The organism is Streptomyces sp. Ru71, from assembly GCF_002920535.1.
Taxonomy (GTDB): domain Bacteria; phylum Actinomycetota; class Actinomycetes; order Streptomycetales; family Streptomycetaceae; genus Streptomyces.
Window position 1 is genome coordinate 1 of record NZ_PQSS01000038.1, and the last position, 56313, is coordinate 56313.

The following is a 56313-nucleotide window of genomic DNA, read 5'->3' on the forward strand; positions in this document are numbered from 1 at the left end:
GACGCTTTCGTCCCCCCGGCGCCGACGCCTCCGTCCCCGATGCTCCCGCCCTGGACGCCCCGCCCCTGGCGCCGACGCCCTCGCCCCCAGTGCCTCGCCCCCGATGCCCTCGCCCCCGACGCTTTCGGCCCCCGGCGTCTCCGTCCGCGGTGCCCCGGCCGCACAATCTCCCCGCCCCCGTGCGCGTTCCCCCGTGCGTGTCGGGGCGGGGTTTGGCTGTGCTCGGCGTGCCTGGTGTTGGTCGGGTGTTCAGGTGGAAGGTGGGCCCCCTTTGTTCCGGGGGGGAACAATGGGTACCGTCTGTCTGTCCACGGGACGGTCGGTCGGCTGGCCGATGGCCCGGGGGCGGTTAGGCTCTAGTCGCAAGGCATAGCCGTAAGGCACAACGCCCCGCACTTTCAGCGTCACATCCACGAAGGAGATGCTCGTGCCGTCCATCGACGTCGTCGTAGCCCGGGAAATCCTGGACTCCCGAGGCAACCCCACGGTCGAGGTCGAGGTCGGCCTCGACGACGGCAGCACCGGCCGTGCCGCCGTCCCGTCCGGCGCCTCCACCGGCGCCTTCGAGGCCATCGAGCTGCGCGACGGCGACTCGAACCGCTACCTCGGCAAGGGCGTCGAGAAGGCCGTTCTCGCCGTCATCGAGCAGATCGGCCCGGAGCTGGTCGGCTACGACGCCACCGAGCAGCGCCTGATCGACCAGGCCATGTTCGACCTGGACGCCACCGACAACAAGGGCTCCCTCGGCGCCAACGCCATCCTCGGCGTCTCGCTCGCCGTCGCCCACGCCGCCTCCGAGGCCAGCGACCTCCCCCTCTTCCGCTACCTGGGCGGCCCGAACGCGCACCTGCTCCCGGTGCCGATGATGAACATCCTGAACGGCGGCTCGCACGCCGACTCCAACGTGGACATCCAGGAGTTCATGATCGCCCCGATCGGCGCGGAGTCCTTCTCCGAGGCCCTGCGCTGGGGTGCCGAGGTCTACCACACCCTGAAGAAGGTCCTGAAGTCCAAGGGCCTGTCCACCGGCCTGGGCGACGAGGGCGGCTTCGCCCCGAACCTCGGCTCCAACCGTGAGGCCCTCGACCTCATCCTGGAAGCCATCAAGGAGGCCGGCTACACCCCCGGCGAGCAGATCGCGCTCGCCCTGGACGTGGCCGCGTCCGAGTTCTACAAGGACGGCTCCTACCTCTTCGAGGGCAAGAACCGCTCCGCCGAGGAGATGACCGAGTACTACGCCGAGCTGGTCGAGGCGTACCCGCTGGTCTCCATCGAGGACCCGCTGTTCGAGGACGACTGGGAGGGCTGGAAGACCATCACCGCCAAGCTCGGTGACAAGGTCCAGCTCGTCGGCGACGACCTGTTCGTCACCAACCCCGAGCGCCTGCAGCGCGGTATCGAGGAGGGCGCCGCCAACGCCCTGCTGGTGAAGGTCAACCAGATCGGCTCGCTCACCGAGACCCTGGACGCCGTCGAGCTGGCCCAGCGCAACGGCTACAAGTGCATGATGTCCCACCGCTCCGGCGAGACCGAGGACGTCACCATCGCCGACCTGGCCGTCGCCACCAACTGCGGCCAGATCAAGACCGGCGCCCCGGCCCGCTCCGAGCGCGTCGCCAAGTACAACCAGCTGCTGCGCATCGAGGAGATCCTCGACGACGCCGCGGTGTACGCCGGCCGCAGCGCCTTCCCGCGCTTCCGCGGGCCGGTCGCCAAGGGCTGACCCATCCTGGCGTAAGGCTTAGCCAGTCGTACGTACGTCCCCGTACTCGGTCCCGTACCGTGTCCGGGGACGTACGCGCGTGTGAAAGGGGAGGCCGGCATGGCCGTGAAGGACCGGGACCGTTTCTCCACGGCGACCAGGATCCGGCTGCTCGGCGAGCAGACGGCGGCCCGCGTCTACCGTTCCCAGACCAAGCGCCAGGCCCGCCGCTCCCGGCTCACCGGCCGCGCCGCGCTGCTCGCCCTCGTGGTGTGCTCCCTGATCGTGGCGCTCGCCTACCCGATGCGGCAGTACGTCTCGCAGCGCGCCGACATCGCCGAACTCCAGCGGCAGAAGCAGCAGGCCCAGCAGCGCGTGGAACAGCTGCGCGACCTCAAGGCGCGCTGGCAGGACGACGCCTACGCCGAGCAGCAGATCCGGCAGCGGCTGCACTATGTGATGCCGGGGGAGACCGGTTACGTCGTGATCGACCCGGACGCCGCCAGGCAGGCGCACACCGAACCCGGCTCGGCGGACCGCCCCTGGTACTCCAACGTCTGGGACGGGGTCGACAAGGCCGACGCCGCCGACCAGTGATTCGACAAGAGAGAACTTCGTAGTGGAAACGCCCCCACCGACCACCCCGCGCACCGAGCCCACCGACGCGGACGTCGAGGCCTTCAGGCAGCAGCTCGGGCGGCCGCCGCGCGGGCTGCGCGCCATCGCCCACCGCTGCCCCTGCGGGCAGCCGGACGTCGTCGAGACGGCGCCCCGGCTGCCGGACGGCACGCCCTTCCCCACGCTGTACTACCTGACCTGCCCGCGTGCGAACTCCGCGATCGGCACGCTGGAGGCCGAGGGCGTGATGAAGGAGATGACCGAGCGGCTGGGCACCGACCCGGAGCTGGCCGCCGCCTACCGCGCCGCGCACGAGGACTACATCCGGCGCCGGGACGAGATCGAGGAGCTGACCGGCTTCCCGAGCGCCGGCGGCATGCCGGACCGGGTGAAGTGCCTGCACGTGCTGGTCGCCCACTCGCTGGCCGCCGGGCCGGGCGTCAACCCGCTCGGCGACGAGGCGATCGCGATGCTGCCCGAGTGGTGGCGCAAGGGGCCCTGCGTGACCCCGGCCCAGGACGGCACGAAGACCGAGGAGGACGCCCAGTGACCCGTGTCGCCGCCATCGACTGCGGTACGAACTCCATCCGTCTGCTGGTCGCCGACTGCGACCCGAAGACGGGCGAACTGGTCGACCTGGACCGCCGTATGACGATCGTGCGGCTCGGCCAGGGCGTCGACCGCACGGGCCGGCTGGCCCCGGAGGCGCTGGAGCGCACCTTCGCCGCCTGCCGGGAGTACGCGGAGATCATCAAGGCGCACGGCGCCGAGCGGCTGCGCTTCGTGGCCACCTCCGCCTCCCGGGACGCGGAGAACCGGGACGAGTTCGTGCGCGGCGTGCTGGACATCCTCGGCGTGGAGCCCGAGGTCATCACCGGTGACCAGGAGGCCGAGTTCTCCTTCACCGGGGCGACCCGGGAGCTGGCCGAGCACGAGCACCTGCCGCGGCCCTTCCTGGTCGTCGACATCGGCGGCGGCTCGACCGAGTTCGTGGTCGGCGAGGAGCATGTGCGCGCGGCCCGTTCGGTGGACGTCGGCTGTGTGCGGATGACCGAGCGGCACCTGGTGGCCGGCGGCGCGGTCACCGACCCGCCCACCGAGGAGCAGATCGCGGCGATGCGCGCCGACATCGAGGCCGCCCTCGACCTGGCCGAGCAGTCGGTGCCGCTGCGTCAGGCGCGCACGCTGGTCGGGCTCGCCGGGTCGGTGACGACCGTGTCGGCCATCGCCCAGGAGCTGCCGGAGTACGACTCGGCCCGCATCCACCACTCCCGGATCTCCCGCGAGCGGGTCCGCGAGATCACCGAGTGGCTGCTGCACTCCACGCACGCCGAGCGCGCGGCCGTGCCGTCCATGCATCCGGGACGGGTCGACGTGATCGCGGCGGGCTCCCTGGTGCTGCTGTCGATCATGGACCGGATCGGCGCGGAGGAGGTCGTGGTCAGCGAACACGACATCCTGGACGGCATCGCCTGGTCCGTGGCGTGACTCCGGTGCACTGAAGTGCCCTGAGGGGCGCTGACGAAGAGAACGTGGCCTTTGAGGTCATTGGTTCGTTCCGCCCCTGCCGGCACGGCGTCGGGAACCGGCCACCCGCGCCTCGAAGGGGGCGCGGGGAACCGGCCCGCGCAGCGCGATCCGACCTGGTCAGCGTCCTCCGCTGAGCGCCTCCGGCCACGGTTGAGCGGGCCTTTCGGACGGCCGGATGACACCCTGCCGGGAAAGTTCGTGAAGTTCTTCACAAGGAATTCCGTCCCGCAGGCCCCCTGAATGCCTTCGGATCACCCCTCGGGGGGCCGAACTGGCCTTTGAACATGTTCAGAAGGGGTGTCCGGCGCACCTTCGGATCACGCGCCCGGTCGTGCGTTTCGGACCGCTCACGGTGCCGTCCGGTGCCCAGAGAGGCAGCTCACGCGGCATTGACAACGGGCCGTACCGGACAACGGTTCCCGTCGCCCGCCATGATCTGCGTCACGCGGGCCGCGGAGTGTAGCACAGGCACCGTCGAACCTTGTGAAGGGGCGCACGAGCCACCCCCTCCAACCGGGTGGATACTCGATGGCATGAGCACCACGGAGCGTCCCAGGATCCTCGTAGTAGGCGGCGGGTACGTAGGCCTGTACGCAGCTCGGCGCATCCTGAAGAAGATGCGTTACGGCGAGGCGACCGTCACGGTCGTCGACCCCCGGTCGTACATGACCTACCAGCCCTTCCTGCCCGAAACCGCCGCCGGCAGCATCTCCCCGCGGCACGTCGTCGTCCCGCTGCGACGCGTGCTCCCCAAGGCGGAGGTCCTCACCGGCCGGGTCACCACCATCGACCAGGACCGCAAGGTCGCCACGATCGCCCCGCTGGTCGGCGAGGCGTACGAGCTGCCCTTCGACTACCTGGTCGTCGCGCTCGGCGCGGTCTCCCGCACCTTCCCGATCCCCGGCCTCGCCGAGCAGGGCATCGGTATGAAGGGCATCGAGGAGGCCATCGGCCTGCGCAACCACGTGCTGGAGCAGCTCGACAAGGCCGACTCCACGACGGACGAGGAGATCCGCCGCAAGGCGCTCACCTTCGTCTTCGTCGGCGGTGGCTTCGCCGGCGCCGAGACCGTCGGCGAGGTCGAGGACATGGCCCGGGACGCGGCCAAGTACTACAACAACGTGTCGCGCGAGGACATGCGGTTCATCCTCGTCGACGCCGCCGACAAGATCCTCCCCGAGGTGGGCCCGAAGCTCGGCCAGTACGGCAAGGAGCACCTGGAGTCCCGCGGCGTCGAGGTCTACCTGTCCACCTCCATGGACTCCTGCGTCGACGGCCACGTGGTGCTGAAGAACGGCCTTGAGGTCGACTCCAACACGATCGTGTGGACCGCCGGCGTCAAGCCCAACCCGGTGCTCTCCCGCTACGGCCTGCCGCTGGGCCCGCGCGGCCACGTCGACTGCGAGCCGACGCTCCAGGTCAAGGGCACCGACTACATCTGGGCCGCCGGCGACAACGCCCAGGTCCCGGACCTGGTCGGCCGCAAGGCGGGCAACGAGAACGCCTGGTGCCCGCCCAACGCCCAGCACGCGCTGCGCCAGGCCAAGGTGCTCGGCGACAACGTCCTGTCCGGCCTGCGGGGCTTCCCGCAGAAGGAGTACAGCCACGCCAACAAGGGCGCGGTGGCGGGCCTCGGCCTGCACAAGGGCGTCGCGATGATCGTCATGGGCAAGATGAAGATCAAGCTCAAGGGACGTCTCGCCTGGTACATGCACCGTGGCTACCACGGTCTGGCCATGCCGACCTGGAACCGCAAGATCCGGGTCTTCGCCGACTGGACGCTCGGCATGTTCCTCAAGCGTGAGGTCGTCTCCCTCGGCGCGCTGGAGTCCCCGCGCGAGGAGTTCTACGAGGCCGCCAAGCCGGCCCCGGCTCCCGCCCCGGCCGCCGTGAAGACCGAGGAGAAGGCCAAGGCCTCCTGACCCCCGAGGTCAGCTCCTGACAGCCCGAAGGGGCCGCCCGCCATCCGTGGTGCGGGCGGCCCCTTCGGCGTGTCACAGGAGAAGCCGACGCCTCGGCGCGGTCGTCGGCACGCTCGTCGAGGAGCGCCGACCGAGGGTTTGCACAGACATGACGCGCGTGGGGGACTGCGGCCGGGCCCGGCAGGTGTTTACGTGAAGACGGACATCCGGGATGACTGGTCACGGAGGTGTTGCACCATGGCCGACGCCGCCCTGCGGCTCACGCGCCTGTTCGAGCAGTTGCTGGGAGCCCCGCTCCCCGTCCGTATCCGCGCCTGGGACGGCTCACAGGCGGGCCCGCCCGGCGCCCCCGCGCTGGTCGTGCACAACCGTCGCGCCCTGCGCCGCCTGCTGTTCAAGCCGGGCGAGCTGGGACTGGCCCGCGCCTGGGTGGCCGGCGACCTGGACATCGAGGGCGACCTGTACACCGCGCTCGACCTGCTCGCCGGGCTCATCTGGGAGCGCGGCGAGGACGCCAGAACCCTCCGCGAGGCCCTGCGCGACCCGTCCGTACGCGCCGCCGTGCGCGGCCTGGTCAAGCTCGCCGGGCCGCCGCTGCCGCCCGCCCCGCCCGCCGAGGAGGTCCGCCGGCGCCGCGGCCATCTGCACACCCGCCGCACCGACAGACGAGCCATCAGCCACCACTACGACGTCGGCAACGACTTCTACGAACTCGTCCTCGGCCCGTCCATGGTGTACTCCTGCGCCTACTGGCCCGCCCCGGACGCGACGTTGGAGACCGCCCAGCGGGACAAGCTCGAACTGGTCTGCCGCAAGCTGGCCCTGAAGCCCGGTCAGCGGCTGCTGGACGTCGGCTGCGGCTGGGGCTCCATGGCGGTCCACGCCGCCCGCGAGCACGGCGTGCGCGTCGTCGGCATCACCCTCTCCCAGGAGCAGGCCGCCTACGCCCGCAAGCGCGCCGCCGACGAGGGCCTGACCGACAAGGTCGAGATCCGGGTGCAGGACTACCGGGACGTCGACGACGGCCCCTACGACGCCGTCTCCTCCATCGGCATGGCCGAGCACGTCGGCGCCGAACGCTACCTGGAGTACGCCCGGGACCTGTACGCCCTGCTCAAGCCCGGCGGCCGGCTGCTCAACCACCAGATCGCCCGCCGCCCGCAGCGCGACGAGTCCGCCTACGACGTCGACGCGTTCATCGACGCCTACGTCTTCCCCGACGGCGAGCTCCAGCCCGTCGGCACCACCGTCACGATGCTGGAACGGGCCGGCTTCGAGGTGCGCGACGTGGAGTCGATCCGCGAGCACTACGCCCACACCCTGCGCCGCTGGGTGGCCAACCTGGAGGCGGGCTGGGAGCGTGCCGTGAAGCTCACCAGCCCGGGCCGGGCGAGGGTGTGGCGGCTGTACATGGCCGCCTCGGCGCTGTCCTTCGAACGCAACCGGATCGGCGTCAACCAGGTTCTCGCCGTGCGCACCCCGCTCTCCGGCGCCTCCGGGATGCCGCTGCGCGCCCGCACCTGGAACTGACACGCATCGGGCCCCGCTCCTCCCGTGAGGGGAGCGGGGCCCGAGGCCGTCGCGGCCGCTACTCGGCCTTGATGGCCTGGAGCATGTTCAGGCGGGCCGCCCGCCGGGCCGGCCACAGGGCCGCCAGCACACCGACCGTGCCGGCCAGCAGCAGGAACAAGGCCATCCGGCCCCAGGGCAGGACCAGTTCGTACGTCGGCATCTTCGTGCCCAGCAGCTCACCGGCCGCCCAGCCGAAGAACACGCCCAGACCGATGCCGAGCACCCCGCCGAACAGGGAGATCACCAGGGACTCCAGGCGGACCATCCGCTTGATGTTCCGGCGGTCCAGGCCGATCGCGCGCAGCATGCCGATCTCCTGCGAACGCTCGAAGACGCTCATCGCCAGGGTGTTGATGACCCCGAGCACGGCGACGATCACCGCCATGCCGAGCAGGCCGTAGAGCATGTTCAGCATCAGCGTGAAGATCTGCGCGATCTCGTCGGACAGGTCCTTCTTGTCCTGCACCTTGATCGCCGGGTTGTCGCCCAGCGCCTTCACCAGGCGGTCCTTGGCCTGGTCCGAGGCGCCGTCGGAGGTCTTCACCATGACCTGCATGTCACCGGAGCCGGCCGGCTGGTGCGGGGTGAGGGCGGCCGTGTCCAGCATGATCCCGCGGATCATGTCGTTGCCCTCGTACACCCCGGCGACCGTCAGCCGCTGCGCCTTGCCGTCCTCGTAGTGCACGGTGAATCCGGAACCGGCGTGCCAGCCGTGGGACTTGGCGGTGTCCTCGTCGACGACCACGCGGTCGCCGCCGACGCTGAAGGAGCCCTCGTCGGTCTTCAGGTCGGTGAGCCTGCCGATCGCGGCGCCGTTGACGCCGGTCAGGTACTCCGTCTGCCCGTCGATGCGGGAGGGGGAGTTGCGCAGGGGGCTGATGTCGGTGACGCCCTCGGCCGTGCGCAGCGTCTTCTCCACGTCCGGGGACAGCTCGTTGCCGTTCGCCATGGAGACGACGTAGTCGGCGCGGATCGCCGCCGAGGCCATCTTGTCGATGGAGGTCTGCAGGCTGCCCGCCATCACCGTCAGGCCGGTGATCAGGGTCAGGCCGATCATCAGCGCGGAGGCCGTGGCGGCCGTACGGCGCGGGTTGCGCACCGAGTTCTGCCGGGCGAGCTTGCCCGACACCCCGAACGCGCGCAGCAGCGGGGCGGCCGCCGCGATCAGCGGGCGGGACAGCAGCGGGGTCAGCACGAACACGCCGACGATCAGCAGCACCGCGCCGAGCCCCATGGGCGCCTGGGCGGCGTCGGCGTCCATCGTGGTGGCGGCGAGCACCACGGCCACGCCGGCCCCGGCGAACAGGGCGCCGAGGGTGTTGCGCAGCACCAGCGACTTGGTGGTCGCCCTGGCGTGCACGCTGCTCATCGCCGCCACCGGCGGGATCTTCGCCGCGCGCCGGCCGGGCAGCCACGCGGCCAGCATGGTCACCAGGACGCCGACGGCGAGCGCGGTGGCGACGGTGCCGGGGGAGACCACCAGCGGGCCGTCCGGGACGGTCGCGTCCAGCAGGCCCATCAGGGACCGCAGTCCGGCGCCGATGCCGACGCCCGCGGCCAGGCCGGTGACGCCGGCCACCGTGCCGACGACGAGCGCCTCGATCAGCACCGAGCGGGTGACCTGCCGGCGGGAGGCGCCGACCGCGCGCAGCAGCGCGAGCTCCTTGGTGCGCTGGGCGACCAGCATGGTGAAGGTGTTGGCGATGATGAAGGTGCCGACGAACAGGGCGATGCCGGCGAACACCAGCAGCGCCTGCTTGAGCCCGCCCATCTGCGCGGAGATCATCCGGGCCTGGTCGTCGGCGAGCTGCTTGCCGGTGGTGGTCTCCACGGCGTCCTTGGGCAGCGCCGAATCCAGCGCCGCCCGGAGCGCGGCCTGCGAGGTGCCGGGTGCGGCCTCGACGTCGATCTCGTCGTAGGTGCCCGCCTTGCCGAACAGCCGCTGCGCGGTCGCCGTGTCGAACAGGGCGAGGCTGCCGCCGGCGGCGACGTTGCCGTCGTCGGTGGTGAAGACGCCGGTGATCGTCGGGGTCAGGACCGGGCCGTCCACCGAGATGCGCACGGTGTCGCCGACCTCGTACCCGGCGCGCTCGGCGGTCCGGGCGTCGATGAGGACCTGGTCCTTGCCGGTGGGCGCGCGGCCCTCCACGAGCGGGTAGCGCGGGTCCTTGGCGCCCCAGTAGTTGCCGCCCTCGGAGCGGAAGCCGCCGCCGATGAGCTTGCCGTCCTTGTCGGCGATGGCGGTGAAGCCGTTGACGACGCCGATCGCGGAGGCCGCGCCGGGCACCTTGGCGCTCTTGTCCAGCAGCGCCTGGGTCAGCTCCGGGTCCTTGCCGACGGTGTTTCCGGTGTCGGCCTTGGAGCGGGGCTGTACGGCGACGTCGACCTGGTCGAAGCCCTTGGCGGAGCTCTTCTGGTAGGCGTCGGAGATGGTGTTGGTGAAGACGAGAGTGCCAGAGACGAACGCCACGCCGAGCATCACGGCGAGGACGGTCATCAGCAGGCGGGCCTTGTGCGCGAGGACGTTGCGCAGCGCGGTGCGGAACATCAGCTGGTGCGGCCCTTCGCGTCGAACTGCTTCATGAAGTCCAGGACGGCGTCGGCCGTGGGCCGGATCATCTCGTCGACGATGCGGCCGTCGGCGAGGAAGACGACGCGGTCCGCGTAGGCGGCGGCGACCGGGTCGTGGGTGACCATCACCACCGTCTGGCCCAGTTCGCGCACGGAGTTGCGCAGGAAGCCGAGCACCTCGGCGCCGGAGCGGGAGTCGAGGTTTCCGGTCGGCTCGTCGCCGAAGATGATGTCCGGCTTGGAGGCGAGCGCGCGGGCCACGGCGACGCGCTGCTGCTGGCCGCCGGACAGCTGCGAGGGACGGTGGCCGAGCCGGCCCGACAGGCCGACCATCCCGATCACCGCGTCCAGCCACTGCTTGTCCGGCTTGCGGCCGGCGATGTCCATCGGGAGCGTGATGTTCTCCAGCGCGGTCAGCGTCGGCAGCAGGTTGAACGCCTGGAAGATGAAGCCGATCTTGTCCCGGCGCAGCTTGGTCAGCTGCTTGTCCTTCAGCGAGCCCAGCTCGGTGTCGCCGATGCGCACGGAACCCGAGGAGAAGGTGTCCAGGCCCGCGACGCAGTGCATCAGGGTGGACTTGCCGGAGCCCGAGGGACCCATGATCGCGGTGAACTGGGCCTGGTGGAAGTCCACCGAGACCCGGTCGAGGGCGACCACCTGGGTCTCGCCCTGGCCGTAGATCTTCGACAGGTCCGTGGCGCGGGCGGCGACGGCGGAACTGGTCCGGCCGGCGACAGGTGTGGTGGTCACGGGAAGGCACTCCTCACGGGAACGACGGTGCTGAAGGGGACGTGTTCCATCGTTCCGGCGGCTCGACGCCCTGGAGTCAGCCGCTGTTCCGGTTCCCGGGGCCGACTGCGGTCGGACCCTCAGCGACCGCGTCATACCTGGGGATGACGGCCGTCCCTGAGAGCGCGGCGCCGGGCGGCGATGTCAAGAACAGGTGGCGCACCCTCGTTCGGACGGTGAAAATCCGTCATTCCGCGTACACGCCCGAGTACCGCGCGCAAGGCTGTTGGCAAGTGCGGACGGCGCGTTCCGTTGGCTGATGCTCCCTCAGACCTCAATAAAATAAGACAACATCGGGTCGACCCGCCGCTGTCCGAGGGGCGTTCCCCGATAGGGTCGGAGTCTCGATGCGGAGCCCATGGCCTGCCCGGATGGTGGAATGCAGACACGGCGAGCTTAAACCTCGCTGCCCCTTCGCGGGCGTGCCGGTTCGAGTCCGGCTCCGGGCACATCCGCTCTGCGGCCGTCGGCCGCACCCCCTTCCGATACATCCCCGTCTCCTCGCCCTGGCGCGCGACCCGTTGACAGCGGGCAGGGGCGGGCGCAGACTCACGTCCGAAGGTAGTGAAGGAAATTTCACCAGGCGAACACGCTGCATGATGGGCAGTGTCGCCCACGCGAAGGGAACGCCCCGATGCGCACCACCGTCGGCATCATCGGCGCCGGTCCGGCCGGCCTCGTCCTGGCCCGGCTGCTCCACAACGCCGGCATCGACTCGGTCGTCCTGGAGAGCCGTGACCGCGCCTACGTCGAACAGCGCCAGCGCGCCGGGATCCTGGAGCAGGGCACCGTGGACGTGCTGCGCGCGGCCGGCGCCGCCGAACGCATGGACCGTGAGGGGCTGCGCCACGACGGCATCGAGCTGCGGTTCGCCAAGCGCCGCCACCGCGTCGACTTCCCGGCCCTGACCGGCGGGAAGTCGGTGATGGTCTACGCCCAGACCGAGGTGTGCAAGGACCTCATCGCGCTCCAGCTGAAGGAGGGCGGCCCGCTGCTGTTCGAGGCCGAGGCGCTCGCCGTGGAGGACGCCGACAGCGACCACCCACGCGTGCTCTTCCGCCACGAGGGGCGCGAGGAGGTCCTGGAGTGCGACTACGTCGTCGGCTGCGACGGCTTCTGGGGCGTGGCCCGCAAGGCGGTCCCCGCCGCGCTGTCCCGCACCTTCGAGCGGACGTACCCCTTCGGCTGGCTCGGCATCCTCGCCGACGTCGCCCCCTCGCACGACGAACTGGTCTACGCCCGCCACGACCGCGGCTTCGCCCTGCTGTCGATGCGCTCCCTGTCCGTTTCCCGGCTCTACCTACAAGTGCCCGCCGGCACCGACGCGGACAGCTGGGGCGACGACGAGATCTGGGACGAGCTGGAGCGCCGTCTGGAGACCGACGACGACTGGCGGCTTCGACGCGGCCCGATCACCCAGAAGTCCGTCACCCCGATGCGCTCCTACGTCCACGAGCCCATGCGCCACGGCCGCCTCTTCCTGGCCGGCGACGCGGCCCACATCGTGCCGCCCACCGGCGCCAAGGGCCTCAACCTCGCCGTCGGCGACGTCGTCACCTTCGCGCGGGCGCTGGTCCACCGGCGCGAGACCGGTTCGGAGCGGCTGCTGGACGCCTACTCCGCGACCTGCCTGCGCCGGGTCTGGCAGGCCGAGCGCTTCTCCTATGACATGACGACCCTTCTGCACCGTGCCCCCGACGCCACGCCCTTCGAGGACCGCCTCCAGCTGGCCCGATTGGAGCGCATCGCCGGCAACCGGGCCGCCGAGACGGACCTCGCGGAGGCCTACACCGGGTTCCCGCTCGACTGAACGGGTGGCCCGCTCGGCCGGCCGAGCGCGGAGTTGATCAACGGCCGGTTCCGGACGCGTACCGGCTTGGTCATGAATCGCCTCCGGCGGTGGCGGGAATCACCCCTGCGCGTAGCGTGTTGCGCAGCACGAGGCGGGAAAGATCCTCCCCAGGTATTAGGGTCGATCCTTTGCCTTTCCATTACTCTTGAGCCAAGGCCACGCACGGTGGCCATGGAGGAGTGAGATGAGGAGCAGCAACCCGGTCTTCTCGCGACGGGGGTTCAGCCGCGACAACGGCTACGCGGGCTTCAACACCGCACCGCAGGCCGGGTACGCACAGGGCAACCCCTACGCCCAGGGCGGCAACCCCTACGCGCAGAACCCGTACGCGACCAACCCCTACGCCCAGCCGGACGCGCAGTACGGCGCCCCGCAGGCCCCGGCCACCACCGGCCGGATGACGATGGACGACGTCGTCGTGCGCTCGGCCACCACGCTCGGTGTGGTCGTCCTCGGCGCGGTCCTCGCCTGGGCCGTCCTGCCGGTCTCGACCGGCTCCTACGGCCTCGCGGTCGGCTCGGCGCTGGTCGCCTTCGTCCTGGCGATGGTGCAGAGCTTCAAGCGCACCCCGTCGCCCGCGCTGATCCTGGGCTACGCCGCGTTCGAGGGCGTCTTCCTCGGCGTGATCAGCGAGATGTACAACACCCAGTGGAGCGGCGCCCCGTTCCAGGCGGTGCTGGGCACCATGGCGGTCTCCGCGGCCACCCTGCTGGTCTACAAGGCCGGCTGGATCCGCGTCACCGCCCGCTACGCCCGCGTGGGCATGGCCATCGCCCTGGCGTTCGTGCTGGTCATGGCCGTCAACATGCTGCTGGTCGTGTTCGGCGCCGCGGACGACGGCGGTCTGCGCAGCTTCGGCCCGCTGGGCGCGGTCGTGGGCATCATCGCCATCCTGATCGGCGCGTTCTTCCTGACCCTCGACTTCAAGCAGATCGAGGACGGGATCGCCTACGGCGCCCCGCGCAACGAGGCGTGGCTGGCCGCGTTCGGTCTCACCATGACGCTGGTGTGGATCTACCTGGAGATGCTGCGCCTGGTGGCGATCTTCAGCAACAACGACTGACGCGCGGCGGCCGACGCCGGCTGACGTGACAAGGGCCCCGGGAGCGCATCCCGGGGCCCTTGGCGTTGTCACGACCTGGCGCGGGCCTCACAGCCTCCGCGCGGCCCTCCTCAGTTCGTACTCATGGATGATCGCCTTGGCGTGCCCGTACGCGAGGTTGTGCTCGTGCCGGAGCCAGCTGACCTTCTCCTCGAAACGGAGGGCGGGTCCTTCTTCGACGGTGCGCAGCCAGTCGGCGATCTCACGACCGGTGCAGTGGGGGATGCGGGCGAGAATGTTGCGGTGGGTCTCCTCGGAGAGGACATGGGACATCGGCGCCTCCGGACGCATGGGATGTAAGCCGGTCCTTCAGGTCACCGTGCCTGAGTGTTCGCCCGTTGGCAACAGTCCCGAGCGGGCGCGTAGGCTCGCGCCGTGGTGGATACGACGTCTCTGACCCGAGCTGTTGATCACTTCGCCGACCGGTTGCGGGCCGCGCCGCAGTCCCGACTGCAACGGGGTGCCGCCGCGGAGGCGCTGGCGCTGGCCCGGGAGTTGGCCGCGCGGGCACAGCTTCGGGAGGAGCCGTCGCGCGAGCCACGGGAGATGCCGGACGCGGGGATGTTCGCCGCCGCGGACCAGGTGACCGTCGCCGGGCGGGATCTGGCGCTCGTGCTGCGCGATCAGGCCGAGGTGGAGGAGGCCGTGCGCTTGGTCGAGGAGGCGCAGAAGAGGGCGGGGATCTGACCCCGCCCCGGTTCACAGGCTCGCGATGACCCGGTCCGCCAGGATGTAGACGTTCTCCTCGCCGCACGCGAACGTCAGCGTGTACGCGCCCGAGATGCCCGAGCCGCCGAGCAGGTACGGGGCGTCGCCGGCACGCAGCGCGGCCGCCAGGCGGTCGGCGGTGTCGCGGTGGCCCGGGGTCATGCACAGGGTCGTGCCGTCGGCGAAGACGTAGACGTCGAGCGTGCCCAGCGGGCCGGGACGCACATCCGTCAGGGCGATGCGGGAGGCGGCCAGTTCGTCGAGGATGGCCACCGTGCGCTCATGGTCGTTGACGACCGGTGACTGCATCGGCACGAAGTCCGGGTGGGAGGGGTGACGGCGACGGGCCGCCGCCAGCTCGGGCGACTCCGTGGAGGTACCTGGCTGGACGAAGTCCTTGGGGGAGAACTCGTCGGCCTCCGGGCCGTGCTCGGCCACCGGCTCCAGGCCCGCGAAGTCGGCCTGGCGGGGCAGGAACAGCTCGCTGTCGGCCAGACCCAGCAGCGTGGGCGCGTCGGAGGCGTCACGGGCCTCCTGGGCCGCCCAGAACGCCCGCGCCTCGGCCAGCTCCCGCTCACGCTCCTCGGCGAGCGCGTCGGCCACGGCGGCGCGTATCTCGTCGGTGTCGGCCGTGACACGGGCGGCGGGCACCAGTCCGTGGGCCGCGGTGTTGCTCTCCGCCAGCTGGGTGTGCAGGGCCGCCACCTGCCTGCGCAGCAGCACGAGGGTGCGCAGGACGGCGACGCCCACGGCGCCCGTGGCGGCCGTGGTGACCAGCAACGCGATCGGCATGGCGCTCACTGACGTACTCCCAGTTCAAAGTCGACCCCCGACTTCCTACATCAGCTTGAAGGGTGGACCATCAAGTTGTCAGTGCGTAACGTCACGAAACGGACAGGCTGTTGGGTCTTGGGTGGCCGGTGGGGTGTCGTTGACCTGCGAGTTTCCCGGGGGAGAGGGATATAGGTCACATCATGGGGGAGATTGGATCACAAAACGGCCCGGAGTCCGGCGAGTTCGCGGACTCCGGGCCATGGGATCACACAAGGTGCCCCGTCGGTCACTCAGAGGTTCAGCTGAGGCGCTCGATGACCATCGCCATGCCCTGGCCGCCGCCGACGCACATCGTCTCCAGGCCGAACTGCTTGTCGTGGCACTGCAGGGAGTTGATGAGGGTGCCGGTGATGCGGGCGCCGGTCATGCCGAAGGGGTGGCCGACGGCGATGGCACCGCCGTTGACGTTCAGCTTCTCCAGCGGGATGCCGAGGTCGCGGTAGGAGGGGATCACTTGGGCGGCGAACGCCTCGTTGATCTCGACCAGGTCGATGTCGTCGATGGTCAGGCCGGCGCGGCGCAGGGCCTGCTGGGAGGCCTCCACCGGGCCGAGGCCCATGATCTCCGGGGACAGGCCGGAGACACCGGTGGAGACGATGCGGGCGAGCGGGGTCAGGCCCAGCTCGCGGGCCTTGGTGTCCGACATGATGACGAGCGCGGCGGCGCCGTCGTTGAGCGGGCAGCAGTTGCCGGCGGTGACGAGTCCGTCCGGGCGGAAGACCGGCTTCAGGCCCTGGACGGCGTCCAGGGTGACGCCGGCGCGCGGGCCGTCGTCCTTGGAGACGACCGTGCCGTCGGGCAGCGTCACCGGGGTGATCTCGCGCTCCCAGAAGCCGTTCTTGATGGCTTCCTCGGCGAGGTTCTGCGAGCGGACGGCGAACTCGTCCATGTCCTGGCGGGTGACGCCCTTCCAGCGGGCGAGGTTCTCGGCGGTCTGGCCCATCGCGATGTAGGCGTCGGGCAGCAGGCCGTCCTCGCGCGGGTCGTGCCAGGTCGTGCCCTCCTGCTCGGCGACGGCGGCGGTGCGGGCCTCGGCCTCGGCGAAGAGCGGGTTGTGCGTGTCCGGGAGGCTGTCGGAGTTGCCCTTGGTGAAGCGGGAGACCGTCTCGACGCCGGCCGAGATGAAGACGTCGCCCTCACCGGCCTTGATGGCGTGCAGGGCCATGCGGGAGGTCTGCAGCGAGGAGGAGCAGTAACGGGTGATCGTGCAGCCGGGCAGGTGGTCCATGCCCATCTGCACGGCCACGACGCGGCCGAGGTTGTTGCCCTGCTCGCCGCCGGGGAGGCCACAGCCGAGCATCAGGTCGTCGATGTCCTTGGGGTCGAGCTCGGGGACCTTGGCCAGGGCCGCCTGGATGATCGTGGCGGTGAGGTCGTCCGGGCGCAGGTCCTTCAGGGAGCCCTTGAAGGCGCGGCCGATGGGGGAGCGGGCGGTCGAGACGATGACGGCTTCGGGCATCACGGCTCCAGGGGCTTGCGGTGATCGGGCGGACTTCAAGGGAAGTTACCCCTACGTATGGTTCCGGTCACGAGAGGCGAGGTGTGACCTTGGCCGCAACTTTCTAAGCGCTTGCTTTTGTCTGTCGACGGCTTGTGGGGGAGGGGGTGCGGGGGTGCCGGGCGCGTTCTTTCGTCTGCGGGTGGTGGTGGGCTGATCGCGCAGTTCCCCGCGCCCCTTGGTTGGCATAGCTGCGGGCAGTCGTGCCGCTGGGGCGGCACGGGTGGGCGCAGCGGCACCCCGTCGCGCCGGGATGCGTCACCCACCCCCGGCCGCCGCAGGTACCGGGTACCCCTCAGGGCGACGGTGCCGCGGCCTCCGGCTCGGTTTCCGGGACCCGGCGCCGGCGGCGGCGCTTGAGCAGGGCCCACGGACCCCGCGCCGCCGCGACCTCCGTGCCGGCCTCCGACGCCGCCTCCGCCGCCGCCTTGGCCACCGGCAGGAACCCCTCGCGGCGGCTGACGTCCGGCCGCTCCTCCTCCGCCGGCCACAGCCCCAGCGTCGCGCAGACCGTGGGCAGCACCGCCATCGCCGCCGTCGCGTACCCCTCGGCCGAGGGGTGGTAGCTGTCCGGCCCGAACAGCTCCCGCGGGTTCGCCGCGAACTCCGGCCCCAGCAGGTCGCCCAGCGACACCGTGCGGCCCCCCTGCTCCACCACCCCGATCGTCTGCGCCGCCGCCAGCTGCCGCGAGGCCCGCCGGGCCAGCCACCGCAGCGGCTGCTGCACCGGCTCGATGGTGCCGAGATCGGGACACGTGCCGACGACCACCTCCGCCCCGGCGGTCCGCAGCCGCCGTACCGCAGCCGACAGGTACCGCACCGAGCGGGTCGGCGGCATCCGGTGGGTGACATCGTTCGCACCGACCATGATCACGCAAATGTCGGGCACCCGGCCCGGGTCCGCCAGCGCGAGGCCCACCTGGCGTTCCAGGTCGTCGGAGCGGGCGCCGGGCAGGGCGACGTTGCGCAGCTCCACGGGGCGTTCCGCGACCGCCGCGAGCCCGGACGCCAGCAGCGCGCCCGGGGTCTGCCCGGCGCGGTGCACACCCTGCCCGGCAGCCGTGGAGTCGCCCAGCATCAGCAGCCGCAGCGGCGGTTCACCCGGGGTGTCGTAGGACAGGCCGTACAGGCCCTCGGCGTTCGGCACATGGCTGGTGGTGCCGTTGCCCACATGGCGGCGGGCCATCTGCGCCTCGGCCACCAGCAGGCCGACCAGCGCCGCGCCCGCGAGTCCGATGCCGCCCCCGCCGTACGCGGCGCCCGCCGCGATGCGCCGGGCCACCCGCGCCCTCGACATGCTCGTCATGCGTCGCCGCCACCTCCTCGAAGCGCCCTCACCCACTCCTTGCCCCGTACGGACCGTTGCCCAATCTCAACGAAGAGTGAACGCCCGTCATGGACGCCACACAGGCCATAGGCTGGCGGAACACCACGACCACATCTTTTGCAGCATCCGGAGACAACGGTGCAATTCCACGACTCGATGATCAGCCTCGTCGGCAACACCCCGCTGGTGCGGCTCAACAGCGTGACCAAGGGCATCAAGGCCACCGTCCTTGCCAAGGTGGAGTACTTCAACCCCGGCGGGTCGGTGAAGGACCGCATCGCCCTGCGCATGATCGAGGCGGCCGAGCAGAGCGGCGAGCTCAAGCCGGGCGGCACGATCGTCGAGCCGACCAGCGGCAACACGGGCGTCGGGCTCGCCATCGTGGCCCAGCAGAAGGGCTACAAGTGCATCTTCGTGTGCCCCGACAAGGTGAGCACCGACAAGATCAACGTACTGCGGGCCTACGGTGCCGAGGTGGTCGTCTGCCCGACCGCCGTCGCGCCCGAGCACCCCGACTCCTACTACAACGTCTCCGACCGGCTGGTGCGCGAGACGCCGGGGGCGTGGAAGCCGGACCAGTACTCCAACCCCAACAACCCGCTGTCCCACTACCACTCCACCGGCCCGGAGCTGTGGGAGCAGACCGAGGGGAAGATCACCCACTTCGTGGCGGGCGTCGGCACCGGCGGCACCATCTCCGGTACCGGCCGCTACCTGAAGGACGTCAGCGACGGCAAGGTGAAGGTCATCGGCGCCGACCCCGAGGGCTCGGTGTACTCCGGCGGCTCCGGGCGGCCGTATCTCGTCGAGGGCGTCGGTGAGGACTTCTGGCCGACCGCCTACGACCGCACGGTCGCGGACGAGATCGTCCCCGTGTCCGACAAGGACTCCTTCCAGATGACCCGCCGCCTCGCCAAGGAGGAGGGGCTGCTGGTGGGCGGTTCCTGCGGCATGGCGGTCGTCGCGGCGCTGGAGGTGGCCGCGCGGCTCACCGAGGACGACGTCGTGGTCGTGCTGCTGCCGGACAGCGGCCGCGGCTACCTCAGCAAGATCTTCAACGACGAGTGGATGGCCGACTACGGCTTCCTGGAGGACGAGGGCCCGAGCGCCCGCGTCGCCGACGTGCTCAACGACAAGGAGCACGGCGCCATGCCGTCCCTGGTCCACATGCACCCGGAGGAGACCGTCGGTCAGGCCATCGAGGTGCTGCGCGAGTACGGCGTCTCGCAGATGCCGGTGGTCAAGCCGGGCGCCGGCCACCCGGACGTGATGGCCGCCGAGGTCGTCGGCTCGGTCGTCGAACGGGAACTGCTGGACGCGCTGTTCAGCAAGCGCGCCTCGCTGGAGGACCCGCTGGAGAAGCACATGTCGGCGCCGCTGCCGCAGGTCGGCTCCGGTGAGCCGGTCGCGGACCTGATGGCCGTGCTCGGCAAGGCCGACGCGGCGATCGTCCTGGTCGAGGGCAAGCCGACCGGCGTCGTCAGCCGGCAGGACCTGCTGGCGTTCCTCGCCAAGGGCTGAACGAGGCGGTGAACCCCGGGTGAACCGCCGCTTGCGGCGGCGAACTCGGGGTGACCTCGGCCGATCGGTCCGGCGCGGAAGTGGTACGAGGGCGTCACGTCCGCGCAGCACCCGCTTAACACGCGTCCGGCACAGTTGTCGTTGTCGGCAGGCGGGTGGGAGCGGCTCCCCACCCGAAGCCGGCGCCGAACGGCGTCACGGACCTCCGGAGCGGCTCCCGGACCTCCAAGGACGCCACGGACGCGTGGCCCGGCCTGACCCGGCCCGTGTCCCTCGCGGGGACCGCCGTCGTCCCGCCCCCCGGCAACGGGGGTGCGGCGGTCCCCGCGCATTACTTTTCCGGAACTGATCCGGGACTCTTCCGTGTTCTTCCACGGCCGTCGCTGTCGGTGCCGGGTGAGAGGATCACCCGCATGGCCCTTCCTCAGCCCGACGACCTCGCCACGCTCGTCCTGCGCACCGACTTCAGCGACGACGCCGCCTGGAACGCGCTGTGCGCGCGGCTCGACTCCGCCGACGAGTCCGCCACCCGTGTCAGCGACCCCCGCTTCGACGGGGCGAGCATCGAGGCACTGCTCGACGAGGAGAACGCGGCGGCCGAGGACGAGCGGATCTGCGAGGTCTTCCTGGCCGACGCCACCACCCTGACCGACCCCGAACTCCCGCTGCTCGCCGTCGACCTCCACGACGAGCCGGGCCGCACCTTCCGGGTGCCGGTGCGCTGGTACGCGGACATCGCGGCCAACCTGTCCATCGCCAACATGGACTTCGCCGACTACGCGGACGCGGCCGACGCCTCGTCAGGCACGTTCCGGGGCTTCGGCGACGGCTGACGTCCAACTGCCCAGCAGCGCCAGCCGTTCCGCCGTCTCCGAGCCGGGCTCGGGGGTGTAGACGACGATGGTCTGCTCCGGGTCCGCGGGCACGGACAGCGTCTCGTAGGGCAGCGTCAGCAGGCCCGCCACCGGGTGCCGGAGCGTCTTCACGCCGTACGCGCACTCCCGGACCTCGTGGTCGGCCCACAGCCGGCGGAAGTCCTCGCTCTTGAGGGAGAGTTCGCCGACCAGCGCGCACAGCGCGGGGTCGTCGGCGTGCAGACCGGCGCTCAGCCGCAGATGGGCCACGGTCTGCGCGGCGACCGCGTGCCACTCCGGGAACAGCTCCCGGCCGGCCGGGTCGAGGAAGACCTGGCGCGGGACGCAGCGCTCCTCGGGCGCCATACGGCTGAAGCCGTTCAGGGCGTCGCCCAGGGCGTTCCAGGCCAGCACCTCCATCCGCTGGTTCAGGACGAAGGCGGGGCTGCGCTCCATGCCGTCCAGCAGCAGCTGCACACCGCGGCGCACACGCGGCGCGGCCGGGCGGGCGGCGGTGCGCTTCGCGCGCGGGCGGGCCACCGACCGCAGGTAGTCGCGTTCGGTCTCGTCCAGCCGCAGCACCCGGGCGACGGCGTCCAGCACGGCGTCGGAGACGCTGGTGCCACGCCCCTGTTCGAGCCGGATGTAGTAGTCGACGCTCACCCCGGCGAGCTGCGCCACCTCCTCGCGGCGCAGGCCCGGCACCCGGCGGCGGCCGTGGGCGGGCAGCCCCACCTCCTCCGGGCGGATGCGGGCGCGGCGCGAGCGCAGGAAGTCCCCGATGCCGGACGTGGTCCAGTCCCCGTTCATGGTGTCGATCCTAGGCACGCGCGCCCGAGCGGAACCTGGTACTGGCAGACCCAGGAAAAGCGTCGCCCTGGGTACGGCGGGCGCGCGCCGCGAGAGTGATCACGTGCCGCCGGGGAGACACCCCGGCCACGGATCACGAGGAGCGCAGCATGTCGTACGAGAACCTCTCCGGCCGTACCGCCGTCGTCACCGGGGCCGCCAGCGGGATCGGGCAGGCCGTGGCAGCGCTGCTGGCCGCCCAGGGCGCGCGGGTGGCGCTGCTGGCCCGGCGCGGGGACCGGCTGGAGGCGGTCGTGGAGAAGATCCGCGCCGACGGGGGCGAGGCCCTCGCCGTCGTCGCCGACGTCACCGACGAGGAGTCCGTGGCGCGCGCCGCCGAGGCCGTGCGCACCGCCTACGGCCGGGTGGACCTGGTCGTGAACAACGCCGGCGTCATGCTGCCGCGGCCGGTGGAGGAGGGCCGGATCGACGAGTGGCAGCGGATGCTCGACACCAACGTCACCGGGGTGCTGCGGGTGGTCCGCGCCTTCACCGGCGACCTGGTCGGCGCGGCGGGCGAGGGCGCCACCGCGGACCTGGTGAACATCTCCTCCATCGGCGCGCACATCCCGTTCCCGAACTACGCCGTCTACGGCGCCACCAAGGCCGCCGTCACCTATCTCTCGCAGTCCCTGCGCACCGAGTTCGGGCCGCGGGACGTGCGGGTGACGAACATCGAGCCGGGGCTGACGGAGACCGAGCTGAAGACGCACGTGGGCGACGGAGAGCTGGCCACTCAGCTGGACGGGATGTTCGAGGCGATCGGGAGCCTGGCGGCCGAGGAGGTCGCCGACGTCGTGGCCTACGTCGCCAGCCGCCCCCGGCACGTCAATCTGCGGCAGATCGTGGTGCTGCCGACCCGGCAGGCCTGAGCGGTCCGCTCACTCCTGCCGGCCGGAGTCCCGCTCGGCCCCGCGGCGGCCGAACAGGACGGCGCCCGAGCGGGCCGCCTGGACCACGTTGACGCCGACGATGCCCGTCCAGGCGACGATCAGGCCGGGCAGATGCGCCTGGACGGCCGCGATCGCGGACAGCGGGACGGCGAGCACCAGCGTCACGATGCCGAAGCCGAACCGCTCGGGCCAGGAGTCCGACGGCCCGGGGGAGCGGGCGCCGCGGGCCGCCGCCATCTGCTGCTCGGCGAGCTGCCGGCGCACCCGGCGGTCCACGGCCGCGTCGACGCGCTGGTCGACCTTCTCCAGGAAGGAGTCGACCAGCGCCGACTCGTACTCCTCACCCAGCTCCCGGCGGGCGCGCAGGGTGGCGTCGAGGTCCTTCTTCAGGTCCGTGTCGTGGGCGTCCATCACCGTCTCCCGTCGCCTGGTCCGACGACCACGCTAGGGAGTGCGGGCACCGGCCGCACTGGGGACAACCCCCGTCTTGGTGCTCGGGTCCGCCGGGCGCCGGGAGACCAGCAGGAACAGCACGGCCGGTACGACCAGGCCGACGATCCAGGAGATGTCGGCGCCGCCGAGCGGCTCGACCAGCGGGCCGGTGTAGAAGCCGGTGGCCAGGAACGGCAGCTGCGCCAGCAGTCCCGCCGCGTACACCGCGAGCGTGCCCCCGCGCCAGGCGCCGTAGCGGCCGTGCGGGTCGAACAGGGCCGGGATGTCGTAGCGCTCGCGGGAGACCAGGTAGTAGTCGGCGAGGTTGATCGCCGACCACGGGGTGAAGAAGGTCAGCAGGAACAGCAGGAAGTCCTTGAAGGAGGCCAGGAAGCTGTCCTTGCCGGCCAGCGCCACCGCCGTGCCCGCCAGCATGATCAGCGCGATGTAGGCGGCCCGGCCGCGCCGCGACAGCACCGCCTTGCCGCTGAAGCCGCTGACGCTGGTCACCATCGACATGAAGCCGCCGTAGGTGTTGAGCACGTTGATGGTGAGCTTGCCGAGCGCGATGACGAAGTAGAAGAAGGACGCCACCAGGCCGGTGCCGCCGAGGCCGACGACATAGCCGACCTGGCCGTCCAGGAACGTCTCGCCCGCCGTCGCCGCGACCAGCACCCCGAACGTCATCGACCACTGGCTGCCGAGCGCCGAGCCGGACAGCGTCCACCAGAAGGTGGCCTTCGTGGAGGTGGTGCGCGGCAGGTAGCGCGAGTAGTCCGCCACGTACGGGCCGAACGCCAGCTGCCAGGACGCCGACAGGGACATGGCCAGCAGGAACATCGGCAGCGAGAAGTGGGCGTCGTGCAGCAGGGCGCTCACGTCGGCGCGGTCCAGCAGGCGGATGCCGAGGTAGACGAAGGCGAGCGCGCAGATGGTGCTCGCGATGCGGCCGAGGGTGTGGATGACCCGGTAGCCGACGGTCGCCATCACCGCCGTGACCAGGGCGAAGACGATGATGCCGGTGGTGTCGTCGGTGTGCGTCAGCTCGCCCACCGCCTGCCCGGCGAGCACGCTGCCGGAGGCGAAGAAGCCGACGTACATCACGATCACCAGCAGCAGCGGGACCACCGCGCCGCGCACCCCGAACTGGGCCCGCGACTGGATCATCTGCGGCAGGCCCAGCTTCGGGCCCTGCGCGGAGTGCAGCGCCATCACCGCGCCGCCGAGCAGGTTGCCGAGCAGCAGGCCCACGACCGACCAGACGACGTCCCCGCCGAAGACGACGGCGAGCGCGCCGGTGACGACGGCGGTGATCTGCAGGTTGGCGCCGAGCCAGAGCGTGAACTGGCTGAAGGCGGTGCCGTGCCGTTCCTCGTCCGGTACGACGTCGATGGAGCGCAGTTCGACGAGTTGAGCCATGCGTACTCCCCGGTCGGGCTGTATAACCGTATGCAGGGTTCACGTAGACTGAATAAATTGTCAATGCCTCGGCGCTGTACTCTCCCGGGGCGGCGAGGACAACCGGAGGGGGAGTACGTCATGAGCGCGACCGACAGCCCGGCGAGCCGGCTGCAGGCCCTCTTCGAGGGGCACCGGCTCACACCGACCCAGCGGCGCATCGCGCACAGCATGGTCCGCCGGGCCGCCGACGTGCCCTTCCTGTCCAGCGTCGAGCTGGCCGAACTGGCCGGGGTCAGCCAGCCGTCGGTGACCCGCTTCGCCGTCGCCCTCGGCTTCGACGGCTACCCGGCGCTGCGCCGGCACCTGCGCGAGGTCGTGCCCGCCGAACCCGCCGCGAGCTCCGCCTCGTACAACGAGTACCAGCAGGCCGTCGAGGCCGAGATCGAGAACCTGCGGCACCTGGCGGACCTGCTCGCCGACCCGCGCCCGGTGCGGAAGGCCGGCCGCATCCTCGCCGCCTCCCGGCCGCTGCCGGTGCTGGGGCTGCGCGCGGCCGCCTCCCAGGCGTACGGCTTCGCCTACTTCGCCGCCAAGGTCCACCCGGACGTCCGGCTGCTCAACGAGGGCGGCACGATGATCCACGACCGGGTGGACGCCGCCGTGCACGCCGGGGCCACCGCCCTGCTGTGCTTCGCGCTGCCCCGCCATCCGCGCGAGGTCGTGGAGACCCTGGAGTACGCCAAGGAGGCCGGGCTGACCGTGGTCACCGTCGCCGACTCCGCCTTCGCGCCGGTCGCCAAGGTCTCCGACCTGCTGCTGCCCGCCGCCGTCGGCACCGGGCTCGCCTTCGACACCGCCTGTGCGCCGATGCTGCTCGGGCGGGTGCTGCTGGAGGCGATGGCCGACGAACTGCCGGACGCGCAGGCCCGCTTGGAGGACTTCGACACCAAGGCCGCGGCACGCGGGCTGTTCGTGGAGTGACCCCGGCGGGTTCTCAGATTCGTCTCAGGTTCCGCCGCTAGCGTGTGCCCAGGCTTGCTGGATACGTGACACGGGAGGCTGACGTGGCGCGCGGAGGACAGGGGCTGGCCCGGGTGGCCGTCGTCGTACGGGCCGGGGCGGCACCGCTGTGGTGGCTCGGGGTGATCGCGGCCGGGACCGGGGCCGTACCGGAGGGACTGACCGGGCGCCGGATCGGCGTCCTCGCCGGGGCCGCGCTGTTCCTCGTCGCCGCGGCCGTGGTGGCCCTGGTCCGGCGCGGGCGGTACGCCGCCCTCGCCCGCGGCGTTGCCCGCGCGGGCAAGTACGACGTCCTGCAGGACCGGGCGGTGACCGTACGCGCCTGGCGCCGGGGCCACCGCTGGTGGCTGCTGCTCGCCTTCGCCGCCGCCCTCGGCTCCGCGTTCGCCGTGCCGGTGGCAGGCGGGCTGCTGCTCGCCGGGCTGGGCACCGGGCTGTGGCTGAAGGCCGCCTGGCTGGGACGGCGGGAGCGGGCCCAGGACGCGCTGCTGTGGGTGCGGGTCGACTGGCTCGACCGGCACGGCGGGCGCCCCGCGGGCAAGGCGGTCGGGGGCTGGCGCGGCACGGGCGTCGCGGCGGGCGACGCGGCCCCGGGCGGGAGCCGCCGCCGCCCCGCGGCGCTCGTCTAGCCGGCCTCAGACCTCCAGGTCCTGCTCGATCTTCTTCAGCTGGTGGCGGGCCATCGCCAGGTTGGCCCGCTTGGCGTCCAGGACCAGGTAGAGGAAGAGTCCGTTGCCGCTGCGGCCGCTGAGCAGGCGGATCAGGTGGTACTGGTCGGTGAGCGTGATCAGGATGTCCTCGATCTCCGCCTTGAGGCCGAGCATCTCCATGGTGCGCATCTTGGCGCGGATCACGTCGGTGTTGCCGGCGGCGGCGACGTTGAGGTCGAAGGTCTTGCTGCCGCCCATCGTGCCCAGGGCCATGCCGCTGGTGTAGTCGACGAGTGCGACGCCGGTCGCGCCCTCGATGGAGGCGAGGCATTCCTTCAGCGCGGTCTCGGTGTTGGCCATGACGGTGATTACCTCTCAGTTTTCGGTGGTGGTGCGCGCGGTGACGGCCCGGGTGGGCAGCGGGCGCGTGGAGTGTCGAGGTGGGGTGGCGGGCCGGGCGGGCGCCTGCGCCAGCGCCTCGTGGGCGTCGACCAGCTCGCCGATCCGGGCGCCGGCGCGGCGTCCCTCCAGGTGCAGCCGGCCGACGTTGACGCGGTCCTCGGTGAGCAGGGTCAGCACGGCGTGACGGCCCGCCGCGTAGGTCGCGACATAGCCGCGCTCGCCGCGGATCAGCAGTTCGCGCAGCTCGCCCCGGCCGGTCGCCTCGGTCATGCCGATCGCGACCGCCAGCGTGGTGGCGGTGAGCGCGGACAGGCCGTCGGGTTCGACGCCGGGCGCGTCGTGGGCGAGGACCAGGCCGTCGCGCCCGGCCGCGACCGCGCCGGTCAGCTGGGGGAGGCGGGCACGCAGCCGGTGGAGCTCGGCGAGGATCTCGGGCTCGGCCGCCATCGGGGGTCTCCTCTCGGTGTCGGAATCGGTGCGGGGCTCGGCACGGGGGCGTGGCCGGTCAAAGGGCCTCCAGCGCATCCCTGACCCTCTTCAGCAAGGCGATGTGGGGATCGAAGTCGTCGGGCACGGCCTCCGGCAGGGCGGCCGGGGCCGGGGCCGGTGGCGGGAGCGGGGGCGGCGTGGTGAGCAGGCCGGCCGCGACCAGGCGCCGCACCTCCACCAGCGTCGGGAAGGCCCGCCGCCCCAGCGCCAGCGCGATGTCCGGCGCCGTGCGCACCCCGTCGACCAGGGCCAGTACGGCCGCCTGGCGGGCGGTGACCGAGGGCGCGGCGACCGGGTCGGTGCGCACCAGCGGCGCGCTGTCGGGGAGCGGATCGGGCCACAGCCGGTGCAGCAGCGCCCGGCGGCGCAGCACCTCCCGCTCCACGACGGCGACCGGTAACCCCGGCAGCGCGTCGCCGGGGCGCGGCGCGGCCCCGTAGTGGAACCGGCCCGGGCTGCTGCTGGGGGCCAGGGTGAAGTAGGCGGCGTCGTAGAGGGTCTGCAGATGGCAGATCTCGGCGCCGGCCGCGGTCAGGTGCCCGGCGTCCACCAGCAGCCGCGCGGTGCCGGCCGGGTCGCCCGCCGCACCGGCCGCCGCCCACCACTGCTCGGCGCTCAGCGCACCGCGGGCCGTGAGCAGCGCGCCCATACCGGGGGCGCGGGGGCTCTCGGCGTGCAGCACCAGGCCGTCGGCGAGGTGCAGGGTGCCGCCCTCGCGGACCAGGACACCGGTGGCGTGCTCGGCGGCGAGCCGGGTCAGCATCGGGGACAGGCCGCCCGCCGGCTCGTGTGCCGCTTTCTTCCGCAACGGCAGCGGGGGAGGGGCTTCGACCACGGTCATCCCAGCACCAGCCGCCCGGCCATCTCGCCCAGCCGGATGCGGGCCAGGGCGAGATTGCCGTCGGCGCGGGCCAGCCACAGGTGCAGCACCGCGCCGCTGTCGAACGGCGCCGGGACGAACCGCAGCAGGTGATAGCCGTCCCGGTTGCTGACGATCACGTCCTCGACCGGTGGGTCCGCGTCGTCCGGCCCGCCGCCGGAGGTGTCCGCCGCGGCGAAGGCGGGCTGCTCGGCGGCCAGCCGGGCCAGCTCGGCCACCTCCGCTGCGGCGGCCTCCGGGTCGCCGCCGGGGAACTCCCCGACGACACCCAGCGCCAGACCGCTGGTCCAGTCGACCAGGGCCGCACCGCGTGCGCCGGGCAGCCGCATGGCCTCCAGCAGGCACTCGTCGATTCCGGGCACCGTCGCTCCCCTCCACCTGGGGTCCGGGCGAGTGACGACGACACTACGCACCGTACGGAGAGCCCGTGAGCGTTCTGGCATTTTCCAGCGGAACATGCCGAGCGCGGACTAGTGTGGGTCAACTGAGCGCATGTTCGGCTCCGTTGACCCGTGCGGGGGAGGCCCGCTCAGCCGCGCCCGGGTGCGCGCAGGGTGGTGAGCGCGTCGGCGTGCGCCCCGCCGGACTCGGCGACGATCTCGGCGACCGTCTGCGGCTCCCGTACGACCGCGAAGGCCACGCCCCCGTCCGCGTCCGGCGCGAAGCCGTGGATGCCGGGCCGCGCCAGGGAGTTGTAGGCGTAGTGGTGCGCGAAGTAGTACGCGCCGGTGTCCAGCGCCGCCGCGTAGTCGCCCTGCTCCAGCAGCGGCAGCGCCTGCTCCCGGGCCAGCAGGTCCCCCGCGAAGCACGCCGGCCCCGCCACGTCCTGCACGACGGCCGGCCCCTCCTTGGGCCGCCCCTTCGCGTCGTACGCGGCGATCCTCAGCGGCCAGGCGCCCGGCGCGTACACGGTGCGCGTGGCCACCTGCACGCCCGCGTGCGTCACCGCCACCGGCCGCCCGCCCGCGCTCTTGGCGTACTCCACCCGCGCCACCACCGTGCCGTGCTTGGCCAGCAGCGACCTGCCGAACTCGGTGACCAGCCCGTAGCGCCCGTCGAACAGCCCCGGCACCGTGTCCCGCAGCAGTCGCGCGTACTCGGCGTACGTCGGCGCCGTCGCGTCGGAGGCGAAGTTCACCGGCAGCCCGCCGCCGATGTCCAGGGTGTCGACCTGCCGCCGCCCGGCCCGCTCGTTGATCTCCTCCGCGAGCCCGTAGCTCTCGGCCACGCCCTGCGCCATCAGCGACAGCGGGATGCCCTGCGACCCGGTGTGCGTGTGCAGCCGGGTCAGCCACGGCCGCTCCAGATACGCCCGCACCACCCACTCCCGGGCCCCCTCGTCGCGCAGCGCCACCCCGAACTTGGAGGTGGCGGTCGCGGTGGAGAGGGCCTCGATGGAGCCGCCGCCGACCTGCGGGTTGACCCGGATGCCGAGCGGTGAGCCGCTGGTGGAGCCCCTCATCAGCGCGTCCAGGCGCTCCAGCTCCTGCGGGTTGTCCGCGTTCACCGCGATGCCCAGGGCCAGCGCCTCCCGCAGCTCGGCCGGGGTCTTGGCCGGCGAGTCCAGCACCGTGGCCGTGGCGGGCACCCCGGCCGCGCGCGCCAGCGCCAGCTCGCCCGGGCTCGCCACCTCCGCGCCGACGCCCTCCTCCCACAGCAGCCGCACCACCGGCACCAGCGGGGTCGCCTTCACCGCGAAGGCGTGCAGCACCGGGGTGCCCGCCGGGACGACCGCCTCGAACGCCGCCCGCAGCGCCGCCGCCGAGCGGCGGATGCCGGTGACGTCGAGCAGTGCGACCAGCGGTGCGTCCGGGCCCAGCAGCCCCTGTTCCACCGCGGCCCGCACCGCCTCGTCCCGCCGGGCCGCGCGCTCCCGGGCCTCGGTGTCCTCGTCGTACCGCACGTGTCTTCCCCTCCTGTCGCCTGTGGGTCGCTCCCTGCCGTGCCTGCGTGCCTGCATCCAGCCAAACACCCGCGGCGCGCGGACGCGGCGGCTCCGAGGTGTTGACTAGTTCTATTCAGAAAGCCAGGATGTGAATATCCGTAGTAACCGCAGGAGGCAGACGATGTCGGGACCCCGCCCCGTACGAGCACCGCGTGGCACCGAGCTGAGCGCGCAGGGCTGGCAGCAGGAGGCCGCCCTGCGGATGCTGCAGAACAACCTCGACCCCGAGGTCGCCGAGCACCCCGACAAGCTCGTCGTCTACGGCGGTACCGGCAAGGCCGCCCGCGACTGGCGCTCCTTCGACGCCATGGTCCGCACCCTGCAGGGCCTCAAGGCCGACGAGACCATGCTGGTCCAGTCCGGCCGCCCGGTCGGCGTCATGCAGACCCACGAGTGGGCGCCGCGCGTCCTCATCGCCAACTCCAACCTGGTCGGCGACTGGGCCAACTGGGAGGAGTTCCGCCGCCTGGAGCAGCTCGGCCTGACCATGTACGGCCAGATGACCGCCGGCTCCTGGATCTACATCGGCACCCAGGGCATCCTCCAGGGCACCTACGAGACCTTCGCCGCCGTCGCCGCGAAGAAGTTCGGCGGCACCCTGGCCGGCACCATCACCCTCACCGCCGGCCTCGGCGGCATGGGCGGCGCCCAGCCCCTCGCCGTGACCATGAACGACGGCGTCGCCATCTGCATCGACTGCGACCCGCGCGCCATCGACCGCCGCATCGAGCACCGCTACCTCGACGTGAAGGCCGACTCCCTCGACCACGCCCTCCAGCTCGCCACCGAGGCCCGCGACCAGCGCAGGCCGCTGTCCATCGGCGTCCTCGGCAACGCCGCCGAGCTGGTCCCGCAGCTGCTCGCCATGGGCGCCCCCATCGACATCGTCACCGACCAGACCTCCGCCCACGACCCGCTGTCCTACCTGCCCGTCGGCATCGCCTTCGAGGACATGGCCGACGCCGCCGCCAAGGACCCGGCCGGCTTCACCACCCGCGCCCGCGAGTCCATGGCGAAGCACGTCGAGGCGATGGTCGGCTTCCTGGACGCCGGCGCCGAGGTCTTCGACTACGGCAACTCCATCCGCGGCGAGGCCCAGCTGGCCGGCTACGACCGCGCCTTCGCCTTCCCCGGCTTCGTCCCCGCCTACATCCGCCCGCTGTTCTGCGAGGGCAAGGGCCCGTTCCGGTGGGCCGCCCTGTCCGGCGACCCCGCCGACATCGCCAAGACCGACAAGGCGATCCTCGACCTGTTCCCGCAGAACGAGTCCCTGGCCCGCTGGATCAAGATGGCCGGCGAGCGCGTCCACTTCCAGGGCCTGCCCGCCCGCATCTGCTGGCTCGGCTACGGCGAGCGCGACAAGGCCGGCGAGCGCTTCAACGACATGGTCGCCTCCGGTGAGCTGGCCGCGCCGATCGTCATCGGCCGCGACCACCTCGACTGCGGCTCCGTCGCCTCCCCCTACCGGGAGACCGAGGCCATGCTCGACGGCTCCGACGCCATCGCCGACTGGCCGCTGCTCAACGCCATGGTCAACGTGGCCTCCGGCGCCTCCTGGGTCTCCCTGCACCACGGCGGCGGCGTCGGCATGGGCCGCTCCATCCACGCCGGCCAGGTCACCGTCGCCGACGGCACGCCGCTGGCCGGCGAGAAGATCCGCCGCGTGCTGACCAACGACCCCGGCATGGGCGTCATCCGGCACGTCGACGCCGGCTACGACATCGCCGAGAACGTCGCCGAGCAGCGCGGGGTGCGGGTGCCGATGCGTGAGGGTGACGGGGCGTGAGCTTCCACAGCATGTGGGCGGAGTTGCTGCCGATCGGCCGCGACTCCGCCTCCGGCGGCTACCGCCGCTACGCCTGGACCGGCGCCGACGCCGACTGCCGGGCCTGGTTCCGGCAGCAGGCCGAGGACCGGGGGCTGACCTACGAGGTCGACCGCAACGGCAACCAGTGGGCCTGGCTCGGCGACCCCACCGCAGGGGACGCCGTCGTCACCGGCTCCCACCTGGACTCCGTGCCCGACGGCGGCGCCTTCGACGGCCCCCTCGGCGTGGTGTCCTCCTTCGCCGCCCTGGACGAACTGCGCGACAGGGGAGCGCAGTTCACCAAGCCGCTCGCCCTCGTGAACTTCGGCGACGAGGAGGGCGCCCGCTTCGGGCTCGCCTGCGTCGGCTCCCGGCTCACCGCCGGACAGCTCACCCGCGAGCAGGCCCACCGCCTCACCGACGGCGACGGCGTCACCCTCGCCCGCGCCATGGAGAACGCCGGTTACGACCCCGACGCCATCGGCGCGGACCCCGAGCGGCTCGCCCGCATCGGCGCCTTCGTCGAACTGCACGTCGAGCAGGGCCGCGCCCTCGACCTCAGCGGCGACGCCGTCGGCGTGGCCAGCGCCATCTGGCCGCACGGCCGCTGGCGCTTCGACTTCCGCGGCGAGGCCAACCACGCCGGCACCACCCGGCTCGTGGACCGCCGCGACCCGATGCTGCCCTACGCCGAGACCGTCCTCGCCGCCCGCCGCGAGGCCGAACTCGCCGGGGCCGTCGCCACCTTCGGCAAGATCGCCGTCGAGCCCAACGGCGTCAACGCCATCCCCTCCCTGGTGCGCGGCTGGCTCGACTCCCGCGCCCCCGGCCAGGACACCCTCGACACCGTCCTCGCCGGTATCGAGAAGGCGGCCCGGGAGTACGCCGAGGCCCACGGCGTCGACCTGGACGTGGTCCGGGAGTCCTTCACGCCCGTCGTCGAGTTCGACCACGCCCTGCGCGACGAACTCGCCCGCATCCTCGGCCACCACGGCGAACTCACCGTGCCCGTCCTCGGCACCGGCGCCGGACACGACGCCGGAATCCTGTCCGGGAGCATCCCGACCGCCATGCTGTTCGTGCGCAACCCCACGGGCGTCTCGCACTCCCCGGCCGAGTCCGCCGCCGAGGACGACTGCGTGGCCGGAGTGCACGCCCTCGCCGACGTACTGGAAGGACTGGCCTGCCGGTGAGCAACGGGACGTACTGGCTGGAACACGCCTGGCTCGGCACGCACGTCGAGCCGGGCGTCGCCCTCGACATCGCGGGCGGCCGCATCACCGCCGTCCGCACCGGCGTCACCACCCCGCCGCCCGGCGCCGAGGTGCTGCGCGGGCTGACCCTGCCCGGGCTGGCCAACGCCCACTCGCACGCCTTCCACCGGGCCCTGCGCGGCACCGTGCAGGTCGGCTCCGGCACCTTCTGGACCTGGCGCGAGGTGATGTACTCCGTCGCCGACCGGCTCACGCCCGACAGCTACCACGCCCTCGCCCGCGCGGTGTACGCGGAGATGGCCCTGGCCGGTATCACCGCCGTGGGCGAGTTCCACTACGTCCACCACGCCCCCGGCGGCACCCCCTACGCCGACCCCAACGCGATGGGCGAGGCGCTGATCGCGGCCGCCGCCGAGGCCGGCATCCGCATCACCCTCCTCGACACCTGCTACCTGTCCGCCGGCTTCGGCACCGCGCCCAACGCCCACCAGCTCCGCTTCTCCGACGGCACCGCCGAGGCCTGGGCCGAACGCTGTTCACTTCTCAAGGAACACGATCACGCACGGATCGGAGCGGCCGTCCACTCGGTGCGGGCCGTGCCCGCCGAGCAGCTGGCCACCGTCGCCGCCTGGGCCGAACAGCGGCGGGCCCCGCTGCATGTGCACCTGTCCGAGCAGACCGCCGAGAACGACGCCTGCCGTGAGGCGCACGGCCGCACCCCCACCCGGCTCCTCGCCGACCACGGCGTGCTCGGCCCGCGCACCACCGGTGTGCACAACACCCACCTCACCGACGAGGACATCGCGCTGCTCGGCGGCTCGGGCACCGGCACCTGCATGTGCCCCACGACCGAGCGCGACCTGGCCGACGGCATCGGCCCCGCCGTCGCCCTGCAGCGGGCCGGCTCCCCGCTGTCCCTCGGCTCCGACAGCCACGCCGTCATCGACCTGCTCGAAGAGGCCCGCGCGATGGAGCTGAACGAGCGGCTGCGCTCGCGCACCCGCGGCCACTGGACGGCCGCCGCCCTGCTGCGCGCCGCCACCGCCGACGGCCACGCCGCCCTCGGCTGGGACGACGCGGGCAGCCTCGCCCCCGGCGCCCTCGCCGACTTCACGACGATCGCGCTGGACTCGGTCAGAACAGCGGGACCGCTGCCCCGGCTCGGCGCCGAGACCGCCGTATTCGCCGCGACGGCAGCGGACGTACGGCACACGGTCGTGGGCGGCCGGCACGTCGTACGCGACGGACAGCACCGGCTCGTACCGGACGTGCCGCAGGCACTGGCCGCTGCCGTCCAAGCCCTCCGCGCCTGACGACCCCCCACGAGGACACCATGAGCAGCACCGTCATCACCAACATCGCCGCACTGGTCACCAACGACCCCTCCCTCGGTGACAACTCCCCCCTCGGCCTGATCCAGGACGCGGCCGTCGTCATCGAAGGCGACCGCGTCGCGTGGACCGGTGAGTCAAGGAAAGCACCCGCCACTGACAACCGGGTCGACGCCGGCGGCCGGGCGGTGCTCCCCGGCTTCGTCGACTCCCACTCCCACCTGGTCTTCGCGGGCGACCGCACCCAGGAGTTCAACGCCCGCATGTCCGGCCGCTCCTACAGCGCCGGCGGCATCCGCACCACGGTGGCGGCCACCCGCGCCGCGAGCGACGAGGAACTGGAGGCCAACCTCACCCGGTACCTCGCCGAGGCCCTGCGCCAGGGCACGACCACGTTCGAGACCAAGTCCGGCTACGGCCTCACCGTCGAGGACGAGTCCCGCGCCCTGCGCCTCGCGGCCCGCCACACCGACGAGGTGACCTACCTCGGCGCGCACATCGTCTCCCCCGACTACGCCGACGACCCGGCCGCCTACGTCGACCTGGTCACCGGAGCGATGCTGGACGCCTGCGCGCCGCACGCCCGCTGGATCGACGTGTTCTGCGAGAAGGGCGCCTTCGACGGCGACCAGGCCCGCGCGATCCTCACCGCCGGCAAGGCCAGGGGCCTGCTGCCGCGCATCCACGCCAACCAGCTCTCCTACGGCCCCGGCGTCCAGCTCGCCGTCGAACTCGACGCGGCCAGCGCCGACCACTGCACCCACCTCACGGACGCCGACGTCGACGCGCTCGCGAGCGGCCGTACGGTCGCCACGCTGCTGCCCGGCGCCGAGTTCTCCACGCGCGCCGAGTGGCCGAACGCCCGCCGGCTGCTCGACGCCGGTGTCACCGTCGCCCTGTCCACGGACTGCAACCCGGGCTCGTCCTTCACCTCCTCGGTGCCGTTCTGCATCGCGCTCGCCGTGCGGGACATGGGCATGACCCCCGACGAGGCGGTGTGGTCCGCCACGGCGGGCGGCGCCGCCGCCCTGCGCCGCGAGGACATCGGCCGCCTCACCCCCGGCGCCTACGCCGACCTGACCGTCCTCGACGCCCCGAGCCACGTCCACCTGGCCTACCGCCCGGGCGTCCCGCTGGTCGCGGAGGTCTGGCGCAGGGGAGCACGGGTGGTCTGAGCGCGGTCCCGGCCCGGGGAGCGCCTCAGCGGTCCCCGGCCCGCCACCGCTGCCGGGCGCTGCCGTCCAGCGGTTCCAGGGACAGGCCGTCGCCCCACCCCGGGGTGACGGCCCGGTCCAGATCGATCACCGGGCGGATCGCCCCGTCGCCGTCCACCACGAAGCGCAGGTTGTCCCCGTTGCGCCCGTACAGCGAGCGGCACTCCCAGATGCCGACCCCGCGGTCCACGTCGCCGCGGCTGTCCAGGCAGTACTCCGGGTCGGCGTACGACTGCAGGGCGTGGCGGTCGGCGTCGTAGCGCCAGCGCTGGGTGGGGGAGTCGGTGCAGGGCGCGGTGACGACGTCGGTGCCCTCGGAGAAGTAGCCGTCGCGCACGTCCAGGCACAGTCCGGAGGCGGCGTTCACCACCTGCGCGTACGTGCCGCCCGGCGGCCGCGGGGCGGGGGGCCTCGGGTTGGGCGTGGGCCGCGGGGCCGGCGTGTGCGTGCGTGACGGGGTCGGGGACGGCGACGGGGAGGCCGTCCGGGACGGGGACGGTGAGGCGGATGTGGGGGAGGGGGACGGTGAGACCGAGACCGTCGCCGTGGCCGTCACCGTCACCTGCGGGGCGGGCGTCGGCGTGGTGACCGCGCTCGCCCGGCCCGGATCGGGCTGGTCGGCGGGTGTGAGCAGCAGCACGAGCAGCGGCACCAGGGCCACACCGAGCGCGACCGACGTCAGGGCGGCCCTGTGGGCGGGCCGCCGGGCCGGCTCCTCGGTGTGCGGGAGAGCCAGGGCGGCGGCGGGCTCCTCGGGCCGTACGTACGCCGTGCCGCCCCAGGGCAGCAGCCCCTCGGCCAGCGCGGGGCCGGGGGCGTCCCGCAGGGCGGTCAGCTCCTCGCGCGCGGCCGTGCAGGAGGCGCAGTGGGCCAGGTGGACCTGCAGGTCGGCGCTGTCGCGGGGGCCGTCGGGCCGTACCGACTCCTCGATGAGACGGCGGAAGTCGCCGCAGGCGGGGTCGGGGGAGGCGCCGAGGCGGTGCCGCAAAGACGCCTGGGCCAGGGCCTTCAGCGCCGGGCCGGTGCCATGGACGACGTCCGCGGGCCCGAGGCCCAGCAGCGCGGCGGTGCGCTCCACCGGCTCCCGCTCGACGATGCCGTACCAGATCAGGCCCTGCGCGCGCGGCGGCAGGGAGCGGAAGGCGTGCAGCATCGGCGGGACGGGGCCCTGCGGGCCGGTGCTGCTCAGGACGAGCAGGTATCCGGCGTCCAGGCCGCCCGCCCGCTCGTCCGTGGACCAGGAACCGGCGAGCGAGGCGGTGAGCAGCAGCAGATGGTGCCGCCAGGGCACGGCGGGCTCGATGCCGCGCGCGGTCTCGCGTGCCGCGTGCGTGAACACCTCGGCGGCGAGCTGCCGGGCGGCGGCGTCGCCGGCCGTGCACGAGCGCGCGTAGGCCAGGACGCGGTGCTGGTGGCGCAGGCGCAGTTCGCGCAGCGCCGGGTACGCGGTCGCCGTTCCCGTGCGCAGCAGCTCCGTCAGACGCGCGTCGGACGCGTCCGCGTACTCATCCGCCTCGGCCCGGGCCAACCCCGCCTCCTCGCGCACGCTCTCGTGATCTACCGACCGGTAGTGGTGGGTGACCGTAGTGCATGAACGAGGCGCTGGGGACCCGAGGAAGCGAAGTTTCCTCGGGTAACCCCGTGAAGGAACCCCGAAGACCGGGGAGGAACCCCGGAGACACCGGGGAGGCCCCCCGGAATCCCGGGGAGGCGTCACTCCTCGACCGTGAGCCCCTTGCGCAGCCGTCCCAGCGTCCGCGACAGCAGCCGTGAGACATGCATCTGCGAGATGCCGAGTTCCTCGCCGATCTCCGACTGGGTCATGCCGGCGACGAAGCGCAGGGAGAGGATCTGCCGGTCCCGGGGCGGGAGTTCGGCGATCAGCGGCTTCAACGACTCGACGTACTCGATGCCTTCGAGCCCGTGGTCCTCGTATCCGATGCGGTCCGCGAGCGCGCCCTCGGCGTCGTCCTCCTCCGGCTGGGCGTCCAGCGAGGAGGCGGTGTACGCGTTGGACGCGGCCATGCCCTCGACGACCTCTTCGTTGCTCAGGCCGAGGCGCTCGGCCAGTTCCGCGACCGTGGGGGCGCGGTCCAGCTTCTGGGCCAGCTCGTCGCCGGCCTTGGCCAGGTCCAGCCGCAGCTCCTGGAGCCGGCGCGGCACGCGCACGGACCACGAGGTGTCGCGGAAGAAACGCTTGATCTCGCCGATGATGGTTGGCATCGCGAACGTGGGGAACTCCACGCCTCGGGCGAGTTCGAAGCGGTCGATCGCCTTGATCAGGCCGATGGTGCCGACCTGGATGATGTCCTCCATGGGCTCACTGCGGGAGCGGAAGCGGGAGGCGGCGAACTTGACGAGCGCGAGGTTGAGCTCGACGAGGGTGTTGCGCACGTACGAGTATTCGTGCGTGCCTTCTTCGAGGGACTCCAGCCGCTCGAACAGGGTCTTGGACAGGGCCCGTGCGTCGACGGCGCCCACCTCGTCGTAAGGGGGGATGTCCGGGAGTCCGGCAAAGATGTCGTCCGGAGGGGGTGTCGACGTCGCCGTCCGGGTATGCGAGGCGTCGAGCCGGGGTGACATGTGGTCCTCCATCGTTCTCGGCATAAGGCTGCCGAAGCCAGTGAGTGCACTGCGGTGTGCGGCGCCTCCAAAGCCGGCCGTGTCGGTTACGTGTTCCTACTAGCCCTACCCGCTTCTGCAAGACGATCGCAAGTGCGTTTCGTTCGGGTATGTCCGTTTGTGTGCAGTTGTTCGGGTGTCGGGTCCCGTGGAGAAGGCGTAGTGTTCGAGGGCGTCAGTCAGCAGCCACGACCTCGGGAGTAACACGGCATGGACCGCGGGACGGTCGGCAGCGCACAGTCGGGCCGGCTACTGGTGGAGGTGCGGGAAGAGGGCTCCAGTGCCGTCGTCACAGCGGCGGGTGAACTGGACCACCACACCGCCGAACTGCTGCGTGAGCCCCTTGAGGACTGCCTCGACAAGGGCTTCAGCAGGCTGGTCGTCGACTGCTCGCGACTGGATTTCTGTGACTCGACGGGGCTGAACGTGCTGCTCGGCGCCCGCCTGAGGGCGGAGGCGGCCGGAGGCGGGGTGCATCTGGCGGGGATGCAGCCCGTGGTGGCGCGTGTGTTTGAGATCACAGGGGCGGAGGCGGTCTTCACCGTGCATGACACGGTCGAGGACGCGCTGGCCGGCGAGGTGCCCGGGAGCGGCCCCGGTGAATCCGGCGAGCCCGGGGAGTCGGGCGGGTCCCAGGACCCCGGCGACGCCCGCTGACCGGGCCCGCCGTGCGGTGTCCGTGCAACCGGCAGCCCTCCCGCGTGCGTCTGCTGTACGGCGACGCGGATGCGTGTACGTCACATCCGCCGCGCCGAACCGGGGGGTGTTCCGTCCGCCGGCTCGGGCAGGAGACATCCTGGACCTGTCGACCCATCGACGGCTTGGCCGTCGAGCCACGTAGTGAGTCGTGAACCCAAGTCTTGAATCGTGAACTGGTGAATCGGTGAGGTGAAGCGCTGATGAGCACCACCCGGCCTTACTCGCCGGGCGACCGCGGCCCGGAGCCCAGCGGCGCTTCCGGGGCGTCGGCGGGCCGTCAGGTCCGCACGCTGAGCTTCGACGACCAAAGCGGTGTCGTCCCGCTCGCCCGCGACTTCGCCCGCCAGGCGCTGAACGCGTGGGGCTGGCTGCCCGCCGCCACCGCGGACCGGCGTGCCGCGGCCGAGGACGTGCTGCTCGTCGTCTCCGAGCTGGTCACGAACGCGTGCCTGCACGCGGAGGGGCCGGAGCGGATGGAACTCACCTGCGACAACAAGGTGATCCGGGTCGAGGTCTCCGACCGCGGGACGGGGCAGCCGGCGCCGCGGACCCCGCACCGGGCGGGGCGGCCCGGGGGGCACGGCATGTTCATCGTCCAGCGGCTGTGCCTGGACTGGGGCGTCGTGCGGACGCCGGGGGTCTCGGGCAAGACGGTGTGGGCGGAGCTGGGCGCACCGGCGTAGTCCCGCCGGGGGCGCGAACGGTCCCCGCTCACCCATGGGCGACACCCCGGCCTAGCCACAGGCCGCACACATCCTTCACGCTCCGGATCGTCACAAACTCCGGAGCGTCGTTCGTCTTCCCTCCTGCACGCCCCCGGCGTACCTTGACGGCTCCTATCTGATGTGGCGTCAGAAATGAGGCGAGGGGCCCGTGTCGTACCGCAAGCGCACCGCCGCACTCGCGACCGCCGCCGCTCTGGCCGGTCCGGCGGTCCTGATGGCCGCCCCCACGGCCCACGCCGAGGTCGTCGACGTCGACTACCGCTGCGAGACGCCGATCGGCGTCAAGAGCGCCGTGTCGCCCATCGACATCAAGGGCGTGCCCAGCGGCAGCGGCTACCGCATCACCATGTCCTGGCAGAAGGGCGTCTCCTCCAGCCCGATCGAACTCGGCAAGGGCGCGATGAGCCCCAGCGCCACCATCAAAGTCGGTGGCGCCGACACCGGCAGCCTCACCGTCACCGGCCCCGCCAACCAGGCGGCGATCCCCGCCAACACCCCCATAAAGATCAGCGACTTGAGCGGGACCTACACCCCGCGCAGGACCGGCAAGGTCACCTTCACGCCGGGCGTCCTCACCATCAAGGCGCTCGGTACGACCACGACCTGCAAGCCCACCGACGCCCCCGGCCCCGCGCTCACCCTCGACGTGCGGGCGGCCGGCGCAACGGGCGGATCAGGCGGCTCGGACGGGGCGGACAGCGGCGCCCAACTGCCCCGCACCGGCCCCGAGGACTCGGCGATCGCCCTCGGCACCCTCGGCGCCACCGTGCTGCTCACCGGCGCCGCCGGCGCTCTGTGGCTGACCCGCCGCCGACAGGCGGCCCGCCCCTAGCCGGACCGTGGCACCCGGGGAGCCGCCGATGCCGTACACCACCCGAGTCCCCCTGCCGGCCGTGCTCGTCCTGGCCGCCCTGCTCCTGCTGGCCGCGGCCCCCGCCGGGCACGCCGCCCCGGCGCGCGGCACCTGGACCCTCACGCCCGCCGGCGCCGCCCGCCCCTCCTTCTACGCCGAGGCCGCCCCCGGCGCCGTCCTGCGGGACACGGTCTGCGTCACCAACCCCACCGGCCACCCCCTCACCGTCCACCTCACCGGCACCGGGGCAGCGGCCCCCGCCGTCTTCGCCAGGACGACCGTCACGGTCCCCGCCCGCACCCGCGCCGACGTTCCCTTCACGGTGCGCGTCCCGCCGGGCGCCGCCCCCGGCGACCGCACCGGCGCCGTCATGGCCCGCGACGCGGACGGCCGTACCGCACGGGTGCCGCTGCTGCTGCGCACCGGCGGCCCACGGCTGGCCGCGCTGACCGTGGAGCACCCGGCGGTGCACGGCGACCGCATCACGTACGAGCTGGTCAACCGCGGTACGACCGTGCTCGTGCCGCGGCTCGCGGTGCACGCCGACGGCGTGTTCGGCACCGTCCTCGACCGCGCCCCGCGCACCCTGCCCGTCCGGCTTCCGCCGGGCGGCCGCCGCACCCTCAGCGAGCCGTGGCCGGACCGTCCCGCCCTGGACGCCGTCGACGTCCGGCTCACGGTGACCGCGTCCGGCGGCGCGCGCGCCACGGCTTCCACGTCGGCGCGGTTCGTGCCGTGGGGCACGGTGACGGGCACCGGGGCGGGCACGGCGCTGGCGGCGGTCGCGGCCGTACGGCTGCGGGCGCGGCGAACCTCTCAAGAGCGGAAGGGGAGTTGACGTGAGCCGCAGGCCGCTGCGCGTCCCGGCACTGGCGGCGGTGCTCGCCCTCCTGCTGCTCGCCGTGCCGACGGCACGCGCCGACACCCGCCCCTCCGTCACGCTGTCCACCTCCCAGGCCGGCACCGGCGGCTCGATCACCGTGACCGGTTCCGGCTGGCGGCCGCGCACCCTGCTGATGCTGCTGATCTGCGGGCGGTCGGTGCCCTCGCGCGGGGTGATCGGCGGCACGAACTCCTGCGCCAACGCCGACGGCAGGGCCGTCACCACCGACGCCGCCGGCCGCTTCCGCCGCGCTCTGCCGGTGGCCGAGCCGCCGGTGCCGTGCCCGTGCGTGGTGCACGTGGCCACGGTGACCGGCCCGGCGGCCGCCGCGGACGCGATCTTCCAGGTCGCCGGACATGCCGTGGCCCCGCTGCCGCCGCCCACCGCCGACGGGCGGCTGGCGGTGCTCAGCGACGTCCGGCTGGACGGGTCCGGCGGCCTGCTGACCTGGTTCGGCGCCCCTCCGGCCCGCACCCTCGTCCTCACCGTCGGCAACGTCGGCACCGAAGCGGTCCAGGACCCCGTCTTCCAGGTCGGCACCGCGCACGGCGTCTTCGCCCCGCAGTGGGAGGAGCAGCAGTGGCGCGGCACCATCGCCCCCGGCGCCCGGGCGCGGGTCAGGCTGCCGGTGGAGCTGGCGGCGGGGGCGCACGGCGACTACACGGTGTCGCTGAAGTACGGCGGCAGGGTCCTCGCCGAGCAGCCCTGGGGGGTCGGCCGGCCCTGGGGCGTGACCCTGTTCTGGATCCTGCTGTGCCTGGTCGTGCCGGCCGCGGTGTTCCGCGCCGGACTGGCCATCGTGGACCGGGTCCGCCCGCTAGGGCCGCGGTCCCGAAGGAAGCGGGCGCCGACGCCCCCGGGCGTCCCTGAAGAAACCCCCGAGACCTACGAGACCACCTCCTCCCCCCTGCCGTGGTTCACCCCGGACTCCGCACCGCACGGCGACCACCCCACGAGTCCCCCGACTCCGACCCAGAAGGGATCGACGTGAGCGAGCACAGGAGAGCCGTGAAGAGAGCCTGGGCGCTGGTGCCGGCCGGCGCGTGCGTGCTGCTGGGCGTGGCCGCCGGGCCGGCCCAGGCCGCCGAGGTGTCGTACGCGACCGAGTGCGTGCCGCCGCCGATCTCCGGGCTGCCGCCGGTCGAGGGCACCACGAAGGTGGAGATCGGCGCCCCCGCCACCGCGAAGGTCGGCGACACGGTGGAGATCGTCTGGACGTTCGTGCAGGCGGCCTCCAAGAACCCCGACATCCTCGACCTCGGCAAGGACACGGTGAAGCCGACCGGTGTCCTGAAGGCGGCGGGCGCGCAGACCGGTGACATCCCGATGGAGGGACCGCGCTCGAACCCGCCGATCCCCAAGAACAGCGACATGAAGCTGTCGGCGATGAAGGGCACCCTGAAGCTGACGGCGCCCGGCGAGGTGACGCTGACCCCGGGCGCTTACACGATCAACGTGAACAAGCCGGTGTCGACGGACACCAAGTGCACCCCGAAGGAGACGGTGAAGGCGGGGGCGACCATCAAGGTCACCCAGGGCGACGGCGGCCCGGGCACACCCACGCCCACCCCGACGCCCACGCCGACTCCGACCCCGACACCCAAGCCGACACCAACCCCCACCCCGACGCACACCGCGACCCTGCCGCCCGGTGGCGGCCAGAGCGACTTCACCGGCAAGGAGGTCCAGGTCCCCTACGCCTGCAAGACGCCCATCGGGGACAAGAGCGCCACCTCGCCCGTCCAGATCGACGCCCGGCGCCAGGGCGGTGACTTCGCCCTGACGGTGAAGTTCAAGAAGTCCGTGATGGACAGCCCCGCGAACATCCCCAAGGGCTCGGTGAAGCCCTCGATGGAGGTGGCGCTCGGCGGCGCCGACAAGGGCACCGTGCATGTGGAGGGCCCGGCGAACGCGCAGGACATCAAGGCGGGCGAGCCGATCGAGATCCCGGCCCTGACCGGCGTCTACAAGCCGGGCGCGAGCGGGACGTCGACGCTCTCGCCGGGCGTGCTGACGATCAAGGCGCTGGGCACGACCACGACGTGCACCCCGCAGAAGTCGGAGGTCTCCCTCACCCTGGACACCACCCGCCAGGAGGGTGGCGCCTCGGGCTCCACGGGCTCCACCGGGGGCTCCTCCACCGGCGGCTCCTCGACCGGCGGCGGCACGTCGTCGTCCGGCGGCGGCCTCGCCGAGACCGGAGCCGGCGACCACGGGACCCTCACGGCCCTGGGCCTGGTGGCGGGCACGGCGATCCTGCTGGGCGGCGCGGTCTTCACGCTGATGCCGAAACGCAGGACGCGGTAGCCGCCCCGAGGGGCGCGGGGAACTGCGCGACCAACCACGCACGACCGCCGGCCGCCGTCACCCGTCAGCCCCGACGGCGCACGGGCGCACCCGAACACACGGAGGGCCGTCGCATCCAGGGATGCGACGGCCCTCCGTCCGAGCCGAGCGGCAGCGTCTAGTGCACGTTGCCCATGAGCTTCTTGACCTTGTTGCGGTACATCCACACCGCGACACCGGCGACCACGGCGAGCACGGCCTCCAGGGCGACGAAGCCCATCTTGTCGAGGTTGACCCCGCCGACGGCCGGGTTCGACAGCAGCGCGGTGATCGAGTCGCCCGCGGTGACCGCGAGGAACCAGACACCCATCATCTGCGAGGCGTACTTCTGCGGCGCCATCTTCGTCGTCACCGACAGGCCCACCGGGGACAGCGTCAGCTCACCGACGGTCTGCACGAAGTAGATCGCGACCAGCCACATCGCCGCGGCCTTGTGACCGCCCTCGGCGATCGACAGCGGGGCGAGGAAGAGGAAGAACGACGCACCCACCAGCACCAGACCGGAGGAGAACTTCACGATCGTGCTCGGCTCCTTGCCGGACCGGTTCAGCCACAGCCACAGCCAGGCGAAGACCGGCGCCAGGGCCATGATCATGACCGGGTTCACGGACTGGTACCAGGAGACCGGGAACTCCCAGCCGAAGATCGTGTTCTCGGCCTTGCCGTCGGCGAACAGCGACAGGGTCGAACCACCCTGGTCGTAGATCATCCAGAACACGGCGGCGGCCACGAAGAACCAGATGTACGCGCGCACCTTGGACTTCTCGCCCGAGTCCAGGTCCTTGTCGCGCAGGATCCGGGCGATGACCAGGATCGGCACGACCAGGCCGATGACGGTGAGCGGGATCAGCGCCCAGTTCAGGGTGAAGTGACCGGTGAAGCCGACGACGCCGTAGAAGACCGCGGCGACGGCGAGCCAGATCAGGCCCTTGCGCAGCGTGGCGGACTTCTCCGCGGCCGACATCGGGGTCGGGACGACGCTGCTCTGCTCACTCAGGTGGCGGCTGCCGAGCAGGTACTGGGCCAGGCCCAGCGCCATGCCGAGGGCGGCCAGCGCGAAGCCGAGGTGCCAGTTGACGTTCTCACCGACGGTGCCGATGACCAGCGGCGCGACGAAGGCGCCCAGGTTGATGCCGATGTAGAAGAGCGTGAAGCCACCGTCGCGGCGCGGGTCCTCGGGACCCTTGTAGAGGTGGCCGACCATCGTCGAGATGTTGGCCTTGAGCAGACCCGAACCGATGGCGACGAGGCCGAGACCGACGAAGAAGCTCGCGGCGGCCGGCAGCGCCAGGCACAGGTGGCCGAGCATGATGATCGCGCCCGCGACCGCGACCGTCTTGCGCGGGCCGAGGAAGCGGTCCGCGACCCAGCCGCCGGGCAGCGCGAGCAGGTACACGAGCGACACGTACACCGAGTAGATCGCGGTCGCCGTGCCCGCGTTGAGGTGCAAACCGCCCGGTGCCACCAGGTACAGCGGCAGCAGGGCCCTCATGCCGTAGTAGGAGAAACGCTCCCACATCTCGGTCATGAAGAGAGTGGCCAGTCCCCGGGGGTGGCCGAAGAAGGTCTTCCCGGAACCGGGGGTGCCCGGCTGGACCGAGGCCTTCGTCAGGCTGGACGCCATGGTCGTTCCTTGCTGGTCGGGACGCGCGAGGGTGGAGCGTTGCGCGCCCGGTGGGGGGCAGGCCGGCACCGGCACGTCGACCCGCCCACCCCCACGCCCAGGGGGAATCCACTCCGGATCACGGAGCGGGGGACGGCGACCACCGGGATCCACGCCTCTACGCGCGTCGTCGCGGTGGAGGCCCGGCCACAGGTCATTCCTTTCGAGGCCGGCCGCAGCCGACCCGCACACAAAGAAGACCTTCAGCGTCAAAACAGGCGCCGAAGGTCCCCGTGGTGCTACAGGCGTTGATTCACCATACGGCAGGACACCGCCCGGTATGGAAGGACTTGAGACGCGGATCACAGGTGGCCGAGGAACCGCAAGACCCGTCTCGGCAGTCGATACCAGGATGGCATCCGCCTCTGACCGGCCCCGACGCGGGTCCCGGCCCGCCCCGAGGTACCCCCTGTCCGGGTTGTCCGAAGGTAAGAGGCGCCTGTGTCGATCTCACCTCGGGCGTTGCGCCGGGCGGACTACCATCACCTCATGACCCGTGTACTGCTCGCCGAGGACGATGCGTCCATCTCGGAGCCGCTGGCCCGCGCCCTGCGCCGGGAAGGGTACGAGGTCGAGGTGCGCGAGGACGGCCCCACCGCGCTCGACGCCGGAATGCAGGGCGGCGTCGATCTGGTCGTGCTGGACCTCGGGCTGCCCGGCATGGACGGCCTGGAGGTGGCGCGCAGACTGCGTGCCGACGGCCACACCGTGCCGATCCTGATCCTGACCGCGCGTGCCGACGAGGTCGACACGGTCGTCGGTCTGGACGCGGGCGCCGACGACTACGTCACCAAGCCCTTCCGGCTCGCCGAACTGCTCGCCCGGGTCCGGGCGCTGCTGCGGCGTGGTGCCGCCGAGCCGCAGCAGCCGCCCGCCACGCACGGCGTGCGCATCGACGTCGAGTCGCACCGCGCCTGGATGGGCGACGAGGAGCTGCAGCTCACGGCGAAGGAGTTCGACCTGCTGCGGGTGCTGGTGCGGGACGCGGGCCGGGTCGTCACCCGCGACCAGCTGATGCGCGAGGTCTGGGACACCACCTGGTGGTCGTCCACCAAGACCCTCGACATGCACATCTCGTGGCTGCGCAAGAAGCTCGGCGACGACGCGGCGAACCCGCGCTACATCGCCACGGTGCGGGGCGTCGGCTTCCGCTTCGAGAAGAGCTGAGCGGAGCCGAGCCGCACCGGGCCCGTTCGGGATAAGAGGACATGCGCCGCCGTCTCATTCAGTCCACGCTCGCCGTCGTGCTCGTGGTGATCGCCGTCTTCGGCGTGTCCCTGGTGATCGTGGAGACCCGCACGATCAGCAACACCGCCCAGGAGCGGGTGGACTCCGAGGCGCTGCGGCTGGCCAGTGTCGTCGACAGCCGGCTGCTGAGCGCGGGGGAGGTCTCCCCGCGCATCCTGCAGGGCCCCGGCATGCAGGACCGCTACGCCGTGGTCCGCATCCCGGGGCGGGCGCCGATCGAGGTCGGCAGCAAGCCCGAGGGCGACGTCATCCGCTCCAAGGAGTACAAGGGCGAGGAGGGCGAGACCGTCGTCGTCGAGGAGCCGCGCTCCACGGTGACCCGGGAGGTCGGCCGCACCCTGCTGATCATCGGCCTGGTCGCGCTGCTCGCCGTGGTCGCGGCGGTGCTGCTCGCGATCCGCCAGGCCAACCGGCTCGCCTCCCCGCTCACCGACCTCGCCGAGACCGCCGAGCGGCTCGGCTCCGGCGACCCGCGCCCGCGTCACAAGCGGTACGGGGTGCCCGAGCTGGACCGGGTCGCCGATGTGCTGGACTCCTCCGCCGAGCGCATCGCCCGGATGCTCACCGCCGAGCGGCGGCTGGCCGCCGACGCCTCCCACCAGCTGCGCACGCCGCTGACCGCGCTGTCGATGCGGCTGGAGGAGATCACCCTCACCGACGACCTGGACACGGTGAAGGAGGAGGCGAACGTCGCGCTGACGCAGGTGGAGCGGCTCACGGACGTCGTGGAGCGGCTGCTGACCAACTCCCGCGACCCGCGCACCGGCTCCGCCGTCACCTTCGACCTCGACGAGGTCATCCAGCAGCAGCTCGCCGAGTGGCGGCCCGCCTACCGCAGCGCCGGCCGGGCCGTCGTCAGCTCCGGCAAGCGGCATCTGAAGGCGGTGGGCACACCCGGCGCGGTGGCGCAGGTGCTGGCGGCGCTGATCGAGAACTCCCTGATGCACGGCGGCGGCACGGTGGCGCTGCGCACCCGGGTGACCGGCAACCAGGCGGTGATCGAGGTGACGGACGAGGGGCCGGGCGTGCCGTCCGAGCTGGGCGCCCGCATCTTCGAGCGCACGATCAGCGGCCGCAACTCCACCGGCATCGGGCTGGCCGTCGCGCGTGACCTGGCGGAGGCCGACGGCGGCCGGCTGGAGATGCTCCAGGCCTCACCGCCGGTGTTCGGCCTGTTCCTCTCCCGCAGCCAGCCGGCGAAGAAGCCGGCCCCGCAGGAGGAGCCGACGGTGCGCTGAGGTGCGCCTCAGACCCGCTGGCGCGGACGCACCGGCGCGGCCTGCGCCGGCTTGGCCTGTTCCAACAGGGCGTCCGCGACCGCCTCGGGCGCCGGCGCCGGCAGCGCGCGGAAGACCCAGGTGCGGTAGGACCAGAAGCGGAACAGGGTGGCGATGCCGATGCCGAGGAACTTGAAGATGTTGCTCTGCAGCGGGGTGTCCCAGCCGAAGCCGTAGGTCGCCGTGTACAGCACGCCGTTCTCGATCACCAGGCCGACCAGGCTGAACAGCAGGAACAGGGTCAGTTCCCGGGTGCGCCCGTTCTTGTCGGCGTCGCGGTAGGTGAAGTACCGGAAGCCCACGTAGTTGAAGACGATCGACACGACCGTCGCGATGACGCTGGCCCGGACGACCTGCAGATCGGTGACGTGCCGTACGAGGTTGAACACGCCCAGGTTGACGAGCACACCGGCGCCGCCCACGGCGCCGAACTTGGCGATCTCGCGGACGAGCCGTTGCAGCCCGGAGGTACCGCTTCCCATGGTCGAGCAGGCCCCCGTCCGTCACGGTTTCGTCAACCCAGCCATGCTAACCACCCCCAACGGCCGATGCCCGCCAAGTACCCGAGCCGACCGGTGTGACGCTCGACGGGCAGGTGAGGACACGGTAAGAGGCGCGCGATCCGGCCGCCGCCGAGTGGCCGATACCCTATGGGTGTGACGTTCCCGGTAGTCGGCATGGTCGGCGGGGGCCAGCTCGCTCGTATGACACACGAGTCGGGCATCCCGCTGGGCATCAGGTTCAAGCTCCTCAGTGACACCCCTCAGGATTCCGCGGCGCAGGTCGTGAACGATGTCGTCATCGGCGACTATCGCGATCTGGACACGCTGCGCGAGTTCGCGCGCGGGTGCGATGTGATCACCTTCGATCACGAACATGTGCCCACCGAGCACCTCAGGGCCCTGGAGGCGGACGGCATCCCCGTGCGCCCGGGGCCGGACGCGCTCGTGCACGCCCAGGACAAGGGGGTGATGCGCGCCAAGCTCGACGCGATCGGCATTCCCTGCCCACGGCACAGGATCGTCTCCGATCCGCAGGACGTGGCCGCCTTCGCGGCGGAGGGGGACGGTTTCCCGGTCGTCCTCAAAACCGTCCGCGGTGGCTACGACGGCAAGGGCGTGTGGGTCGTTGACAACGCGGAGGAGGCCGCCGAGCCGTTCAAGGCGGGCGTGCCGGTCCTCGCCGAGGAGAAGGTCGACTACGTCCGTGAGCTGGCCGCCAACGTCGTGCGCTCCCCGCACGGCCAGGCCGTGGCCTACCCGGTGGTCGAGTCGCAGCAGGTCAACGGGGTGTGCGACACCGTCATAGCCCCGGCGCCCGACCTCGACGAGGAGCTGGCGCTGAAGGCCACGGAGATGGCCCTGACCATCGCCAGGGAACTCGGTGTCGTCGGCCACCTCGCCGTCGAGCTGTTCGAGACCCGCGACGGCCGCATCCTGGTCAACGAGCTGGCGATGCGCCCGCACAATTCCGGCCACTGGTCCATGGACGGCGCGGTGACCAGCCAGTTCGCCAACCATGTGCGGGCCGTGCTGGACCTGCCGCTCGGCGACCCGCGCCCGCGCGCGCCGTGGACGGTCATGGTCAACGTCCTCGGCGGCGACTACCCGGACATGTACTCGGCGTACCTGCACTGCATGGCCCGCGACCCCCAGCTGAAGATCCACATGTACGGCAAGGACGTGAAGCCCGGCCGCAAGGTCGGCCACGTCAACACCTACGGCGACGACCTGGACGACGTGCTGGAGCGCGCCCGTCACGCTGCCGGCTACCTGAGAGGCACCATCACCGAATGAGCCCCGTTGTTGGCATCGTCATGGGGTCGGACTCCGACTGGCCCGTCATGGAGGCCGCCGCGAAGGCCCTCGACGAGTTCGAGATCGCCTACGAGGTGGACGTCGTCTCCGCGCACCGCATGCCCCGCGAGATGATCGCGTACGGCGAGCAGGCCGCCGACCGCGGTCTGAAGGCGATCATCGCCGGTGCGGGCGGCGCCGCCCACCTGCCCGGCATGCTCGCGTCCGTGACGCCGCTGCCGGTCATCGGCGTCCCCGTCCCGCTGAAGTACCTCGACGGCATGGACTCCCTGCTGTCGATCGTGCAGATGCCGGCCGGCGTGCCGGTCGCCACCGTCTCCGTCGGCGGTGCCCGCAACGCCGGACTGCTGGCCGCCCGCATCCTCGCCGCGCACGACGAGGAGCTGCTCGCCCGCATGCGGGAGTTCCAGCAGGAGCTCAACGACCAGGCCACCGAGAAGGGCAAGCGCCTGCGCTCCAAGGTCGAGGGAAACAACGGCTTCGGCTTCGGGAAGTGACGCGATGAGCTCCGTGGAGGCAGCCCGGGAACTCCTCGCCGAGTTCCCGGTCGTCGACGGCCACAACGACCTGCCGTGGGCGCTGCGCGAACAGGTCCGCTACGACCTCGACGCCCGCGACATCGCCGCCGACCAGTCCGCCCACCTGCACACCGACCTCGCCCGCCTGCGCGCGGGCGGCGTCGGCGCGCAGTACTGGTCGGTGTACGTGCGCTCGGACCTGCCCGACGCGGTGCCGGCGACGCTGGAGCAGATCGACTGCGTGAGGCAGCTGGTCGACCGGCACCCGGCCGAGCTGCGTCTGGCGCTGACGGCGGCCGACATGGAGGCGGCGCGCGGTGAGGGCCGGATCGCCTCCCTCATGGGCGCGGAGGGCGGGCACTCCATCGCCAACTCGCTCGGCACCCTGCGCGGGCTGTACGCGCTGGGTGTGCGGTACATGACGCTCACCCACAACGACAACGTGGACTGGGCGGACTCCGCGACCGACGTGCCCAAGGCGGGCGGGCTGACGGCGTTCGGGCGCGAGGTGGTGCGCGAGATGAACCGCCTCGGCATGCTCGTCGACCTCTCGCACGTGGCGGCCACCACCATGCGGGACGCCCTGGACGCCACCGAGGCGCCGGTGATCTTCTCGCACTCCTCCTCCCGGGCGGTGTGCGACCACCCGCGCAACATCCCCGACGACGTGCTGGGCCGGCTGCGCGCCAACGGCGGCGTGGCGATGGTGACGTTCGTCCCGAAGTTCGTGCTCCAGGCGGCCGTGGACTGGACGGCCGCGGCCGACGAGAACATGCGCGCGCACGGGCTGCACCACCTGGACACCAGCCCCGAGGCGATGAAGATCCACCGCGCCTTCGAGGAGCGCCACCCGCGCCCGGTCGCCACGGTCGCGACGGTCGCCGACCACCTGGACCACATGCGCGAGGTCGCCGGCATCGACCACCTCGGCATCGGCGGCGACTACGACGGCACGGCGTTCACCCCGGACGGCCTGGGCGACGTCTCCGGCTACCCCAACCTGATCGCCGAGCTGTTCGACCGCGGCTGGTCCAGGTCCGACCTGGCCAAGCTGACCTGGCAGAACGCGGTCCGCGTGCTGGGCGCGGCGGAAGACGTGGCCCGCGACCTCCAGGCGGCCCGCGCCCCGTCCAACGCGACGATCGAGTCACTGGACGGCTGAGCCCACGGGACGGCCGAGAGCCGGACGGGTGGGCGACCCGTCCGGCTGCCGGTCCCGGGAATCTCCGGCGGGCGCCGTCCGCCTGCCCGTACGCTGGAACCTGACACGCATGTCAGATTCAACTCCCGTGGGGGTGGAGATGCGGATCGGGGAACTGGCCAGGCGCACCGGTGTCAGCGAGCGCTCGCTGCGCTACTACGAGAAGCAGGGGCTGCTGGCCTCGCAGCGCACCCCCGGCGGGCACCGGGAGTACCCGGAGGCGGCCGTGGACCGGGTGATCCGGATCCAGGAACTGTTCGCGGCCGGGCTGCACAGCGAGAAGATCGCCCAGCTGCTGCCCTGCATGCGGGACACCGACGGCGGCCCCTCGGCCGTCGCCACCCCGAGGCTCGTGCAGGACCTCACCGCGGAACGCGACCGCATCGACCGCATGATCCGCGACCTGGTCCGCTCCCGCGACACCCTCGACGAGGTCATCGAGACCGCCGCGCGCGGCTGACCGGCGTACCCCCGAACGCCCCGTCCACCGAGAAGCGCCCCCCGCTCCGTGCGACCGTGACCGTACTGCCGTTCCGCCGCCGATCACGACGTACGGAGACCGTCATGGCCGACCTCCAGGACGAACTGCACGACACGACCGAGATCGGCGACCTGCCCGTCGAGGACCCCGTCCGGAAACCCGCCGAGGGCCCCTTCCCGAAGACGTACCCGGCGGCGCTGGACGCCGTCGACCGGGTGCGCGCGCTGCTCGCCGAGCACCCTGTCGCCGATGGCTACAGCGCGCTGCCGTGGGCGCTGGCCAAGCTGCCCTGGTACGACCTGGAGCTGGGCGAGTCGTCCGTCGACACGGATGTGCCCCGGCTGCGCGAGGGCCATGTCGCCGCGCTGTTCTGGTCCCTGCACCTGCCGGCGGAGCCGCCCCCCGGCCGGGCCGTCGGCGCCACGCTGGAGCAGCTCGACCTGGTCCGCGCCGTCATCCGCCACCACCCCGAGGGCCTGCGCCTGGCCCGCACCGCCGGCCAGGTCATCGACGCCCGCAACTGCGGCCGGGTCGCCGTCATCCCCGGCCCGGCCCCGGGCGCCGCCGTCGGCGACTCCCTCGGCATCCTGCGCGTCCTGCACTCCCTCGGCGTCCGTGTGATCACCCTGGCCGGCACCAGCTGGGCCAGCGAGGCGGGCCTGAGCCGGTTCGGCGAGGAGGTGGTGCGGGAGATGAACCGGCTCGGCGTGCTCGCCGACCTCTCCGGCGCCTCCGACGCCACCATCGCCCGCGCCCTCACGCTGTCCCGTACGCCCGTGCTGTGCAGCCGCTCCGCCGCCCGCGCCCTGTGCCCGCACCCCGACAACCTGCCCGACCGCCTGCTCGCCGAGCTGGGCGCGGCCAAGGGCCTGTGCATGGTGCCGCTGGCCACCGACCGGACCGGCCCCACCCTGAAGGACGTCGCCGACCACCTCGACCACATCCGCGCCGTCGCCGGCCCGGACTGCGTCGGCCTGGCCGGCACCTACGACTCCGGCGCCGACCACCCGCAGGACCTCACCGACACCTCCTGCTACCCGCGGCTGATCGCCGAGCTGCTCCGCCGCGGCTGGCCGGAGGCCGATCTCGCCCTGCTGACCTGGGGAAACGTTCAGCGGGTGCTGCGCAGCGCCGACTTCGCGGCCCGCGCCACACAGGAGCGGCGCGAGCCGTCGTCGGCGACGATCGAGGAGCTGGACGGCTGACCGGCCGTCACTGCTCCTCGATCCGGCACAGGCAGAACGGATGCCCCGCCGGGTCGGCGTACACCCGGAAGTCGTCGCCCTCCGACTTCTCCCGCTGCAGCACCTTCGCGCCCAGCGACAGGACCCGCTTCTCCACCAGGTCGACCTGCTCCCAGGTCGACCCGGCGTCCAGGTCCAGGTGGAACTGCTGCGCGTTGCGGTCGGCGCGCGGCCACTCCGGGGGCGTGTGGCCCTCCGACAGCTGGAAGACCAGCCGGGGCCCGTCGGGCACCTGGAGCACCACCCACTCGGGGTCCTGGTCGTCGGGCTGACCGCCGACGATCTCGGCGTAGAAGCGGGCCAGCGCCCGCGGGTCGGGACAGTCGACGACGACGGAACGCAGACGGGCCAGGCGCGGCATGTCAGACCTCCTGTTCAGCAGGCGCACAGGCAGAACGGGTGCCCGGCCGGATCGGCGTAAACCCGGAAGGTACGAGTACGGTCCTCGGCGTCCAGCGGACGCGCCCCCAGCTCCAGCACGGCCTTCTCGGCCACGTCCAGGTCCGGCACGTTCAGATCCAGGTGGAACTGCTGCGAGCGGTCGGCGGACGGCCACTGCGGCGGTACGAAACCCGGCGCGGCCTGGAAGGCCAGCTGCTGCCCGCCCGGCAGCTTCAGGTCCACCCACTCTCCCTGGTCCTCGACGCTGCCGCCCAGCACGGCGGCGTAGAAGCCGGCCAGGGCGCGGGGGTCGGGGCAGTCCAGAACGACCACTCCCAGTTCGGCGACGGCCATGACGTCCTCCTTGACCTCGATGTCGTTACGCCTCGATGGCGTTACCCATAGGAGCGGGTAACCGGTAACGGTTACTGCATGCTGCCCCATTGGAGGTAACGTCGCAAGCATGAGTGAGAGATCGGCCGCCCCCGGAGGACTCGCCCTGGTGGAGTCGCTGGTCAACACGCTCGACATCGAGTCCGGCCGCGACACGCTCGACACGGCCGAGGGGCGGGCGCCCTTCGGACTCACCGAGGCCGAGGCCGACGGAGCACGCGAGCTGCGCGAGTCGCTGCGCGCGACCCTGCTCGCCCACGCCGGCCACCCCCCGCACCGCGAGGTCACCCCGCTCGGCGAGCTGCTCGCCGCCGCGCCGCTGCTGCTCGCCGTCGACGACCGGGACGGCTCCGCCCGCCTGACCCCCGCCGACCCCGGCCCGCTGCTCTCCCGGATCGCCGCAGCCGTCGCCGAGGCGCTCGTCGCCGGCACCTGGAGCCGCCTCAAGGCCTGCCAGGCCGGCACCTGCCACTGGGCCTACTACGACCGCAGCCCCGCCGGACGCGGGCGCTGGTGCTCGATGCAGGTGTGCGGGGCGCGCGCGAAGATGCGGCGATACCGGGCCAAGGAGGCGTGAGCCGGCAGCCGGGTGGTGCAGAATGCGAAAGGACGCCGGTTCGGCCGACTGAGCCTCGGCCGAACCGGCGTCCTTGTCACGACTACGCCGTGGGGCGTCCCATCGCCCGGTACGTCCACCCCGCGCGCCGCCACAGCTCCGGGTCCAGCGCGTTGCGCCCGTCCAGGATCAGCCGGTTCGCCGCGACGGCGCCCAGCTCGGCCGGGTCCAGCTCCCGGAACTCCCGCCACTCCGTGAGGTGCAGCACCACGTCGGCGCCCCGCACGGCCTCCAGCGCGGAGTCGGCGTACCCCAGCGTCGGGAAGATCCGCCGGGCGTTGTCCATGCCCTTGGGGTCGTAGACGGTCACCTGGCCGCCCTGCAGATGGATCTGCCCGGCCACGTTCAGCGCGGGCGAGTCCCGCACGTCGTCCGAGTCGGGCTTGAAGGTGGCGCCCAGCACCGCGACCCGCTTGCCCAGGAACGGGCCGCCGCCCAGCGCCTGGCGGGCCAGCTCCACCATCTGCCCGCGCTGGCGCATGTTGATCGAGTCGATCTCGCGCAGGAACGTCAGCGCCTGGTCCGCGCCCAGCTCACCGGCGCGCGCCATGAACGCCCGGATGTCCTTGGGCAGACAGCCACCGCCGAAGCCGATCCCGGCGCGCAGGAACTTCCGCCCGATCCGGTCGTCGTACCCGATCGCCTCGGCCAGCTTCGCCACATCGCCGCCCGCGGCCTCGCACACCTCGGCCATCGCGTTGATGAAGGAGATCTTGGTGGCGAGGAAGGAGTTCGCGGAGGTCTTCACCAGCTCCGCGGTCGGGAAGTCGGTCACCACGAACGGCGAACCCTCGCCGATCGGCGTGGCGTACACCTCGCGCAGCAGCTTCTCCGCGCGCTCGCTGCGCACCCCGACCACGATCCGGTCCGGGTGCAGGGTGTCCTCCACGGCGAAGCCCTCGCGCAGGAACTCCGGGTTCCAGGCCAGCTCGGCGTCCCCGCCGGCCGGCGCGTGCTCGACGAGGTAGGCGGCGAGCCGGTCCGCGGAGCCCACGGGCACGGTCGACTTGCCGACGACGAGGGCGGGCCCGCGCAGATGCGGGGCGAGCGAGGCGATCGCGGAGTCGACGTAACTCATGTCACAGGCGTACTCGCCGTGCCGCTGCGGGGTGTTCACACAGACGAAGTGCACATCGCCGAACGCGCCGACCTCGGCCCAGTCCTGGGTGAAGCGCAGCCGGCCGCTGGATCCTTCGATCCCGGCGACATGCTTGCGCAGCAGCTCCTGGAGGCCCGGCTCGTACATCGGGACCTCGCCCCGCTGGAGCTTTTCGATCTTCTCCGGGACGACGTCGAGGCCGAGCACCTCGAAGCCCAGTTCCGCCATGGCCGCCGCGTGCGTGGCGCCGAGATAACCGGTGCCGATCACGGTGATCTTGAGGGCCATGCGTGCTCCCGGGTCGAGGTCGTTCGGTGCGCGTGCCGAGCATAGCCGGGGCAAGACCGTGGCCCTCACCGGGCGGATTTCCCTTTGTCGTCCAGGTCACGTACCCATGGCGCGTCCAGAGCTCTAAAATTTGAGTTACTTAACGGTAATTAGCGTTGGTATCACAGCGTCTTTGGAGCGTGAGAGACCTTGGCCGGATCGGCTGACTTCGACCTGTACCGCCCGTCCGAGGAGCACGACATGCTCCGCGACGCGATCCGCTCGCTGGCCGAGGCGAAGATCGCGCCGCACGCCGCCGCGGTGGACGAGGAGGCCCGCTTCCCGCAGGAGGCCCTCGACGCCCTCGTCTCCAACGACCTGCACGCCGTCCACGTACCCGAGGAGTACGGCGGCGCCGGCGCCGACGCCCTGGCCACGGTCATCGTGATCGAGGAGGTGGCCCGCGTCTGCGCGTCCTCCTCCCTGATCCCGGCCGTGAACAAGCTCGGCTCCCTCCCCGTGATCCTCTCCGGCTCCGAGGAGCTGAAGAAGAAGTACATGACGCCGCTCGCCAAGGGCGACGCGATGTTCTCGTACTGCCTCTCCGAGCCGGACGCGGGCTCCGACGCGGCCGGCATGAAGACCCGCGCGGTCCGCGACGGCGACCACTACGTCCTCAACGGCGTCAAGCGCTGGATCACCAACGCGGGCGTCTCCGAGTACTACACGGTGATGGCGGTCACCGACCCGTCCAAGCGCTCCAAGGGCATCTCCGCCTTCGTCGTCGAGAAGTCCGACGAGGGCGTCTCCTTCGGCGCCCCGGAGAAGAAGCTCGGCATCAAGGGCTCCCCGACCCGCGAGGTCTACTTCGACAACGTCCGCATCCCCGCCGACCGCATGATCGGCGAGGAGGGCACCGGCTTCGCCACGGCGATGAAGACCCTGGACCACACCCGCATCACCATCGCCGCCCAGGCCCTCGGCATCGCCCAGGGCGCCCTCGACTACGCCAAGGGCTACGTCCAGGAGCGCAAGCAGTTCGGCAAGCCGATC

Annotated in this window: 54 protein-coding genes and 1 tRNA gene (1 of these 55 only partly in view); 34 read left to right on the forward strand and 21 right to left on the reverse strand. The window is 72.1% G+C overall.

Annotation, left to right across the window (positions count from 1 at the left end):
• The first annotated feature begins 427 nt into the window (after positions 1-427).
• The 6 genes from eno to C3489_RS21980 all read left to right on the forward strand — a co-directional run bounded on the left by eno (position 428) and on the right by C3489_RS21980 (position 7302).
• Entirely contained in the window at positions 428-1723 is a 1296-nt protein-coding gene (gene eno / locus C3489_RS21955) for a phosphopyruvate hydratase (RefSeq protein ID WP_103783798.1), read from the forward strand.
• A gap of 99 nt (positions 1724-1822) precedes the next feature.
• Positions 1823-2299, forward strand: a complete 477-nt coding sequence (locus C3489_RS21960; RefSeq protein WP_103783739.1) for a septum formation initiator family protein — start codon at positions 1823-1825, stop codon at positions 2297-2299.
• Positions 2300-2321: 22 nt separating this feature from the next.
• Complete coding sequence (locus tag C3489_RS21965; RefSeq protein ID WP_103783740.1) at positions 2322-2870, forward strand: DUF501 domain-containing protein; 549 nt, start codon at positions 2322-2324, stop codon at positions 2868-2870.
• Positions 2867-3808: a Ppx/GppA phosphatase family protein gene (locus tag C3489_RS21970; RefSeq protein ID WP_103783741.1), complete on the forward strand. Its 942-nt coding sequence runs from the start codon at positions 2867-2869 to the stop codon at positions 3806-3808. The genes C3489_RS21965 and C3489_RS21970 overlap by 4 nt, the downstream gene beginning before the upstream one ends.
• A gap of 575 nt (positions 3809-4383) precedes the next feature.
• On the forward strand, positions 4384-5772 hold the full coding sequence (locus C3489_RS21975; RefSeq protein WP_103783742.1) for an NAD(P)/FAD-dependent oxidoreductase: 1389 nt from the start codon (positions 4384-4386) through the stop codon (positions 5770-5772).
• 237 nt (positions 5773-6009) lie between these two features.
• Entirely contained in the window at positions 6010-7302 is a 1293-nt protein-coding gene (locus tag C3489_RS21980; RefSeq protein WP_103783743.1) for a cyclopropane-fatty-acyl-phospholipid synthase family protein, read from the forward strand.
• Between the two features lie 58 nt (positions 7303-7360).
• Here the strand turns inward: C3489_RS21980 and C3489_RS21985 are convergent, their stop codons facing one another.
• Both C3489_RS21985 and C3489_RS21990 read right to left on the reverse strand, forming a co-directional pair.
• Positions 7361-9892 (reverse strand): ABC transporter permease, encoded by a 2532-nt coding sequence (locus tag C3489_RS21985; RefSeq protein ID WP_103783744.1) that lies wholly within the window; start codon positions 9890-9892, stop codon positions 7361-7363.
• Complete coding sequence (locus C3489_RS21990; protein WP_103783745.1) at positions 9892-10665, reverse strand: ABC transporter ATP-binding protein; 774 nt, start codon at positions 10663-10665, stop codon at positions 9892-9894. Before C3489_RS21990 ends, C3489_RS21985 begins: the two co-directional genes overlap by 1 nt.
• A 404-nt stretch (positions 10666-11069) precedes the next feature.
• Between C3489_RS21990 and C3489_RS22000 the strand changes: the two genes are divergently transcribed.
• The 3 genes from C3489_RS22000 to C3489_RS22010 all read left to right on the forward strand — a co-directional run bounded on the left by C3489_RS22000 (position 11070) and on the right by C3489_RS22010 (position 13619).
• Positions 11070-11153, forward strand: a tRNA-Leu gene (locus tag C3489_RS22000).
• A gap of 185 nt (positions 11154-11338) precedes the next feature.
• Positions 11339-12514: a 4-hydroxybenzoate 3-monooxygenase gene (locus C3489_RS22005; protein ID WP_103783747.1), complete on the forward strand. Its 1176-nt coding sequence runs from the start codon at positions 11339-11341 to the stop codon at positions 12512-12514.
• 226 nt (positions 12515-12740) lie between these two features.
• Positions 12741-13619, forward strand: a complete 879-nt coding sequence (locus C3489_RS22010) for a Bax inhibitor-1/YccA family protein (RefSeq protein ID WP_103783748.1) — start codon at positions 12741-12743, stop codon at positions 13617-13619.
• A gap of 87 nt (positions 13620-13706) precedes the next feature.
• On the opposite strand, the gene C3489_RS22015 is transcribed toward C3489_RS22010, so the two are convergent.
• On the reverse strand, positions 13707-13931 hold the full coding sequence (locus C3489_RS22015) for a DUF4287 domain-containing protein (RefSeq protein ID WP_103783799.1): 225 nt from the start codon (positions 13929-13931) through the stop codon (positions 13707-13709).
• A gap of 102 nt (positions 13932-14033) precedes the next feature.
• Here C3489_RS22015 and C3489_RS22020 point away from each other — a divergent pair, with 102 nt between their 5' ends.
• Complete coding sequence (locus C3489_RS22020; RefSeq protein WP_181139781.1) at positions 14034-14345, forward strand: hypothetical protein; 312 nt, start codon at positions 14034-14036, stop codon at positions 14343-14345.
• Between the two features lie 12 nt (positions 14346-14357).
• Here the strand turns inward: C3489_RS22020 and C3489_RS22025 are convergent, their stop codons facing one another.
• The 3 genes from C3489_RS22025 to C3489_RS22035 all read right to left on the reverse strand — a co-directional run bounded on the left by C3489_RS22025 (position 14358) and on the right by C3489_RS22035 (position 18004).
• Complete coding sequence (locus C3489_RS22025; protein ID WP_103783749.1) at positions 14358-15167, reverse strand: hypothetical protein; 810 nt, start codon at positions 15165-15167, stop codon at positions 14358-14360.
• A 271-nt stretch (positions 15168-15438) separates the two neighbouring features.
• Positions 15439-16659 (reverse strand): acetyl-CoA C-acetyltransferase, encoded by a 1221-nt coding sequence (locus C3489_RS22030; RefSeq protein WP_103783750.1) that lies wholly within the window; start codon positions 16657-16659, stop codon positions 15439-15441.
• Between the two features lie 334 nt (positions 16660-16993).
• Complete coding sequence (locus C3489_RS22035) at positions 16994-18004, reverse strand: SGNH/GDSL hydrolase family protein (protein ID WP_103783751.1); 1011 nt, start codon at positions 18002-18004, stop codon at positions 16994-16996.
• Between the two features lie 159 nt (positions 18005-18163).
• Here C3489_RS22035 and C3489_RS22040 point away from each other — a divergent pair, with 159 nt between their 5' ends.
• Both C3489_RS22040 and C3489_RS22045 read left to right on the forward strand, forming a co-directional pair.
• Positions 18164-19546 carry a cystathionine beta-synthase gene (locus tag C3489_RS22040; protein WP_103783752.1) on the forward strand — a complete coding sequence of 461 codons (1383 nt, stop codon included), beginning with the start codon at positions 18164-18166 and terminating at the stop codon, positions 19544-19546.
• Positions 19547-19959: 413 nt separating this feature from the next.
• The gene (locus C3489_RS22045; protein ID WP_103783753.1) at positions 19960-20379 is read left to right on the forward strand and encodes a DUF6924 domain-containing protein; all 420 of its coding nucleotides are present in this window, start codon (positions 19960-19962) and stop codon (positions 20377-20379) included.
• On the opposite strand, the gene C3489_RS22050 is transcribed toward C3489_RS22045, so the two are convergent.
• Positions 20347-21210 (reverse strand): helix-turn-helix transcriptional regulator, encoded by an 864-nt coding sequence (locus tag C3489_RS22050; protein ID WP_103783754.1) that lies wholly within the window; start codon positions 21208-21210, stop codon positions 20347-20349. The two genes, C3489_RS22045 and C3489_RS22050, sit on opposite strands and share 33 nt — an antisense overlap.
• Positions 21211-21359: 149 nt before the next feature.
• Here C3489_RS22050 and C3489_RS22055 point away from each other — a divergent pair, with 149 nt between their 5' ends.
• The gene (locus C3489_RS22055; RefSeq protein WP_103783755.1) at positions 21360-22121 is read left to right on the forward strand and encodes an SDR family oxidoreductase; all 762 of its coding nucleotides are present in this window, start codon (positions 21360-21362) and stop codon (positions 22119-22121) included.
• A gap of 9 nt (positions 22122-22130) precedes the next feature.
• Here the strand turns inward: C3489_RS22055 and C3489_RS22060 are convergent, their stop codons facing one another.
• Positions 22131-22553: a hypothetical protein gene (locus C3489_RS22060; RefSeq protein WP_103783756.1), complete on the reverse strand. Its 423-nt coding sequence runs from the start codon at positions 22551-22553 to the stop codon at positions 22131-22133.
• 33 nt (positions 22554-22586) lie between these two features.
• Positions 22587-23993: a cytosine permease gene (locus C3489_RS22065; protein WP_258054896.1), complete on the reverse strand. Its 1407-nt coding sequence runs from the start codon at positions 23991-23993 to the stop codon at positions 22587-22589.
• Positions 23994-24113: 120 nt separating this feature from the next.
• Here C3489_RS22065 and C3489_RS22070 point away from each other — a divergent pair, with 120 nt between their 5' ends.
• Together C3489_RS22070 and C3489_RS22075 are read left to right on the forward strand one after the other, a co-directional pair.
• The gene (locus tag C3489_RS22070) at positions 24114-24956 is read left to right on the forward strand and encodes a MurR/RpiR family transcriptional regulator (RefSeq protein ID WP_103783757.1); all 843 of its coding nucleotides are present in this window, start codon (positions 24114-24116) and stop codon (positions 24954-24956) included.
• Positions 24957-25039: 83 nt separating this feature from the next.
• On the forward strand, positions 25040-25624 hold the full coding sequence (locus C3489_RS22075; protein ID WP_103783758.1) for a hypothetical protein: 585 nt from the start codon (positions 25040-25042) through the stop codon (positions 25622-25624).
• Positions 25625-25630: 6 nt separating this feature from the next.
• Here the strand turns inward: C3489_RS22075 and C3489_RS22080 are convergent, their stop codons facing one another.
• From C3489_RS22080 to C3489_RS22100, 5 genes are all read right to left on the reverse strand, one after another.
• Complete coding sequence (locus C3489_RS22080; RefSeq protein ID WP_103783759.1) at positions 25631-26005, reverse strand: hypothetical protein; 375 nt, start codon at positions 26003-26005, stop codon at positions 25631-25633.
• 15 nt (positions 26006-26020) lie between these two features.
• Positions 26021-26494 carry a roadblock/LC7 domain-containing protein gene (locus tag C3489_RS22085; RefSeq protein ID WP_103783760.1) on the reverse strand — a complete coding sequence of 158 codons (474 nt, stop codon included), beginning with the start codon at positions 26492-26494 and terminating at the stop codon, positions 26021-26023.
• A 58-nt stretch (positions 26495-26552) separates the two neighbouring features.
• Complete coding sequence (locus C3489_RS22090) at positions 26553-27377, reverse strand: hypothetical protein (protein WP_103783761.1); 825 nt, start codon at positions 27375-27377, stop codon at positions 26553-26555.
• Entirely contained in the window at positions 27374-27778 is a 405-nt protein-coding gene (locus C3489_RS22095) for a hypothetical protein (RefSeq protein ID WP_103783762.1), read from the reverse strand. The genes C3489_RS22090 and C3489_RS22095 overlap by 4 nt, the downstream gene beginning before the upstream one ends.
• Positions 27779-27945: 167 nt before the next feature.
• A complete protein-coding gene (locus C3489_RS22100; RefSeq protein ID WP_103783763.1) occupies positions 27946-29376 on the reverse strand; it encodes a diaminopimelate decarboxylase in 1431 nt (476 codons plus the stop codon).
• A 106-nt stretch (positions 29377-29482) separates the two neighbouring features.
• Between C3489_RS22100 and hutU the strand changes: the two genes are divergently transcribed.
• Genes hutU through hutI form a run of 4 tightly spaced genes read left to right on the forward strand, consistent with a single transcriptional unit; the run spans position 29483 to position 34888 of the window.
• Positions 29483-31147 carry a urocanate hydratase gene (gene hutU, locus C3489_RS22105; protein WP_103783764.1) on the forward strand — a complete coding sequence of 555 codons (1665 nt, stop codon included), beginning with the start codon at positions 29483-29485 and terminating at the stop codon, positions 31145-31147.
• Entirely contained in the window at positions 31144-32361 is a 1218-nt protein-coding gene (locus tag C3489_RS22110) for an allantoate amidohydrolase (RefSeq protein ID WP_103783765.1), read from the forward strand. The genes hutU and C3489_RS22110 overlap by 4 nt, the downstream gene beginning before the upstream one ends.
• Entirely contained in the window at positions 32358-33695 is a 1338-nt protein-coding gene (locus C3489_RS22115) for a formimidoylglutamate deiminase (RefSeq protein WP_103783766.1), read from the forward strand. The genes C3489_RS22110 and C3489_RS22115 overlap by 4 nt, the downstream gene beginning before the upstream one ends.
• A gap of 20 nt (positions 33696-33715) precedes the next feature.
• Positions 33716-34888 carry an imidazolonepropionase gene (gene hutI / locus C3489_RS22120; RefSeq protein ID WP_103783767.1) on the forward strand — a complete coding sequence of 391 codons (1173 nt, stop codon included), beginning with the start codon at positions 33716-33718 and terminating at the stop codon, positions 34886-34888.
• Positions 34889-34913: 25 nt separating this feature from the next.
• Here hutI and C3489_RS22125 read toward each other — a convergent pair whose 3' ends face one another.
• Together C3489_RS22125 and C3489_RS22130 are read right to left on the reverse strand one after the other, a co-directional pair.
• Positions 34914-36455, reverse strand: a complete 1542-nt coding sequence (locus C3489_RS22125) for an RICIN domain-containing protein (protein WP_103783768.1) — start codon at positions 36453-36455, stop codon at positions 34914-34916.
• 185 nt (positions 36456-36640) lie between these two features.
• The gene (locus C3489_RS22130) at positions 36641-37510 is read right to left on the reverse strand and encodes an RNA polymerase sigma factor SigF (RefSeq protein WP_181139783.1); all 870 of its coding nucleotides are present in this window, start codon (positions 37508-37510) and stop codon (positions 36641-36643) included.
• Positions 37511-37759: 249 nt separating this feature from the next.
• Between C3489_RS22130 and C3489_RS22135 the strand changes: the two genes are divergently transcribed.
• The 6 genes from C3489_RS22135 to C3489_RS38380 all read left to right on the forward strand — a co-directional run bounded on the left by C3489_RS22135 (position 37760) and on the right by C3489_RS38380 (position 43016).
• Entirely contained in the window at positions 37760-38206 is a 447-nt protein-coding gene (locus C3489_RS22135) for an STAS domain-containing protein (protein WP_103783770.1), read from the forward strand.
• A 242-nt stretch (positions 38207-38448) separates the two neighbouring features.
• Entirely contained in the window at positions 38449-38931 is a 483-nt protein-coding gene (locus tag C3489_RS22140; protein ID WP_103783771.1) for an ATP-binding protein, read from the forward strand.
• Positions 38932-39121: 190 nt separating this feature from the next.
• Positions 39122-39805 (forward strand): LPXTG cell wall anchor domain-containing protein, encoded by a 684-nt coding sequence (locus tag C3489_RS22145; protein ID WP_103783772.1) that lies wholly within the window; start codon positions 39122-39124, stop codon positions 39803-39805.
• Between the two features lie 28 nt (positions 39806-39833).
• Complete coding sequence (locus C3489_RS22150; protein ID WP_103783773.1) at positions 39834-40664, forward strand: hypothetical protein; 831 nt, start codon at positions 39834-39836, stop codon at positions 40662-40664.
• Position 40665: 1 nt separating this feature from the next.
• The gene (locus C3489_RS22155; protein ID WP_103783774.1) at positions 40666-41700 is read left to right on the forward strand and encodes a hypothetical protein; all 1035 of its coding nucleotides are present in this window, start codon (positions 40666-40668) and stop codon (positions 41698-41700) included.
• 17 nt (positions 41701-41717) lie between these two features.
• Positions 41718-43016: a hypothetical protein gene (locus C3489_RS38380; protein ID WP_146075344.1), complete on the forward strand. Its 1299-nt coding sequence runs from the start codon at positions 41718-41720 to the stop codon at positions 43014-43016.
• 157 nt (positions 43017-43173) lie between these two features.
• Here the strand turns inward: C3489_RS38380 and C3489_RS22180 are convergent, their stop codons facing one another.
• Complete coding sequence (locus C3489_RS22180) at positions 43174-44679, reverse strand: peptide MFS transporter (RefSeq protein ID WP_103783779.1); 1506 nt, start codon at positions 44677-44679, stop codon at positions 43174-43176.
• Positions 44680-45207: 528 nt separating this feature from the next.
• Here C3489_RS22180 and C3489_RS22185 point away from each other — a divergent pair.
• Positions 45208-45885: a response regulator transcription factor gene (locus C3489_RS22185; RefSeq protein ID WP_020940464.1), complete on the forward strand. Its 678-nt coding sequence runs from the start codon at positions 45208-45210 to the stop codon at positions 45883-45885.
• A 41-nt stretch (positions 45886-45926) separates the two neighbouring features.
• Positions 45927-47204: an ATP-binding protein gene (locus C3489_RS22190; protein WP_103783781.1), complete on the forward strand. Its 1278-nt coding sequence runs from the start codon at positions 45927-45929 to the stop codon at positions 47202-47204.
• A gap of 8 nt (positions 47205-47212) precedes the next feature.
• Here the strand turns inward: C3489_RS22190 and C3489_RS22195 are convergent, their stop codons facing one another.
• Entirely contained in the window at positions 47213-47725 is a 513-nt protein-coding gene (locus tag C3489_RS22195) for a GtrA family protein (protein ID WP_103783782.1), read from the reverse strand.
• A 174-nt stretch (positions 47726-47899) separates the two neighbouring features.
• Between C3489_RS22195 and C3489_RS22200 the strand changes: the two genes are divergently transcribed.
• From C3489_RS22200 to C3489_RS22220, 5 genes are all read left to right on the forward strand, one after another.
• Positions 47900-49039, forward strand: a complete 1140-nt coding sequence (locus tag C3489_RS22200) for a 5-(carboxyamino)imidazole ribonucleotide synthase (RefSeq protein WP_103783801.1) — start codon at positions 47900-47902, stop codon at positions 49037-49039.
• 20 nt (positions 49040-49059) lie between these two features.
• Positions 49060-49557, forward strand: a complete 498-nt coding sequence (gene purE, locus C3489_RS22205) for a 5-(carboxyamino)imidazole ribonucleotide mutase (RefSeq protein ID WP_103783783.1) — start codon at positions 49060-49062, stop codon at positions 49555-49557.
• A gap of 4 nt (positions 49558-49561) precedes the next feature.
• Positions 49562-50740, forward strand: coding sequence for a dipeptidase (locus tag C3489_RS22210; protein ID WP_103783784.1), 1179 nt, complete (start codon positions 49562-49564; stop codon positions 50738-50740).
• A gap of 139 nt (positions 50741-50879) precedes the next feature.
• Positions 50880-51239, forward strand: a complete 360-nt coding sequence (locus tag C3489_RS22215) for a MerR family transcriptional regulator (protein WP_103783802.1) — start codon at positions 50880-50882, stop codon at positions 51237-51239.
• A gap of 104 nt (positions 51240-51343) precedes the next feature.
• Positions 51344-52465 (forward strand): dipeptidase, encoded by a 1122-nt coding sequence (locus tag C3489_RS22220; RefSeq protein WP_103783785.1) that lies wholly within the window; start codon positions 51344-51346, stop codon positions 52463-52465.
• A gap of 7 nt (positions 52466-52472) precedes the next feature.
• Here C3489_RS22220 and C3489_RS22225 read toward each other — a convergent pair whose 3' ends face one another.
• Positions 52473-52865 (reverse strand): VOC family protein, encoded by a 393-nt coding sequence (locus C3489_RS22225; RefSeq protein ID WP_103783786.1) that lies wholly within the window; start codon positions 52863-52865, stop codon positions 52473-52475.
• A gap of 14 nt (positions 52866-52879) precedes the next feature.
• Positions 52880-53239, reverse strand: coding sequence for a VOC family protein (locus C3489_RS22230; RefSeq protein ID WP_103783787.1), 360 nt, complete (start codon positions 53237-53239; stop codon positions 52880-52882).
• Between the two features lie 109 nt (positions 53240-53348).
• Between C3489_RS22230 and C3489_RS22235 the strand changes: the two genes are divergently transcribed.
• The gene (locus tag C3489_RS22235) at positions 53349-53855 is read left to right on the forward strand and encodes a CGNR zinc finger domain-containing protein (protein ID WP_103783788.1); all 507 of its coding nucleotides are present in this window, start codon (positions 53349-53351) and stop codon (positions 53853-53855) included.
• 82 nt (positions 53856-53937) lie between these two features.
• Here C3489_RS22235 and C3489_RS22240 read toward each other — a convergent pair whose 3' ends face one another.
• A complete protein-coding gene (locus C3489_RS22240; protein WP_103783789.1) occupies positions 53938-55281 on the reverse strand; it encodes a UDP-glucose/GDP-mannose dehydrogenase family protein in 1344 nt (447 codons plus the stop codon).
• A gap of 189 nt (positions 55282-55470) precedes the next feature.
• On the opposite strand from C3489_RS22240, the gene C3489_RS22245 reads away from it, so the two are divergent.
• Positions 55471-56313: the 5' portion of an acyl-CoA dehydrogenase gene (locus C3489_RS22245; protein WP_103783790.1), read on the forward strand. It continues 315 nt past the right edge of the window; only the first 843 of its 1158 coding nucleotides appear in the window; the start codon lies at positions 55471-55473; its stop codon lies off the right edge, out of view.

What these genes read in the sequence shown, in the direction of transcription:
- C3489_RS21960 (WP_103783739.1), top strand. Translation starts at nt 1,823, where the DNA reads ATGGCCGTGAAGGACCGGGACCGTTTCTCCACGGCGACCAGGATCCGG.
- C3489_RS21975 (WP_103783742.1), top strand. Translation starts at nt 4,384, where the DNA reads ATGAGCACCACGGAGCGTCCCAGGATCCTCGTAGTAGGCGGCGGGTAC.
- C3489_RS21980 (WP_103783743.1), top strand. Translation starts at nt 6,010, where the DNA reads ATGGCCGACGCCGCCCTGCGGCTCACGCGCCTGTTCGAGCAGTTGCTG.
- C3489_RS21985 (WP_103783744.1), bottom strand. Translation starts at nt 9,892, where the DNA reads ATGTTCCGCACCGCGCTGCGCAACGTCCTCGCGCACAAGGCCCGCCTG.
- C3489_RS22005 (WP_103783747.1), top strand. Translation starts at nt 11,339, where the DNA reads ATGCGCACCACCGTCGGCATCATCGGCGCCGGTCCGGCCGGCCTCGTC.
- C3489_RS22010 (WP_103783748.1), top strand. Translation starts at nt 12,741, where the DNA reads ATGAGGAGCAGCAACCCGGTCTTCTCGCGACGGGGGTTCAGCCGCGAC.
- C3489_RS22015 (WP_103783799.1), bottom strand. Translation starts at nt 13,931, where the DNA reads ATGTCCCATGTCCTCTCCGAGGAGACCCACCGCAACATTCTCGCCCGC.
- C3489_RS22030 (WP_103783750.1), bottom strand. Translation starts at nt 16,659, where the DNA reads ATGCCCGAAGCCGTCATCGTCTCGACCGCCCGCTCCCCCATCGGCCGC.
- C3489_RS22035 (WP_103783751.1), bottom strand. Translation starts at nt 18,004, where the DNA reads ATGACGAGCATGTCGAGGGCGCGGGTGGCCCGGCGCATCGCGGCGGGC.
- C3489_RS22045 (WP_103783753.1), top strand. Translation starts at nt 19,960, where the DNA reads ATGGCCCTTCCTCAGCCCGACGACCTCGCCACGCTCGTCCTGCGCACC.
- C3489_RS22050 (WP_103783754.1), bottom strand. Translation starts at nt 21,210, where the DNA reads ATGAACGGGGACTGGACCACGTCCGGCATCGGGGACTTCCTGCGCTCG.
- C3489_RS22055 (WP_103783755.1), top strand. Translation starts at nt 21,360, where the DNA reads ATGTCGTACGAGAACCTCTCCGGCCGTACCGCCGTCGTCACCGGGGCC.
- C3489_RS22060 (WP_103783756.1), bottom strand. Translation starts at nt 22,553, where the DNA reads ATGGACGCCCACGACACGGACCTGAAGAAGGACCTCGACGCCACCCTG.
- C3489_RS22065 (WP_258054896.1), bottom strand. Translation starts at nt 23,993, where the DNA reads ATGGCTCAACTCGTCGAACTGCGCTCCATCGACGTCGTACCGGACGAG.
- C3489_RS22070 (WP_103783757.1), top strand. Translation starts at nt 24,114, where the DNA reads ATGAGCGCGACCGACAGCCCGGCGAGCCGGCTGCAGGCCCTCTTCGAG.
- C3489_RS22080 (WP_103783759.1), bottom strand. Translation starts at nt 26,005, where the DNA reads ATGGCCAACACCGAGACCGCGCTGAAGGAATGCCTCGCCTCCATCGAG.
- C3489_RS22085 (WP_103783760.1), bottom strand. Translation starts at nt 26,494, where the DNA reads ATGGCGGCCGAGCCCGAGATCCTCGCCGAGCTCCACCGGCTGCGTGCC.
- C3489_RS22090 (WP_103783761.1), bottom strand. Translation starts at nt 27,377, where the DNA reads ATGACCGTGGTCGAAGCCCCTCCCCCGCTGCCGTTGCGGAAGAAAGCG.
- C3489_RS22100 (WP_103783763.1), bottom strand. Translation starts at nt 29,376, where the DNA reads ATGCAGGCACGCAGGCACGGCAGGGAGCGACCCACAGGCGACAGGAGG.
- hutU (WP_103783764.1), top strand. Translation starts at nt 29,483, where the DNA reads ATGTCGGGACCCCGCCCCGTACGAGCACCGCGTGGCACCGAGCTGAGC.
- hutI (WP_103783767.1), top strand. Translation starts at nt 33,716, where the DNA reads ATGAGCAGCACCGTCATCACCAACATCGCCGCACTGGTCACCAACGAC.
- C3489_RS22130 (WP_181139783.1), bottom strand. Translation starts at nt 37,510, where the DNA reads ATGTCACCCCGGCTCGACGCCTCGCATACCCGGACGGCGACGTCGACA.
- C3489_RS22135 (WP_103783770.1), top strand. Translation starts at nt 37,760, where the DNA reads ATGGACCGCGGGACGGTCGGCAGCGCACAGTCGGGCCGGCTACTGGTG.
- C3489_RS22140 (WP_103783771.1), top strand. Translation starts at nt 38,449, where the DNA reads ATGAGCACCACCCGGCCTTACTCGCCGGGCGACCGCGGCCCGGAGCCC.
- C3489_RS22150 (WP_103783773.1), top strand. Translation starts at nt 39,834, where the DNA reads ATGCCGTACACCACCCGAGTCCCCCTGCCGGCCGTGCTCGTCCTGGCC.
- C3489_RS22180 (WP_103783779.1), bottom strand. Translation starts at nt 44,679, where the DNA reads ATGGCGTCCAGCCTGACGAAGGCCTCGGTCCAGCCGGGCACCCCCGGT.
- C3489_RS22185 (WP_020940464.1), top strand. Translation starts at nt 45,208, where the DNA reads ATGACCCGTGTACTGCTCGCCGAGGACGATGCGTCCATCTCGGAGCCG.
- C3489_RS22190 (WP_103783781.1), top strand. Translation starts at nt 45,927, where the DNA reads ATGCGCCGCCGTCTCATTCAGTCCACGCTCGCCGTCGTGCTCGTGGTG.
- C3489_RS22195 (WP_103783782.1), bottom strand. Translation starts at nt 47,725, where the DNA reads ATGGGAAGCGGTACCTCCGGGCTGCAACGGCTCGTCCGCGAGATCGCC.
- purE (WP_103783783.1), top strand. Translation starts at nt 49,060, where the DNA reads ATGGGGTCGGACTCCGACTGGCCCGTCATGGAGGCCGCCGCGAAGGCC.
- C3489_RS22210 (WP_103783784.1), top strand. Translation starts at nt 49,562, where the DNA reads ATGAGCTCCGTGGAGGCAGCCCGGGAACTCCTCGCCGAGTTCCCGGTC.
- C3489_RS22215 (WP_103783802.1), top strand. Translation starts at nt 50,880, where the DNA reads ATGCGGATCGGGGAACTGGCCAGGCGCACCGGTGTCAGCGAGCGCTCG.
- C3489_RS22220 (WP_103783785.1), top strand. Translation starts at nt 51,344, where the DNA reads ATGGCCGACCTCCAGGACGAACTGCACGACACGACCGAGATCGGCGAC.
- C3489_RS22225 (WP_103783786.1), bottom strand. Translation starts at nt 52,865, where the DNA reads ATGCCGCGCCTGGCCCGTCTGCGTTCCGTCGTCGTCGACTGTCCCGAC.
- C3489_RS22230 (WP_103783787.1), bottom strand. Translation starts at nt 53,239, where the DNA reads ATGGCCGTCGCCGAACTGGGAGTGGTCGTTCTGGACTGCCCCGACCCC.
- C3489_RS22235 (WP_103783788.1), top strand. Translation starts at nt 53,349, where the DNA reads ATGAGTGAGAGATCGGCCGCCCCCGGAGGACTCGCCCTGGTGGAGTCG.
- C3489_RS22240 (WP_103783789.1), bottom strand. Translation starts at nt 55,281, where the DNA reads ATGGCCCTCAAGATCACCGTGATCGGCACCGGTTATCTCGGCGCCACG.